Origin of the sequence: Mycobacterium innocens, assembly GCF_900566055.1 — a bacterium.
Lineage (GTDB): Bacteria > Actinomycetota > Actinomycetes > Mycobacteriales > Mycobacteriaceae > Mycobacterium > Mycobacterium innocens.
In genome coordinates, this window is record NZ_UPHQ01000226.1 from 1 (window position 1) to 57,671 (window position 57,671).

The window sequence follows — 57,671 nt, forward strand, 5'->3', positions numbered from 1 at the left end:
ATACAGTTCGGTCAGGAGGGCATCGAGGTCTGTCTTCATAACTGTCCATCGGTGCCCTCCAACCACATCCTTCACAAGCCGACACGCCGAGAGTGCAACCACTGCGGCGCCGCTCGGCGTGTCGCCGCCGCCAGTACACACTCGGCGCAGCCGATGCACACTCCGCGCGCAGTTGGGAATTACTCATCTAGCTGGCCTGGTACTTCCCATTAGTCAGGTCATACGCAAGTCGCAGCCCGGCCAGATCGACGGATGACCAAGCTTCATCCCCGGCGACCGAAAAACCTACGCCGGTCCGGTTTGAATGGCGACGAGCGACTTGATCAATCCGGCGAATCGTTCGTACCAGATGGTCGATGACGGGAAGTATCGACGCATCTGCGAAATGCCAATCAGGTCAATCTCGTCGACTTGTTCCTGCGCCTCCGCACGAGTGTGGGTCCGAATGTGGCCGCGGTTCCAATGCATCGATATCTGCACGCGCGCTTCGTAGGGCAACCATTGCATACCGGGAAAAAGCCAGTGCGGTTCGATCGGAAAATACCGATACGGTGTCTGCACCCAATGCCGGTCGGCCAGCGAGCAGACGTTGTCGGCCAATCGTTGGCGCCGCGCGTGGCCGCCCACATGCTCGAGCAGCGAATTGGAGTACACCAGATCGAAGTGGTCGCTCGCGACCGCGCCGGGCAGATCGCACGCGTCAGCCTGGATCGCGACAATGCCCTTGACCGGGCCGTCGACCGGCGACTCCTGCGGTCGCAGGTTTACCACCGTGACCGATTCCGGCAGCACCGGCGCCAATCGCCACGACTCGGGTGTTCCGCCGAGGTCCAGCACTCGCATTTCCCGAAGCGACGGGAAGGTCTCGATGAGGTGCCGCCACCGTCGTGCCCGAGCGCGCCCGGACAACGATCGTCTCGAATTGACGCCCGTAGCGACATCCCGCAACCAGGTTGACATCCGCCCCGACTCTTTGAGGTCGCCCGTCCGTGAATCTGCATTGCGGCGTTCGAAACACCTGCAGCGGGCAAGTGCCGCGTAGCGAGAGTAAACGGTCGCACCGCCGGCCGCAAGAGGGTGATTTATCCAGACAGAAAACAAGACTGAACAATTCCGGCCGGAATCGACTTACGACGATTACACGCCGAAGACGGCATAAATGCTGACGGTGGTAAATCGGTCGAGCCGCCGGAACCGCTTGCGGGCTTTCTCGAGTACCGGCAGTAACCGCTTGTCGCCGCAGTTGTAGGCGAGGTGAATGATCCGCAGCCCGCTGTCGTCGAACGCGGCCCGGAACTGGTCGGGGGTATTGCCGTTGAGGCCGATGTCCAAGAGCGAGCCCACCGGATGTCCGTTGTGCCGGGCGGCGGCCGCATACACCACCCGCTTGGGCAAAACCGCATGCGCCCACGGCACTTTCAGCCCCGTGCGGCCATGGTCGCCGTAGGGGCTGTAATACAGCGGGCTGAAACCTGCATACAGAATTCCCTGTGGCCGGGCCAATTGCTTGTCGAGCGCCTTCAGCAACGACGCGACGTCCGGGGCATGCTCGAAGGTGTCCTTGGAAACGATCACATCGAACGGTTCGGCTACCGGCAGGGACATCGCATCGGCCGCTCGAAATGTCACCCGGTTGAGCAGCTGGGGAAATTCCTGCGCCACCTTGCGGTTGGCGAATGCGATGAGGTTCTCGTCCAGATCGACGCCTAGCACACTGGCCCCCGCTTGAGCCATCTCGATGGACAGCGCTCCGAGGCCACAACCGACATCGAGCACGCGTTTGCCGGTCCAGTCCGGGGCCGCGACTCCCAGTCGGCGCCAATACTCTTTGTTGGACTCCGTCTGCAATTCGAAGAACTGCTCGGCGTACTCTTCACTTTGCGTCAACGCGGCGCTTCCCGTCTGTGCGATGGTGTGGCAACAGAATCTAGCCGGTTCGCCGATACGGTCGACACGAAGCCACTTAACGCGAAAGCGCTGCCGGCGTGCTCGCCAGGCGGGTCCACAGCTGCGTCAGCCGCTGATACCAGCGGTCGAGTCCGAAGTCGCTCGCCCGGTCGCGTGCGGCGCTGCCCAGTCGGGCCCGCAGCTGTTCGTCGGTCACCAGTGCGCTCAGCGCTTCGGCAATCTCACCGGGGCAGCCGGGCCGGACGATCAGGCCGTCGGCGCGATCGCTGACCACCTCCCCCATGCTGCCCACCATCGTGGTCACCGGCGCCAGCCCGTACGCCATCGCCTCCAGCAGCGCCAGCGGCAGACCTTCGTCGTAGCTGGGCAATACGAAAACATGTGAGTTGCTGAGCAATTCGTCGCGTGCCGTGGAGTCCAGCCAGCCCGCCACCCGGATGGTCGCGCCGAGTCCGGCCAGGTTGACTGCCGTGCGTACCTCGTCGACCTCGCCGTCGCCTGCCAGCGTCACCCGTAGCCGGCTGCGAACCGTGATGTCGAGTGCGGCGACGGCGGCGATCACGTCATAGCTGCCCTTGCGTGCCCCCAGCCGACCCAACGACACCGCGTGGACCGGCTCCGCACCGAATTGGGTCACCGGTGTGTCCGGAATCCGGACTGCGTTGTGCAACAAGCTGATCCGACTGTCGGGCAACCGCAACCGACTGGCGTACTCCGCGACGTGACGCTCGCCCAGCACCAGCCAGCAATCGGCAGCCAGCATGCGCGGCACCGTTGCCTGGACCCGCGGCGGCAGTCGATCGAACCAGCCGCCGAAGTCGTAGCTGTGGGCGTGCACCACCGTCGGTACGCCGGTCAGCCGCGCCGCCCACAGCGGCAATGCTTTTCGGATCACGCTTCCGCCGTGCGCCAGGTGAACGTGCAGAACATCGGTGTGCCCGCGCAGCACCAGCCAGGTGGCGCGCACCATTCCGTGGACACCGACCCACAGCCGCCGCCACCGGGGTTCGTCGACGAACGTCGGCACCACCGTGATGCGGATTCGCTCGTCGGGATGTGCAGCCATGAGCGCGATCACCGCCGCCATGCCGCCCCGGCTGTCCGCCGCGGTCGGCGCCGGACCCACCACCAGCACCCGCAGCCTGTCCGCCACCGAAGTCTCCCCGACCGAATTCACCTGAGTCCACCGGTGACCACCGGCGTCCGGTTGGCGACCGTCTCGTCCGCTTCCGGGCCGGTGGGCCGCGCGCCGGCGAACCCCATTGTCGCTCCCAGGGCCAGACCAAGCGAAACGGCGTCCGTCGGCATCTCCGGCAACGGCCACACAGTGGACATCGCGAGGAGGCCGGCGCTAACCGCAGCACTGATCTTCGCCGGCGCCGAGGCCCGGCGCAGCGCCCGGAACAGCGGTGTCAGCGCGAATAAGGCAAACGCCGCCATGCCCACTGCCCCGGCTTTGGCAAGCCACCACAGATAGAAGAGGTGGGAGTAGGTCGGATAGAACTTCATGGTGAACTCGTCCGGGTCATTCCCATACGGCAGCTGATAGGCGTAACCCAGACCGTGGCCGAACAGCGGCGCCTGGGCGATCGCGCGGTCGAGGTTGTCAACTTCGCGCAGCCTGTCCAACGTCGACGGGTCCACCGCCAGCGCACCCGTCGAAACCCCGCCGAGGACCCGGCGATTGAATGCGCTGAACTGTTCGGCGACCCACGTCCCGGTCGGCGAACCCTTCAGCAAGAACAGCGACCATGCCAGCGTCGCCGCGATAACGACCGCGCCGATCGCGGCAAGGGTGACCGATCGGCGCAGGGCTGACCAGCCGAAGCCGGCAAGTAAGGCGCCGACGGCGGCCACCGCGAAAGAGATCAACGGGTTTCGGCTGAATGACAGCAACGTAATGATCAACGCGGGTGGGCCCAGCGCCAAATACATTGCGGGCCTTACTCCCCCGACGATCGCGGCGGCGATCAGGGCGGTCAGCACGGCGGTGGCCGGTGTCTGGGCCGACAGGATGATGCGCAGGGCCTCGCCGGCACCGGTACCTTGCAGGCTTTCGGACCGGCCGGCGAGCCGGACGGCATGAAACGAACCCACAATCGCCATGGCCGCCGAAAACCACAGAATCACGACCATCGCGCGGATCGACCCTTTGACGTAATTGCCCTTCACGATCAGCACCGCAAGGATGAACCCGGCGACCATTTCGAGCAGCGTCGTCGATTCACGGATCACCACCCAGGCGGCATGTCCGGCGGCCAATCCGGCAACGGTCGAAAACACCACGATCAACGCGAACATCCCCGGCAGCGCGAAGTCGGAGAACCGCGGTTTCACGATGGGGATCAGGTAACAGATCGCCAGCACCAGCGCCGTCTGGTAGGCGTAGATCACCGCCGGGCCGACGACCTTGCCGACGTGCAAGTCGGCCGGCAGTGCCGCGAACGCCCAGAAAAGCGCGACCCAGACCATCGCTTCGGGCTTTGCCCAGTACACGACCAAGCTGAATATTGCGGCGATCAGCATCAGCCCCTGGCCGGTCTGGCGTACCGCGAACACGCCGACCAGAAAGCACCCGAACAGAAAAACGGCCAGCAGTACTCCGGCCGTCACTAAGCGATAGCGATCCCGTAGGTACAGAATCACGGCGACCCGCCGACCTTTGCCCGGTAGATCCGAGCCGCGGCTCTGGTGTGCCGGGGCACTCGGGCGTCGGTCAGCACGGTGCCGGCGATCTGCGCCCCGGCCGAGCGCAGCGCGGTCAGCGCATCGTTGAGTTCATCGACGGTGGTGCGCCCCGCCCGCACCACCAACACCGTGGCTTGAACGGCGCCGGCCAGTAGACCGGTGTCGGCTGTCGCCAGCACCGGCGGCCCGTCGACCACCATTCGGTCAAAACGCGACGACAGGTCCGCCAGCACGGTGTCGATCACTTCCGGCAGGTACGCGCTGCAGGGCGAGGTCTCGCGTCGGACGAACCGGGACGCGAGGATGAACAGCTTCGAAATCGGCGTCCGCTTCACAGCCTCGGCGGCAATAGCGGGGTTGGCCAGCGCGTTGGCCAGTCCCTCCCCCGATTCGACTCGCAGCAAACCGGCGATCACCGGTCGGCGGGTATCGCCCTCGACCAACAGAACGTCTTCGCCGAGTTCGGCAAGCGCCAGCGACAAGTTCAGCGCTGTAGTCGTGGTTCCTTCACCGCCGAACGGCGCTGCCACCAGCACGCGACGGGCCTCGGGTCCGACGGCCCTGAGCAGTCGGGCGCGCAAGCCGCGCACCGCGTCGTCGACCGTGACGTCGGTGCCGAACCGCGGTGTGGTGCCGTGCTTTCCGGGCAGCTCGGCCAAAGTCGGCAGACCGGAAAGTTGTTCCAACTTCCCGCGGCTGCGGACGGTGCGATCGCTGGCCTCCCGGGTCAATGCCACCGCGATGCCAAGCAGCACCCCGGCGGTGAGTCCCATCGCCATGTTCCGCAACGGCATCGGCCTGCTCGGACGACTGGCTATCTCGGGCTGCTTGACGACCATCGCTGCGGCCGTCGGAATCGGCTTGGGCGGTTGGGGCGCGTCCCTGCCCTGCGGAGAGCCCTGCGGACGCGCGTTCACATCGAGTGTCGGGACCAGCGTGGCAAACGCATCGGCCATCGCTCCCGCGAGCAGCGCGGCACGCTTGGGATCGGTATCGGTGACGGTGATCGTGAACAGCATCGATTTCGGGGTGTATTTCACCTGGGTATTGCTCACCAGGGTGTCGCCGCTGATGGGGAGTTGGAGCCGACTGACGGCGCGCTCCGCTACGGCCCGCCCACCGGCAATCTCGGCGTACGACGACAACCGGTCTTGTGCAGCCTGCCCGCCCCAATACACCTCGGTGACGTCGGTCGCACCGGCAATCGAGATGAGAACGGTGGCCGACGACTGGTAAGCCTTGTTTTGGAAGACCGTGACGGCCGCCGCACCGGCCAGACAGGCCAGCAACGCGGCCGCGACGAGTTTCCAGCGGGTGAGGAGGGTCTGAACGAAGGTGCGGAAATCCATCCACTGCCCTTTCTTGACCCGATGCCACACGAATAGGGCCGATACGGTTCACTGCGCACCCGGCGCGCCGACCGCGAGCACATTATGCAGCATCGCCAGGCAACGTATCGTCAAGATCGCTGCGTAAGGCCGAACAATCGCAAATTTTGCTGACTCACGGTATGCCGCGCCGTCCATTTCCAGGTGACAGTGGCCGGCGGGTCACGCTGCAGGTATCAGTCGTTCGCCTGCCTGGAAGAACAGGTAGGGAGTCGGGCATAGCGTAGGATCCAAGCCGCAGCGTATGTTCACGCCCAGCAACGGCGTAGCCGTAGCGGATGCCCATGGACGCCCAGCCGGTGATCGCGAGGAAACGCTGCCGGAGACCAGACAAATGCCCGTAGCACGCTCAGTCAAACGCTGGCTGGCCCCGGCAGCAAAAGCTGTCGCGCCACGCTTTTTCTGGCGGCGGAAATACCGTTTGCTACAACGCCTCGGCCAATCCCGCCCGGACGTGCGGCTGGCGGCGTCGTTATGCGATCCGAACCGCGTTTCGCTGGATATCGGAGCGGACGTCGGCGAGTTCACGATCGCGATGTTGGCGTCGTCGCGGGCGGTCATTGCGTTCGAACCCCGGGCCGCCCAAGCCCGAGACCTGGCGACGATGTTCGCTGCGGTCGGCGCCGCGGTGCGGGTGGAAGCGGTGGCGCTCTCGGACAAGCCCGGCGTGACGGCCATGCGAGTGGTCGAATCCGAACCGGGCCGGAGCACGATCGACACCAACAACGTCCTGGGCGACGTGGATGGCAGCGCAGTCCGGAGCATCGACGTGCCGGTCAAACGCCTCGACGATCTGCAGTTCGCGGACGTCGGCCTGATCAAGATCGATGTCGAGGGCCACGAACTGGCCGTGTTGCGCGGCGCCGCGGAAACGCTGCGGCGCAACCGGCCGGTGATTCTGGTGGAAGCCGAGGAACGCCATCGCCCCAACGCCGTCGCCGACATCACCGCGTTGTTGACCGGCTTCGGCTATGCGGGCTACTTCGAACTCGGTGACGCTCGGCTGCCGGTCGAGGAGTTCGACCCGACGCGGCATCAGAACCCGGCAAACATCGGCGGCCCGGACGACCTGTGGGCGGTCCACGGCGTCTATGTCAACAACTTCGTCTTCGTCCCCGCGGAAGGGTGAGGCGGTGTTCTTTGGTGCGGCTAGCCACATCAAAAGCAGGTGGTTTACTCGGCTATCGACGGCCCTGGGGCTGCATCATGCGTCGACAGCTACGTTGCGGCGCTGATCAAGCGGCTTGCGTTGACGTGCTCAAACTCTGTGGAGCTAAGGGGGATTCGAACCCCTGACCTATTCGATGCGAACTAAACCAACTGGGCGTTTGTGGCGTTGACCGGTGCTGACGCCGGTTGTAAAACACAAGGTGGAGGCGTTGACGGCGTTGATCCGCGCCAACCTGTTTTGCATCTACTGCGGCACGGCTGCGGCAAACCTGCCCCAGGACGACTAGGCCAGCAAACACCACGGCCACGCGGCCTGTTCGTTCCGGAGACAAACAGCCGGGTTGGGCGCAATGATCGGGGGAGAATGCCAACTCACCCATCAACGATGACCGCGCCGACCACCTACCCGTGTCCGCTGAATTACGGGACGCAGCTCCCGAATACACCAGTGGTGGCACCGCAATGGCCCAAGTCCTCTATCGGGCGAATCAAGCAACTCGAGACCGAGATCATCGCGTACGCCGCGAGCTAGGCTAGGCGGCCCGGCAGCCGGCTACAGGCTGTCGGTCGGTGGGATTAGATGCCTGCGAAGTACTTAGAGACTGCGACGGTGCCGTCGAAGTAGTTCGCGTGGGTGATCTTCACCGTGTCCAGCGAATCTGAGCCGATCAGCACAATCTCGATCGAGTCCGACTCTTTCATGTGTGCACGTTCGAGCCGGGCGTATTCGGCCATCGCATTCTTGGCGTCGGTACCGAACTCTTTCAGGTCGATCAGCTGGGCGCGGTTGTGGTCGAACACGAGCAAGAAGTGCTTGAGCTGCGATGCAGTCATCGACGAACTCCTTGCAGGTAGGGTTGGGCGGCCTCTCTCAGTGTATATACCCGATGCAGAAGCTCTGGGCCCACAGTTTGGTCGTGTTCTTCGAGCGCCATCGCCTCTGACACCGCCACGAACCAGTCTCGCACGGGGGGACCGCCGCCAGCTTTAATATCCAACCCGAACCGAGATGTGACGCTTTCAACGGTGTAAGCCCATTCGTGCTGAACCTGCGTACGGAGTTGGACCTCGACAAGGCGCCCCTGATAGCGGACGATCACGTGCACTGCGCGGTAGCCGTCCGGTTTCGGCTGGACAACGTAATCCTTGGTTCTTACAGTGACTGGGTCTCCTGCATACCTCGATTGGACGCGCTGCACTTCGTCCAGGCTCCGCAGAACGGCGCGGCAGCCGCCGATGTCGTGCATCCGGCCCAGATTCATCCCGGGCTCGCGGCTGAGCTTGTCGATGATCGTCGGAATGCGCTTCAGCCGCTGCGAGACCTCAATATGAGCGCAGCCCATTGTCGCGACGCGGGACCGCAGGCCCATTGTTGCGGCGCCGAGAGGACGAGCGTGCGCTGCGCGCCATGCTTCCAGGGTGTCGAGTGCGGCGAAGATCTGTTCGGGTGTGATTTCCCTGCCGGCGGAGGCCTTGACCCGATTCCCTGTCACGCGCACCTTGCGCAAGACGTCGCCCGCGCGGTTCACCGCGGAGACGCTCGGCACAGACGCAGCCACGTCAGGGAACGCTACCGCCCTCGCTTGACGCCCGGCCCCCTGCTGAAGAAGCGACACGCCGGCTGCCATGTTCGCTACCAGCGAAAACGCTGACGGCGCGTCTTCACCCCGGGTTGCCGGTGCCCGCCGATAGCGTTGTCGTCATGGCGGTTACCGGCGTGCTCGACCTCGCCGACGCCCGCGCGAAACTCGAGCGGGCGAAGGAGCTGCATGCCCAACTGGACGCCGCGATCAGCACATGGATCGACGGCGGTGGCGTCGAGGCGCAATCGCGACGGTCTGACCAGTTCGTCTGCTACAAGGGCTTCGCCAAGGTCAACGCCCTGCCATCAATCAACCTCGCACTCCGCGCGGGCGAAGTCCTCCACGCCCTGCGCTCGGCCCTCGACTACACCGCATTCCAGATCTATCTGGCTGGCGGCGGCGCGCCGAACGGCGAGGGCGCGCATATGGTGGAGTTCCCGATCGTCGACGACCCGGCTAAATGGGACAGCACCGTGAAGCGGAAGGTGCCGGGCGCGTGGCCCGCGGCGGTGAAAGCACTGCGGGCGGTGCAGCAATTCAAACAGCCCCCGCCGCCATCAGGACTTCCGCCAATCGCCCCGCTCCTTACGCGGTTGCGCATCCTCGGTGGGACCGACAAGCACCGCAACCTCAGCCTTGTCGCGACTGGTGCCTGGTCGGCCAGCGCGATATCACCTGCTATACAGCCGTGGTACAAGGTGGACATTCGCATCTACATGCCCGGTCCGTTGCTACCCCTCGAACCTGGGAAAAAGGTTGTGGTGTCCCAGGTGGCGGCCCACCCCGCCGGCCCTCACCACCATCCCGATGACACCTACACCTGGGCCTCGGGCATCCAGCTTGAAAAGCCGGCGCCGCCGGAACTCAAGTTCGGATTCCGCGCCAACGACGGAACTGAAATCAACACACGGGAGCTGCCTACCGTGATCGACCTCGTGGAGTCGATCGTGCAACGGTTCGCCGTGTTGCCGGGCCCGTGACCGTCGCGGCGCTAATCTTCGGCATCCTGGGCACCGTGCTGGCCGCCGGATCGAATCGAGCTGGCAGGTGTGGTCATGTACTTGCGCGGGAAACTCGCCCTACTATCCGGGCGCGCCGATCGCGCCTCGGAGCACGTGCATCAATGCGTCCGACCGATCCAACTGCTGCGCCTTGTGGATGCGGGTTCGATCAGGCAGCGCCACCGCATCCCAGTGCTTGCGGCGCGCCGCGGTGATCTTGCCCCGGTTTACGGCGTCATCCACCGCTGCCTCGATCTTGGCCTTGGTGCCTGCGGCGGCGATGCGGCGGCCCTCCTGGGCGTCGCGCTTCAACGCCGCCAGGGTGTCGGCGTCCAGCAGTTCCAGGCCGTGTTTCTTCGCGGCCGTTAGCGCTGGCGCCAACGTCAAGGCGGTGCAACGCAAGTTGGGCCACGCGAAGGCCAGCATGACGCTCGATGTGTACGCCGACCTGTTCGACGAAGACCTAGACGCTGTTGCCGCGAACTTGGACGCGGCAATCAAATCTGCTGCGGCACGCCTGCGGCAGGCGCCCGTCTCGTAGCCCATCGGGAAGGAAAAACCGCTGCTCAAACTGTGTGGAGCTAAGGGGATTCGAACCCCTGACCTACTCGATGCGAACGAGTCGCGCTACCAACTGCGCCATAGCCCCTGATCGCTAGCAGGCTACCAGCCGCGGCAGCCGATGACCGAACTGCCGGGGCTACTGACCGACGGCGCGGGGTAGATCGCGCGACCACCCGTAGTGTCGCATCGGGACCGCGCTGTCCAGGTGCTCGAAGATCGGGTCCTCGTCGTCGATTTCCAGGACCACCGCGCCGGGACGCCGCAGCCGGGACGGCACCACGTCGTAGTCACGGTCATGAGCGTTCTCCACGCCGACCCGCGCCCGCGCCATCCGATGCATCCGGCGACGTCGGACCTTCTCCTCGATCCGGGTCTGCCGGCGCAAATAGGCTAGGTAGAGCGTCGTGACGACGGTGGCGCTACCGCACAACCACCATGCCAGCGGCGTCACCTCGAAGGCCGCAACCGCCGAGCCCACCAGGACCAACGCCATCGCCATCAGCATGCGTTTGCGAAACGCGTACTTGCGCGCGCTCACCGCGGCGGCGGTCTTGGTGTCGAACCGGCGCCGCCGTGAGGCACCGGGGGTGAAACTCGCCGGCGCGTCATGGTCGTCCTGGGGATCCTCCGCGGGTTCCAAACCGGACGAGTCCTCGACGTATTCGTATTCGTCGTCCGCACGGCCGGCACGATCGGCATGCTCCTGGTCGCCGGCCCGCACAGCGAACAGTTCTGCGGTGTCGAGTTCGGACTCGTCAGCGGCGTCGTCCCCGATGGCGGGTTCGTCCGCAGCGGATCGGCCATCGACTGCCAGCGGCGTGGGCTCGGCCATTCGGGCGCTGTCCCCGACCGGAAGCGCTCCCGCAGTCTCCTCGACCACCTCGACGTCCAGGTAATCCGGCCTGTCGGCCTCGGTTTCGCCAGCCGCGCTCGCGTCGCCAACCTTCAAGACGACCGCCCCCGGGCGGCTGACATCCGGGGCAACCTCGGCGTCCTTCGCCACGTCATGGACCGGAGCGGTGTCCTGATCGTCGTCGTCGTCGGCCTGGCCGACGGGCTCGGTGCCCCAGTCTTCCTCGGGCTTCCAGTGGGGGTCGCTGCGATGACCGGCGGCCGGACCCGTGCGCTTGAGCAGCCGCGCACTGGCGCCGCCGTTGAGCACCCGGGTCGCCAAGGCGACGTCGCTGGTGCGCCGCACCGCGTCGCGTTTGCTGATGAGCATGGGCACCAGCACGAACAGCCAGAGCACCACGAGCGATATCCACAAGAGCGACTGCGGGATGCTTGGCATGGTGACCTGCTCCTTTCTCCATGCGGCAGATCGTTGGCCAATGCGGCCGGTTCATGCGCCTTAGGCAATTACACACCTGTAATTTGCCTCTCACAAGCACCATTAGTCACACGTGTCGCGTCAGCCACACTTTTCCCGACCAACGGCGGCCGGCCCGAGCCCTGCTGAATCGCACCCTGCGGCGCCGGATCAGGGCAAACTCGCCCGGCCGGCGCGGATCAGCCTCGACACCACCGACCCGTCGACCTCTTCGATGGTGATCGCCACCAGCAGGTGGTCGCGCCATGCCGAGTCGACCTCGAGGTAACGGCGCAACAGCCCCTCCTCGCGAAAACCGACCTTTGCCAAAACGGCACGGCTGGCGACATTCTCCGGACGCACGGTGGCCTCCACCCGATGCAATCCCACCCGGCCGAAGCAGTGGTCGAGGCCCAGCGCCAAGGCTCCGGTGGCCACCCCGCCACCGGTATGCGTGCTCGGTACCCAGTAGCCGATCCAGGCCGATCGCAGCGCCCCGTGAGTGACGTTGCCAATGGTCAATTGACCGCAGAACTTCCCGTCGAGCTCGATGACGTAGGGCAGCATGCGGCCTTTGCGCGCCTCAGAACGCAGACCCGAACACACCGCCGGCCAGGCGGCGACCGAATGCCGGAGCGCCCAGTCACCTTCCGCGCTGGGCTCCCACGGCTCCAGGTGGGCACGATCGGCCATCCGGATCCGGCTCCACTGGGCGCCGTCGCGCATCCGGACCGGTCGCAACCGGATCACTCCCGCCCTGACCCGCAGCGGCCCGACGTTCATCGGCCACCCGGGATGCCGGTAACTCGAGCGCAACAGGTTCACAAGAAGGTGCCGCGGTTGCGCCTAGCCGTGCTGGGCCAGGAAGGCGACGTCGACGATCTCGCCGGTGCGTATCTGCTCTGCTCCGGTGGGAACCACAACCAGACAGTTGGCCTCGGCCAAGGTGGCCAGCAGGTGCGACGATCCGCCCGCGGCCCCGCCCAGCGCCTGCACCAGGTACTCGCCACTGTCCTGATCGCGCATCAGCTGACCGCGCAGGTAACCCTTGCGCCCCGCCACCGAGGTAATCGGCGACAAGGTGCGGGCCTGCACGATCCGGCGCATCGGCTGCCGCTTGCCCAGCGACAGCCGGATCAGCGGCCGGACCATCACCTCGAAAACCACCAGCGCGCTGACCGGATTGGCCGGCAGCAGAAACGTCGGAACCCGATCCCGCCCCAGCTGCCCGAACCCCTGGACAGATCCGGGATGCATCGCGACGCGGACGACTTCCATCTCGCCGAGTTCGGACAGCACCGAGCGCACCGCTTCGGCGGCCGCGCCGCCGACTCCGCCGGCGATCACCACCAGCTCCGCGCGGTTGAGCTGACCCTCGACGATCTCGCCGAGTTCCTTGGGGTTGTTGCTGACGATGCCGACCCGGTTCACCTCGGCCCCGGCATCCCGGCCGGCGGCGGCCAGGGCGTAGGAGTTGACGTCATACACCTGCCCGTTGCCCGGGGTCCGACAGATGTCGACCAGCTCGCCACCGACGGCCATGACCGACAGCCGCGGACGCGGGTGCACCAGCACCCGTTCCCGGCCCACCGCGGCCAGCAGCCCCACCTGCGCCGGGCCGATGATGGTGCCGGCCCGCACCGCAACGTCACCGGGCTGCACATCGTCACCGGCATGGCGCACATAGGCACCCGACGGCGCGCCGCGCAGCACCCGCACCCGCGACATCCCACCGTCGGTCCACCGCAACGGCAGCACGGTATCGGCCAAGGTGGGCAGCGGGGCCCCGGTCTGCACCCGGGCCGCCTGGCGCGGCTGCAGCCTCGTCGGGGTGCGCGCACCCGCTTCGATGGTGCCCATCACCGGCAGGGTCACCACGTCGCGATCGTCAAGAGTGGCGTCGTCGGCCAACAGCTCGGCGCCCACGGCTCCGAGGTTTTGGCCGACACCCATCACGTCGACGCTGCGCACCGCGTAGCCGTCGATCGCGGCCTGGTCAAAACCGGGCAGCGGGCGCTCGGTCACCACTTCTTCGGCGCACATCAAACCCTGCGCCTCGGCAATGGCAACACGGATCGGTCTCGGGGCTACCGCGGCGGCCGATATCCGGGCCTGCTGCTCCTCCACAGAACGCACAGCGCGCCTTTCCGTCGAGCCAGGTGGGCGAGCTGGACCCGACCACCCGGGTCGCCCCGAGGGCGGGTCGCCCCACGCTGCCCGGCTACTGCTCGGTCAGACCCAATCGCGCCACCAACCATCGCCGCAACTCCGGGCCGTAATCGTCACGATCCAATGCAAAGTCAACCGCAGCCTTGAGGTAGCCGCCGGGATTTCCCAAGTCGTGTCGGGATCCCCGGTGCACGACCACGTGCACCGGATGGCCCTCGGCGATCAGCAGCGCAATGGCGTCGGTGAGCTGAACTTCCCCGCCCGCGCCGCGGTCGATGCGGCGCAACGCATCGAAGATCGCCCGGTCGAGCACATAGCGACCGGCCGCCGCGTACATCGACGGGGCGGCCTGCGCCTTGGGCTTTTCGACCATCCCCTTGACCCTCAGCACGTCGGCCATCTCGGCATCCGGGGCCGGTTCGACGTCGAAGACCCCGTAGGCGCTGATCTCCTCGGGCGTCACCTCGATGGCGCACAACACCGTGCCGCCCAGCCGGGCCCGAACCTTCGACATGGTCTTCAGCACCCCGGTCGGCAGCACCAGGTCATCGGGCAGCAGCACCGCGACGGCGTCCTCGTCGGCCGCCAGCGCGGGCTCGACGCAGCCGATGGCGTGTCCGAGTCCCAGCGGCTCGGACTGCACCACGGACTCCACCTTGATCAGCTCCGGAGCGCGGCGCACCTTGGCCAGCATGGCCGTCTTGCCGCGGGCCTCGAGGGTGCCCTCGAGCACCAGGTCCTCGACGAAATGGGCGACCACACTGTCCTTGCCCTCGGAGGTGACGATCACCAGGCGCTCGGCACCGGCGGCAGCCGCCTCGGCGGCCACCAGCTCGATTCCGGGCGTGTCGACCACCGGCAGCAGCTCCTTGGGCACCGTCTTGGTCGCGGGCAGAAACCGCGTGCCCAGGCCGGCTGCCGGGACGATCGCCGTGAAAGGGACCGGAACATCTGATGACATCGTTCACACGATAACTCTCACCGGATTTGCCGGGTGGGTTCGGAGTGGCGAAATCCCGGCCTGTCATCGTTGTGGGCGTGACAAGCGCGGGCAAGGCAGCGTTGCGGCGACGGGTGCTGGCCGCGCGTCGCCTGGTTGCCGACGACGTCCGGGCCACCGAGGCTGGGCTGTTCACCCGGCACCTGGAGCCGTTGGTGAGCGGCCGCACCACGGTCTGCGCCTATGTGCCGGTGGGCGGCGAGCCCGGGTCGATGGACATGCTCATGGCATTGCGGCACCGCGCGGCACGGGTGCTGTTGCCGGTGGCACGGGTGGCCGCGGACAACGTTCCGTTGCTGCTGTTGTGGGGTGAGTACCGCCCCGGCGAGCTGGTGCGGGGCCGGTGGGGATTGCTGGAGCCGCCCGAGCCCTGGCTGCCGGAATCGGCTGTGGCCGAGGCCAGCCTGGTAGTCGTGCCGGCGCTGGCCGTGGACCGCCGGGGCGTGCGGCTGGGCAAGGGGCGTGGCTTCTACGACCGCTCACTGGCTGGGATAAGCCCGCACACACGGCTGATTGCGCTGATCCGCGACGAGGAATTGGTCGACGAGCTGCCGCAGGAAGCACACGACGTGCGAATGACCCACGTCATCACGCCCGCACGCGGATTGATCGCGCTCCCGTGTGGGAATGACTGATGTCACGTGGTGGTTCTAGCACTTGAGATAGTAGAGTGCTAGCCCAAGCCGCATTATCCGGAGGTTCTTGTGCCGACTTACAGCTACGCGTGCACCGAGTGCGCCGACCGCTTCGACGTTGTGCAAGCCTTCACCGATGAAGCGCTGACCACCTGCGGGAAGTGCTCGGGTCGGCTGCGCAAGCTGTTCAACTCGGTTGGCGTCGTATTCAAGGGCAGCGGTTTTTATCGCACCGACAGCCGCGAAACCGACAAGAAGTCGAAGGGCTCGACCAACGGGTCGTCATCCACCGAGTCCACGTCGAGCGAGACCAAGTCGTCGAGCCCGGCGGAGAAGTCCACCAGCACCGCCGCCCCGGTTACCGCGGGCGCCGCAAGCTGACCGGTTATCCACAGGTCGCTTCCTGACCGGCATCGCCGGCGTTGCTTCGCGCATACGGTGTGTCGGTGGCCGAACCATCGCTGAACGCATCCCTGTTCAGCCGCCTATCGATGCTGCTGCGCCCCGACTGGACCCGGACCGTCCTGGCGCGGCGCATCGCCGCCGGTGGACTCGTCGTGCTGGCCGGCGTAGCAGCGCTGCGGTCGAATACCGAGGCCGACGGTTCGCAGGTGGTGGTCACCGCTCGGGACCTGCGCCCGGGCAGTGCCCTGACCTACGACGACATCCGGCTCGAAACGCGTTCGGCGGCAACGCTTCCCGATGGATCACAGGCCGACCTGGGGGCAGTCGTCGGATCGACGCTGGCAGGCCCGGCGCGACGCGGCGAGGTGCTCACCGATGTGCGGATCCTGGGCAGCCGACTGGCCGAGTCGATGGCCGGTCCCGGCGCCCGCATCGTCCCGCTCCATCTGGCCGATAGCGCGCTGATCGACCTCATCCGGGTCGGCGACGTGGTGGACGTACTTGCCGCGCCGGCTACCGACTCACCGGAGGCTGCGTCGCCGGTTAGCAAGGTCGTGGCCACCGACGCCGTCGTCGTGCTGGTGTCGGCCAAACGGGAGCTTCAGTCACACGATGACCGTGTGGTGTTGGTCGTCCTGCCGGCACGCCTGGCGAATACCGTCGCAGGCGCGGTGCTTGGGCAGACGGTGACCCTGACCTTGCATTGAGCCGGCCCCAATCATGGCCCGGCCATGAATACTCACGTCACCCGTGGAGCCAACCCGCATCTGCGATACCGTCTGCCTTCGACGTGCCGAGACAACGGCCCGGCATGCAGGACAGGATCAGACGACATCGACTGTGGAAAGGCTACCCATGCTCAAAGGGTTCAAGGAGTTTCTCGCGCGGGGCAATATCGTCGACCTGGCCGTCGCGGTGGTCATCGGCACCGCGTTCACGGCGTTGGTCAAGGGCTTCACCGACAGCATCATCACGCCGCTGATCAATCTGATCGGCGTCAATCAGCAGTCCAATGTCGGCTTCTTGACCAGGTACATCGGCGACCAGAAGTTCGACCTGAACATCCTCGTGTCGGCAGCGATCAGCTTCTTCCTGATCGCTTTCATGCTGTACTTCTTCATCGTGCTGCCGTACAACACCCTGCGTAAGCGGGGCGAGGTCGAACAGGCGGACGACGCGCAGGTGGTCCTGCTCACCGAGATCCGGGACGTGCTGGCCCAAACGAACGGCGACAGCCCGTCGGGCAAACATGGCGGTGCTGCCGCGGCTGTGTCGCGCCCAACCACGGGCCTCGCGCGGACACCTGATCCGCGGGTTACTTCCGAAACTCAGATTTCGAGACTCGACAACTGCCCGATGATCTGAGCGGCCAACGGATTCAGCGTCGCCATGCCGTCTCGCACGGCGTAGCGGGAACCGGCGAGGTTAACCACGAGCGTGCTTCCCGATACTCCCGCCAAGCCGCGCGACAGGCCCGCGTCGATGATCCCTGCCGAGAGCCCCGAAGCGCGGATGGCTTCGGCGATACCGAGGATTTCCCGGTCCAAGATGTCGCGGGTGGCCTCCGGCGTGACGTCGCGGGGCGTGACGCCGGTCCCACCCACCGACACCACCAGGTCCACCCCGCCGATCACCGCGGTGTTCAGCGCGTTGCGGATCTCAACTTCGTCGGCCGACACCGCGACCACACCGTCGACAACGAACCCGGCCTCGGTGAGCAGCTCGGTGACCAGGGGGCCGCTGTGGTCTTCGTCGCCGTGGGCAGTGCGATCGTCGACGACGACGACAAGTGCCCGGCCCACCACCAACTCCGCACCCTGTTCCATGGGTGCAACCGTATATCCGAGCTCTGACAACGGAGGACCTGCCTTCATCACTGCTCCGCCTTGCCTAGCGTTACCTGCACGGTGCGGCTGCCACCCGAGGGGTCTTGGAAGGTCAGCGCCACCTTGTCGCCCGGCGCCTTGGACCGCACCGCGGCGACCAGCGCATCAGCGCTGTTGATGGGGCGCTCGTCCACCTTAGTGACGATGACACCCTTGGGCACTCCGGCATTGGCGGCGGCACCTCCTTGCACCACCTCGACCACCTTGGCGCCGGGAATGCCCTTGTCAGTGGTCACCTGCACGCCCAGCGAGGCATGTGTCGCCTTGCCGGTGCTGATCAGCTCGTCGGCAATGCGCTTGGCCTGGTCAACCGGGATGGCAAAGCCCAGGCCGATCGAGCCGCTCTGGGCATCGCCGGAATCCGCGCCCAACGTGGCAATGGCCGAGTTGATGCCGACCAGCTGGCCGTTCATGTTGACCAGCGCACCACCGGAGTTGCCGGGGTTGATGGCGGCGTCGGTCTGGATAGCGTCCAAAACGGTGTTCTGGTTACCGGACTCGCCGGTGGTCGACACCGGCCGGTTGAGGGCGCTGACGATTCCCGTGGTCACCGTGCCGGCCAGACCCAGCGGTGAACCGATCGCCAGGACCGGCTGACCCACCCGCAGATCCGATGACGATCCCACCGATATGGGGGTGAGTCCGCTGACACCTTGAACCTTGATCACGGCGATGTCACTGGTCGGATCGGCCCCGACCACCGTGAACGGTGCCGTCCGGCCGTCAGAGAAGGTCACCGTGGTTTTGGGCGGCGGAGCACCGGCGGGCGGTTTCGCGGCGGCCGCGACGACGTGGTTGTTGGTCAGGATCAGCCCGTCGCTGGACAGGATGACGCCCGAGCCCTCCTCCGATGCGCGCCCCAGATCGGTCTCCAGCATGACGACGCTGGGCACCACCTTGGCGGCCACCTGCTCGACCGAACCCGCCGGCATGTTTGCTGCCGGAATGCTGGGAGCGCCGCTGGCGACCACTCCGCCACCGTTGGTGCTCGCGGGTGACCGGGTCAATTCCACGACCGATGCGGCCGCGCCGCCGATACCGGCCGACACTACGGCGATGGTAAGCGCGCCGATCGCCAGCATGCCTGCGCGGGGACGTCGCTGCTGAATCACCGTGGGAGGCGGGGACATCGGCGGAAGGATGCCGGTTATCGGGCCGGGACCGGTGCCGCCACCGGCAGGGCCCTGCCCGGTACCGCCCGGGATGGGGCCCACCCCGGTAGCGCCTGGCTGCGGGCGCGGCCCGCTACCCGCGAAGGGGTCATAGGGCCGACCGTACTGCGGCTGCGATCGCTGGTAGCGCCAGTCGAACTGCTGATTGTATGTTTGCGCAGAACCTTGCACATAAGCCGGCGGCACCGGTTGGTTCGGTACGGCACGATATTCCGGCTGCTGCGGCGGTGGCGAATACCTCGGGTGATTCGTCATGTCGCTAAGTTGCTCTTCCTCTATTGGGGCTTAGTTGGCCCTGTGCTTGGCCATGCGCTGCGGGCATGGGCTTGTTGTCAACAGTAACTGCACCACTACCTTGCGCGCGCGGACTGAGAATCCACTGAGATAACGTTCGTCGAACTCCGTGAGTTCGTGGAATCCCCGGCGCCCTCATCGAAACGGCCGGCGTCGGCCCTGGCGCCGATATCGGCCGGGGACGCCGGGTAGGTCGGACCCGGCATCGGGCGGCCCGGCAGCAGCACGGAAATCGATGTTCCCGGGGGCTGGCCACCCGGAACGGTGTCTTCAACCCGCAGCGATCCACCGTGGTTGAGCACCACCTGCTTGACGATTGCCAGGCCCAGGCCCGAACCCGGCAGCGCCCGCGCCGACGCGGACCGGTAGAACCGCTCGAACACCAGACGCCGCTCTTGCGGGGGAATGCCGGGCCCGCGGTCCGAAACCACCAGCTCGGCGTGTGACGGGTCGAGTTGTCTCAGCGTGACGCCCACGCGGCCCCCCGGTGGACTCCACTTGGCCGCGTTGTCCATGAGGTTGAGCGCCGCCCGTGACAACCCGGCGGCGTCACCGTAGATCTGCCAGGGAATTACCTGGACATCGAAGTGAATGTCGTTGCGCCGCCGCCTCACCCGCTCCAGGCTGCGGTCGATGACGTCGGCCATGTCGACCGTCTCGTGCACCACTTCACCGGCGTCGCCGCGCGTCAGGTCCACCAAATCGCCTACCAAAGTGGACAATTCCTCGATCTGGGCCAGCACATCGGCACGCAGGCCGACCATCTCCTGCTCCGGCAGTCGCGGCGCTCCGGGCTCCATCGACGCCATCAGTAGTTCGACATTGGTGCGGAGCGACGTCAACGGGGTGCGCAACTCGTGCCCGGCATCGGTGACCAACCTGGCCTGTCGTTCCCGGGATTCGGCCAGCGCCCGCAGCATCAGGTTGAACGCCTCGGTGAGCCTGGCCAGTTCGTCGCTGCCGAATACCGGGATGGGTCGCAGGTCGTCGGTTCGCGCTACCCGCTCGGCCGCCTCGGTGAGGCGGCCCACCGGACGCAGCCCCGCCCGGGTGACCATCCCGCCGGCCACCGCGGCGACCGCCACGCCGACACCCCCCACGATCAGCAGTACCGCGCGAAGTTTGGTCATGACCGCCTCGGTCGGCTTCAAACTCTTGGAGATCAGTAGGGAACTGCCGCTGGGCAAGTGGATGGCAAGCACCCGCTGATCGGCCGCCGTCCGCCGCGACATGAACAACTCGCCGCGGATGACGGCCTTTTCCGGCTCTCCGACGGGCAGGTGCTGTCCGGGCTGGTTGGCGGTGTAAATCGAGTGGCCCGGGTTCACCAGCATTGCATTGACATCCGAATAGGCTGTGCCCTCAATGGCTTTGCCCGGGTCGGCGGCAAGCGACCCGCTGGCGATCAGCAACTGCGCGCGGCTCTGCAGCTGATTGTCGATGTCGTTATAGAGGGCGGCCGATATCACCGCGTACACCGCGAACGACATCAGAACGACGACCATCGCCACCATCGACATCGCCAGCAGCATGACCCTCCACCGCAGGGACAACGAACTGGTCGTTCGCAGCGGTACCCGTGCTCGGCGGCGGAACCCGAGCATCAGGGCGGCGTTTCGCGTAGCACGTAACCCACTCCCCGGACGGTGTGGATCAGCCGCGGCTCGCCATCGGCCTCGGTTTTGCGGCGCAGATACCCCACGTAGACCTCCAGCGCATTACCGGACGTGGGAAAGTCGAAGCCCCACACCTCTTCGAGGATGCGGCTGCGGGTGAGCACGCGTCGCGGATTGGCGATCAGCATCTCCAGCAAGGCGAACTCGGTGCGGGTGAGGCTGATGCGGCGCTGCCCGCGGGTGACCTCACGGGTTACCGGGTCCAGGCTGAGGTCGGAGAAGCGCATGGCCACCGACTCGGCGGTGTCGTCGGGTTTGGTGCGGCGCAGCAATGCCCGCATCCGCGCCAGCAATTCTTCGAGAGCGAACGGCTTCGGCAGGTAGTCGTCGGCGCCGGCGTCGAGGCCGGCCACCCGCTCCGACACCGAGTCACGGGCGGTCAGCACCAGGATCGGCAGGTCATCGCCGGTGCTGCGGAGCTGACGGCACACCTCCAAGCCGTCCAGTCGCGGCATCATGACATCCAGCACGAGTGCGTCGGGCCGATCGCTGGCGATCATGTCGAGAGCCTCGAGCCCGTCGTGGGCCAGTTCGACCGAGTAGCCGTTGAAAGAAAGCGACCGGCGCAGTGACTCGCGTACCGCACGATCGTCGTCGACGACAAGAATTCGCACGGACACTAGTTTCGTACGACCGCCTGAGACTGGCCTGAGAGGCGCGCCGTCGAAAGGATGGGCTCGGCCGGCGGGCTCGTCACATGCGCCACAGTAGCCGTTGCTGGGAGAAGCTAGCGCCGGTCGAGGTCGACGAGGCCCAGGCGCGCCGCCTTGATCAGCCTGCGGGGCACTTTGTGCTTCCGGCCGGCCACGGTGACACCGACCAGTTCGGTCGAGGTGGCCTTCCACTGCGAGCGCCGGCTTCGGGTATTCGCGCGCGACGTCCTGCGCTTGGGTACCGCCATGGTGGGGCCTTACTCCTCGATCGGGGTGGGGTCGGTGCGTGTCGCGTCGCGCAGCCGTCGAACTCGTCGGCCGGACGGTGACACCACCCTTGTGCAGGGTGTCGTTAAAAGGGTAGTCGGTGAGCTCCAGCTCGCCAAAACGGAGCGTGACGTCGGCGAGAGAGGCGGGTATCACACCGCTCGAGGCTTACGGCTATGCTGACCTACCGGTTGGTTGGCCGGGTTCGGCCCCATCGGTAATCCCAATGAAGGGAGGACGCGCATGGCCTCTGTTGGTGGCGCGTCCGGAGCCGTGCGGATTGCCAACTGCTCGGGTTTCTACGGCGACCGCCTCTCGGCCATGCGGGAGATGCTCACCGACGGAGACGTCGAATACGTCACCGGTGACTATCTGGCCGAGCTGACCATGCTCATCCTGGGTCGCGACAAGATGAAGCACCCCGAGCGCGGCTACGCCAAGACATTTCTGACCCAACTCGACGACTGTCTGGGGCTGGCCTGCGACCGCGGGGTGCGCATTGTGGCCAACGCCGGCGGCCTGAACCCGGCCGGGTTGGCCGACGCGATCCGGGCCCTCGCCCAGCGCCTCGGCGTCCCGGCCCGGGTCGCCCACGTGGAAGGAGACGACCTGCTGTCCCGGGCAGCCGAGCTCGGCCTCGGCACACCGCTGACGGCGAATGCCTACCTGGGTGCGTGGGGCATCGTCGACTGCCTCAATGCCGGAGCCGACGTCGTCGTCACCGGCCGGGTCACCGACGCCTCGGTGGTCGTCGGGTCGGCGGCCGCGCACTTCGGCTGGGGCCGCACCGACTACGACCAGCTGGCCGGAGCGGTGGTCGCCGGTCACGTCATCGAATGCGGGGTGCAGGCCACCGGCGGCAACTACTCCTTCTTCACCGACGTGCCGGGCCTTATCCACGCCGGCTTCCCGCTGGCCGTGGTCCACGCCGACGGTTCCTCGGTGATCACCAAACACCCCGGCACCGGCGGTCTGGTCAGCACCGACACCGTCACCGCGCAGCTGCTCTACGAGATCACCGGCGCCCGCTACGCCAACCCGGATGTGACGGCCCGGATGGACACCATCGCACTCTCGGCTGACGGCCCGGACCGGGTGCGCATCAGCGGTGTGGTGGGCGAACCGCCGCCGCCCACGCTCAAGGTGTCGCTGAACAGCATCGGCGGCTTCCGTAACTCCATGACATTCGTGCTGACCGGCCTCGACATCGAGGCCAAGGCGGATCTGGTGCGACGCCAGCTCGAAGCCGCGCTGACCGTCAAACCCACCGAACTCGAGTGGACCCTGGCCCGCACCGACCACCCCGACGCCGACACCGAGGAGGCGGCCAGCGCCTTGCTGCGCTGCGTGGTCCGCGATCCCGATCCCGCCAATGTCGGACGGCAATTCTCTTCGGCCGCAGTCGAATTGGCGTTGGCCAGCTATCCGGGCTTCACAGTGACCGCCCCGCCCGGCGACGGTCAGGTGTACGGCGTGTACACCCCGGGCTACGTCGACGCCACCCAGGTGCCGCACGTCGCGGTCCATCCCGACGGTACCCGCAGTGAAATCGCCTGCGCTTCCGAGACTTTGGAGCTCACACCGGCAGCTCTCCCGCCGCTTCCCGAGCCGTTAGCCGCGGGACCGACCCGGCGCGCGCCGCTGGGTTTGATCGCCGGCGCCCGCAGCGGCGACAAGGGCGGTTCGGCCAACGTCGGGCTGTGGGTGCGCACCGACGAGCAGTGGCGCTGGCTGGCCAACACGTTGACCGTCGAGTTTCTCAAGGAACTGTTGCCCGAGACGGCAGAACTCGACGTCACCCGGCATGTGCTGGCCAATCTGCGGGCGCTGAATTTCGTGATCGAGGGGATCCTGGGTCAGGGCGTCGCCTACCAGGCGCGTTTCGATCCGCAAGCCAAGGGGCTGGGCGAATGGCTGCGCAGCCGCCACGTCGACATTCCGGAGACGCTGTTGTGAATATCTGGACCACACCGGAGCGCGAACAGCTGCGAAAGACCGTCCGCTCGTTCGCCGAACGAGAAGTCCTGCCGCATATCGACGAATGGGAGCGAGTCGGCGAGTTGCCGCGTGACTTGCACCGGCGCGCCGGGGCCGCCGGCCTGCTGGGAGCGGGTTTTCCCGAAGCCGTCGGCGGTGGCGGGGGCGACGGCGCCGACTCGGTGATCATCTGCGAGGAGATGCACCAATCCGGGTCGCCCGGCGGGGTTTTCGCGTCGCTGTTCACCTGCGGCATCGCGGTGCCGCACATGATCGCCTCCGGCGATGCACGGTTGATCGACAGCTACGTTCGTCCCACCCTGGCCGGTGAGAAAATCGGCGCGCTGGCCATCACCGAACCCGGCGGCGGTTCGGACGTCGGGCACCTGCGCACCAGCGCCGTCCGCGACGGCGACCACTACGTGATCAACGGCGCCAAGACCTACATCACCTCCGGGGTGCGCGCGGACTACGTGGTCACCGCGGTGCGTACCGGCGGGCCGGGGGCCGCCGGGGTGTCGCTGGTGGTGGTCGAAAAGGGGACCCCGGGTTTCGAGGTCACCCGCAAGCTGGACAAGATGGGCTGGCGCTCCTCGGACACCGCCGAGCTGTCCTATACAGACGTGCGAGTACCGGCCGCCAATCTGGTGGGCGCCGAGCACAGCGGATTCGCCCAGATCGCCCAGGCCTTCGTCTCCGAACGTATCGGTCTTGCCGCACAAGCGTATTCGAGCGCGCAGCGATGTCTGGACATCACCGCGCAGTGGTGTCGCGACCGGGAGACGTTCGGGCGTCCGCTGATCTCGCGTCAGGCGGTGCAGAACACCCTGGCCGAGATGGCCCGGCGCATCGACGTCGCCCGGGTCTACTCCCGTCACGTGGTGGAGCGTCAGCTTGCGGGTGAGACGAGCCTGATTGCGCAGGTGTGCTTCGCCAAGAACACCGCCGTCGAGGCCGGCGAATGGGTGGCCAACCAGGCCGTCCAGCTCTTCGGCGGGATGGGCTACATGGCCGAATCCGAAGTCGAACGCCAGTATCGGGACATGAGGATACTGGGTATCGGCGGCGGAACCACCGAAATCCTGACCGCACTTGCCGCCAAACTGCTGGGGTATCAATCATGATTGCACCGCCTCTCCCCCGCACGCGGGAGGTACCCCCACCTCATCGCTCCGTCCCCCGCACGCGGGCGGTACCCCCACTGCATCGTCGGCGGTGGTCATGACCGTTTTGCAGTCCACCCTCGACGCCCATGCCGGCGCGTACGCCGAAGCGGCAGCGGCGACGGCGGCAAAGCTGGACGAGATCGCCGCCGAACTGGCGAAGGCGCTGGCGGGCGGCGGGCCCAAATACGTCGACCGTCATCACGCCCGCGGCAAGCTCACGGCCCGGGAACGCATCGAATTGCTTGTCGACCCGGACTCGCCGTTCCTCGAGCTGAGCCCGCTGGCGGGATACGGCAGCGCCTTCACGGTCGGTGCCAGCACGGTCGTCGGCATCGGTGCGGTGTCCGGCGTGGAATGCTTGATCGTCGCCAACGACCCGACGGTCAAAGGCGGCACCAGCAACCCGTGGACGTTGCGAAAAATCCTGCGGGCCAATCAGATCGCGTTCCAGAACCGGCTTCCGGTGATCTCTTTGGTGGAATCCGGCGGGGCGGACCTGCCGACGCAGAAGGAGATCTTCATTCCCGGCGGAGCAATGTTCCGCGACCTCACCCGGCTGTCCGCAGCCGGGATTCCCACCATCGCACTGGTATTCGGCAACTCCACCGCGGGCGGCGCCTACATTCCCGGCATGTGCGATCACGTGGTGATGATCAAGGAACGCTCCAAGGTGTTCCTGGCGGGCCCGCCGCTGGTGAAGATGGCCACCGGCGAGGAGTCCGACGACGAGTCGCTGGGTGGCGCCGAAATGCACGCCCGCATCTCGGGTTTGGCCGACTACTTCGCGCAAGACGAGCTCGACGCCATCCGCATCGGGCGTCGCATCGTGGCCCGGCTGAACTGGGTCAAGCAGGGGCCCGCGCCCGGGCCGGTCACCGAGCCGTTGTTCGATGCCGAGGAGCTGATCGGCATCGTCCCGGCGGACCTGCGCATTCCGTTCGACCCGCGGGAGGTTATCGCCCGCGTTGTCGACGGCTCCGAATTCGACGAGTTCAAGCCGCTGTACGGCTCGTCGCTGGTGACCGGGTGGGCCCGGCTGCATGGCTACCCGCTGGGCATCCTGGCCAACGCGCGCGGCATACTTTTCAGCGAAGAGTCGCAAAAGGCCACCCAGTTCATCGAGCTCGCCAACCGCTACGACACGCCACTGTTGTTCTTACACAACACCACCGGCTACATGGTCGGCAAGGTCTACGAAGAGGGCGGCATGATCAAGCACGGCTCGATGATGATCAATGCCGTGTCCAACTCGACCGTTCCGCACATCTCGCTGTTGATCGGCGCGTCGTACGGCGCGGGCCACTACGGGATGTGCGGACGCGCCTACGACCCGAGGTTCCTGTTCGCCTGGCCCAGCGCCAAGTCCGCGGTGATGGGCGGCGCGCAGCTGGCGGGGGTGCTGTCCATCGTGGCCCGCGCCGCTGCCGAGGCCCGCGGCCAGCAGGTCGATGAAGCGGCCGACACAGCGATGCGTGCCGCCGTCGAAGGCCAGATCGAAGCCGAGTCGTTGCCGCTGGTGTTGTCCGGGATGCTCTACGACGACGGGGTGATCGACCCGCGCGACACCCGCACCGTGCTGGGAATGTGTTTGTCCGCCATCGCTAATGGCCCGATCAAGGGGACGTCGAACTTCGGCGTCTTCCGGATGTGATGCAAATGCCGATCACTCGAGTACTGGTTGCCAATCGCGGCGAGATCGCGCGGCGGGTGTTCGCCACTTGCCGCCGGCTGGGCTTGGGCACCGTCGCCGTCTACACCGAACCGGATGCCGCCGCGCCGCATGTCGCCGAGGCCGACGCCCGGGTGCGGCTGCCCAAGACCAACGACCATCTCAACGCCGAGGCCATCATCGCGGCCGCCCGGGCCGCGGCCGCCGACGCCGTACACCCCGGCTACGGGTTCCTCTCGGAGAACGCCGATTTCGCCGCGGCCGTACAGGAGGCGGGACTGACCTGGGTCGGCCCACCGGTGGACGCGGTGCGGGCCATGGGCTCCAAGATCGAGTCCAAGAAGCTGATGGCGGCCGCCGGAGTGCCGGTACTCGACGAGCTCGACCCGGACACCGTCACCCAGGCCCAGCTGCCGGTGCTGGTGAAGGCGTCCGCGGGCGGTGGTGGCCGCGGGATGCGGGTTGTTCGCGAATTGTCCGCTTTGCCAGCCGAAGTCGAGGCCGCCAGGCGCGAAGCGCAGTCCGCCTTCGGCGACCCGACGGTGTTCTGTGAGCGTTATCTGCCCACCGGACACCACGTGGAGGTACAGGTGCTGGCCGACATGCACGGCACCGTCTGGGCCGTCGGCGAACGGGAATGCTCCATTCAGCGCCGGCACCAGAAGATCATCGAAGAAGCGCCCTCGCCGTTGGTGGAGCGCATACCCGGCATGCGTGCCAAGCTGTTTGACGCCGCCCGGCTGGCCGCCTCCGCCATCGGCTACACCGGTGCGGGTACGGTGGAGTTCCTCGCCGATGACGACGGTGAGTTCTACTTCCTGGAAATGAACACCCGGCTGCAGGTCGAGCACCCGGTCACCGAGGAGACCACCGGCCTGGACTTGGTCGAACTGCAACTCACGGTCGCCGAAGGCGGCCGGCTGGACGCCGAACCACCCGTGGCCCAAGGGTATTCGATCGAAGCCCGGCTCTACGCAGAGGACCCGGCGCAGGGCTGGCAGCCGCAGGCGGGTCTGGTGCACAGCATCGACGTGCCGTCGGTGCGCGCGCAGTTCGGCACGCTGGGGCACCGGACCGGGATCCGGCTGGACTCGGGGATCGTTGCCGGCTCGACGGTGTCGATCCACTACGACCCGATGCTGGCCAAGGTCATCTCGTATGCTCCGACGCGCCGGCAGTCGGCGTTGGTGCTCGCCGACGCGCTGGCCCGCACCCGCCTGCACGGCCTGCGCACCAACCGCGAGCTGTTGGTCAACGTGCTGCGCCACCCGGCATTTCTCGACGGCGCCACGGATACCGCGTTTTTCGACACGCACGGTTTGGCGGAGCTGTCGGCACCGCTGGCCGACGCGACGACGTTCCGGTTGTCGGTGATCGCCGCCGCCCTGGCCGACGCCGCGCACAATCGCACGATTGCGGCGCTGTTCGGCTCCATCCCCAGTGGCTGGCGCAACCTGGCGTCGGGCTATCAGGTCAAGACGTACCTCGACGACGGCGGCGAGGAACACCGCATCGAATACCGGTTCACCAGAAGCGGATTGGAACTTCCCGGCGACGGATCCGTCCAACTGGTATCGGCCATGCCGGACCAGGTCGTGCTGGCCGACGGTAACGGCGTGGACCGCAGCTTCACGGTGGCACGTTACGGCCAGGACGTTTACGTCGATTCCGCCAGCGGACCGGTGCATCTGGTCGCGCTACCCCGCTTTCCCGAGCCGGGTTCGGCCGTCGAACAGGGATCATTGGTGGCGCCGATGCCCGGCAACGTCATCCGCTTGGGCGCCGACGTCGGCGATACCGTCACAGCGGGTCAGCCATTGATCTGGCTGGAGGCAATGAAGATGGAACACACCATCAGCGCGCCGACTGACGGTGTGCTCACCCAGCTCAACGTCCACACCGGCCAGCAGGTCGACGTCGGTGCCGTGCTGGCACGCGTGGAAGGACCCGAAGCACAAGGAGATTCACAATGACAGACACTAGCTTCATCGAAAGTGAAGAGCGCCAGGCGCTACGCAAGGCGGTGGCCGAATGGGTGTCCAACTACGGCCACGAGTACTACCTGAAGAAGGCCCGTGCACACGAACACACCACCGAATTATGGGCCGAGGCAGGAAAACTCGGGTTCATCGGAGTGAACCTGCCCGAGGAGTACGGCGGCGGCGGCGCCGGCATGTACGAGCTGTCGCTGGTGATGGAGGAGATGGCGGCAGCGGGTTCCGCGCTGCTGCTGATGGTGGTGTCGCCGGCCATCAACGGCACCATCATCGCCAAGTTCGGCACCGACGAACAAAAGCAGCGCTGGCTGCCCGGCATCGCCGACGGGTCGTTGACGATGGCCTTCGCGATCACCGAGCCGGACGCCGGGTCCAATTCGCACAAGATCACCACCACCGGCCGCCGCGACGGCAGCGACTGGATTCTCAAGGGCCAGAAGGTCTATATCTCCGGCATCGACCAGGCGCAGGCGGTGCTGGTGGTGGGTCGCACGGAAGAGGCCAAGACCGGCAAGCTGCGCCCGGCGTTGTTCGTGGTGCCCACCGACGCACCCGGCTTCACATATACGCCGATCGAGATGGAGCTGATCAGCCCGGAACGCCAGTTCCAGGTGTTCCTCGACGACGTCCGACTACCCGCCGATGCACTGGTCGGAGCCCAGGACGCGGCGATCGCACAGCTTTTCGCCGGTCTGAATCCCGAGCGCATCATGGGCGCGGCCAGCGCGGTCGGCATGGGCCGGTTCGCGCTGGGCAAGGCCGTCGACTACGTCAAGACGCGCCAGGTGTGGTCCACCCCGATCGGTGCGCACCAGGGGTTGGCACATCCGTTGGCGCAGTGCCACATTGAGGTTGAACTGGCCAAGCTGATGATGCAGAAGGCCGCCACGCTCTACGACCACGGCGACGACGTGGGCGCGGCCGAGGCGGCTAACATGGCCAAATACGCTGCGGCCGAAGCCTCGACCCGGGCGGTCGACCAGGCCGTGCAGTCCATGGGCGGCAACGGGCTGACCAAAGAATACGGTGTGGCCGCGATGATGACGTCGGCCCGGCTGGCCCGGATCGCCCCGATCAGCCGCGAGATGGTGCTCAACTTCGTCGCGCAGACATCGCTGGGCCTGCCCCGGTCTTACTGATGGACGCTCTCGTCGAGTACGCGGGGCCGGGCGAGTGCGGCGGTCCGCTGGCGCGGCTGACGCTCAACTCGCCGCACAACCGCAACGCACTGTCGAGCGTCCTGGTCAGCCAGCTGCATCAGGGACTGCGAGACGCGGCGGCCGATCCAGCGGTACGGGTGGTGGTGCTCACCCACACCGGCGGCACCTTCTGCGCGGGTGCGGACTTGAGCGAGGCCGGCGGCGGCGACCCGCGTGGCGATCGCGAGCGCGGCGCAGCCGGGCGAAGCGGGTCGCCACCATCGGCATACGACATGGCGGTGGCGCGGGCCCGGGAGATGACGACGGTGCTGCGTGCCATCGTCGAGTCCCCACGGCCGGTCATCGGCGCGGTCAACGGGCATGTCCGAGCCGGCGGGTTCGGTCTGGTCGGGGCCTGCGACATGGTGGTCGCCGGCCCGCGCAGCACCTTTGCGCTGACCGAGGCCCGGATCGGCGTGGCCCCGGCGATCATTTCGCTGACGTTGCTGCCCAAGCTATCGCCGCGCGCTGCGGCCCGGTACTACCTGACGGGCGAGACGTTCGGCGCCAGCGAAGCCGCGGAGATCGGCTTGGTCACCATGGCAGCCGACGATGTGGATGCCGCGGTGGCCAAGCTGGTCGCCGAGGTGGGTCGCGGATCACCGCAGGGCCTGGCGGCATCGAAGGCGCTGACAACCGCCGCGGTACTGGAAGGATTCGACCGCGACGCCCAACGGCTCACCGAGGAGTCGGCGCGGCTGTTCGTTTCGGAGGAGGCGCGCGAGGGCATGCTGGCATTCCTGCAGAAACGTCCACCGAGCTGGGTCAAATCCGACCCGGCGAGTCGCTGAGCAGCACGATTGCCGGCTGGGCGAGTCGGACTTGGCCGGGGGGAAGGTTGCAGTTTAGCCAACCAGCTTGCAGCAAATCCTGGACGTCGTACGCTCGTGGGTGATGAGCAACCCGGCCCAACGCGATACGAAGGACACGCGTGACGATTCGTCGCTCGCGGCTGACACTGATCGCATTCAGATCGCGCAGTTGCTGGCGTACGCGGCGGAACAGGGTCGCCTGCAGCTCAACGAGTACGAAGATCGGCTTACCAGGGCTTACGCGGCAACCACCTACCGAGAGCTGGACCAGCTTCGAGCCGACCTGCCCGGCGCCTCGGTAAGCCCCCGTCGCGGCGGCAACTGCAACCCGGCACCGTCCACCCTGTTGCTCGCCCTGCTGAGTGGGTTCGAGCGGCGCGGCCGGTGGAATGTGCCGAAGAAGCTGACCACCTTCACGCTTTGGGGAACCGGCGTGCTGGATTTGCGCTACGCCGACTTCACCTCAACCGAGGTCGAGATCCGCGCATACTCGATCATGGGTGTGCAGACCATCCTGGTGCCTCCCGAAGTCCACGTCGAAATCCACGGCCGCGCTGTGATGGGCAACTTCGACCGCGAAGTCGTGGGCGAGGGCAGCCGGGGTGCACCAAAGGTGAAGATCCGCGGCTTCTCGTTCTGGGGCGGCGTGGGCATCAAGCGTAAAGCGCGCAAGCCCCGCAAGTAGCCCGGTACGGCCGCCGAAGGTGAATAGCCCGGTTGGCGGGTGTGTGCCATACTCCCCGGAGGTTTGCTTGCTGGCTGATCGGGAGGGTCGATGATGGAGACGTTGCGTGTCGTTCCTGAGGTGCTGACTCGGGTGGGATATGAGTTGGCCAATCACGGTGAGTCACTGCTGGTTTTGCACCAGTCATGCCACGGTGCAGCCGAAGGCGCGCGGTCGGGATGGGTCGGGTCCTCGGCTGGCGCGCTGTCGGGGTTGCTGGGTAGCTGGGAGACGGTCAGCGCCACCCACGCCGACCGATTCGGTGAGCATTCCTGCGGCATGCATCTCGCGGCGGTCGGCTTCGCTGAGATGGACCAGAGCAACGCCGCGGCGCTGGCCGCGGTCGGTGCGCAGGCTGGCAGCAGCGGTCGATTCGATGGCGTTGACGTTAGCTGATATTGAGCGCTGGGATCCTGCGGCGATCAGGACGGTGTTTCAGGCGGCGATTGACCGCGCACACGGCACCCGCACCACATCGGCGGCGCTCAGTGACACCATGCGGTTGCTGGACTTCGGTGGTGATGCCGCCGATGCGGCGCTGGCGGCAACGCACCGCACGACGTTGCTTCTCGACGACCATGCCGATGCGTGCGAGGCAGTCGCACGGGCCGCGGAGAAATCGGCCGAAGAGGTCGCCGCAATCAAGTTGCGGCTGCAGGCCATTCGCGATAGTGCCCGGGATTACCACCTGACGATTGACAATGCGACCGGTTCGGCGTTGCCGCCCGCTGACTTGTCGTCGTACTCCCCTGCTGATCAGCAGTCGATTCTCAATGCCGCGATCAGGCTGACGGAATGCATCAAGCGTCTGCTCGCTGACGCCGAGACCGCCGATGAGGATCTGGCCGCGGCGATTCGGGGCGCCGCCGGGGACTTGTCACCTGAGCAGGTCAGCGCCCAACTCAGCCATGAGCCACCCAAGATGCCGCAGATGCCGCCGCCCGGAAGCGATCCCAAGGAGGTGAGCAAGTGGTGGCATTCGCTGACACCGGGACAGCAGGATCGGGTCAAACAATGGTTCCCCAACGCCATTCGCAACCTCGACGGCATCGCCACCAGAGTTCGCAACGAACTCAATATGCCGGTGCTGCAACGCGAACTCGACCGGCTGCAGCGCGGCTGGCTGGATGGAAATGGCGTGTGGCATACGGACACTGAGAAGTTGGCGGATCTGCAGGCGCTGCGCGACGCGCTTACCAACAACCCGGGCAGCAGCCTGATTCTGTTGGACACCGCCAGTAATTCCCGCAAGGTGTTGGCGGCAGTGGGGGTAGGCGACGTCGACAATGCAGAGCGGGTCGGTGTAACAGTGGGCGGATTGAACACGCGAGTGAGTTCCAGTGCTGAAGCGATGGTCAGGGAAGCTCAAGTCCAACGAGGCAAGGCATCGGACTTGAGGAGGTTCGCGGGTACACCGAATTACGATGCGGTCGCTTCCATTGCGTGGCTGGGATATGACGCTCCGGACAGCCTGAAGGACGTGACGCATGACTGGTCGGCTCGCGATGCCGCAGGGCCGTTGAATCGCTTCTACAAGGGCATAGCGGCTGGCAGCAATGTCTCGGATCAGCACATCACCGCGTTCGGGCATTCATACGGCTCCCTGGTGACCAGTCTTGCGCTGCAGCAGGGCGCACCGGTAAGCGACGTCGTACTGTACGGTTCGCCGGGCACCGAGCTCACCAACGCCGCCCAGCTAGGAGTTCAGCCGGGACATGCCTACTACATGATCGGTGTCAATGATGATGTCTCTCAAGTGATTCCCGAGTTCGGCGCATTCGGTGCCGCACCGCAGGACGTACCGGGCATGACTGAGCTGTCCACCAGTACTGGGCTCGCACTGGGTGGTCACTATGGTGACGGCAACCTTCATGAGCGGGCCTACGGTCATTCGGAGTATGCGCGCATGGGAAGCAACGGCGAACTGCGCATGAGCGGCTACAACATGGCCGCGGTGCTGGCCGGACTGCCCGACGATCTGGTCACACCACGCGCGGTCGGTGTGGACCGGCTGCCCGGCGGCGCCGGCCCCTATGAAGTACCGCCTCCAATCCCGCGGCAGCACGCATGAACCGGCCACACCGTTATGCCACGGCCGGACTGCTCAGCGTCACGCTACTGCTCACCAGCTGCCTCAAACCCAATACGTTGGATCCGTACGCCAACCCAGGCCGTGGCGAGTTGGATCGCCTACAGCAGATCGTCAACAAACGACCCGACCTAGAGACGGTCCAGCAGCAGCTCGCCAACCTCGATGCCACCATCCGGGCGGTGATCACCGAATATTCGCCACAGACAAAGTTCTCCAGCACCCCATTGAGTCATCCGACTAACGGCTGCAACGACCCCTTCGTCCGGACCATCGGCCGGCAAGAGGAAAGCGACCACTTCTTCGGCGAACCTGCACCCACCCCAGAGCAATGGCTGCAAATTGTCACCGAGCTGGCACCAGTGTTCAAAGCGGCCGGTTTTCGGCCCAACAACTCCGCCCCCGGTGACCCACCCCTGCCGTTGGGATCGGCCAATGATTCGCAAATCCGCGACGACGGCACACTGATCAATCTCGTAAACCACGGGCATTTGCTGGCCTACTCCTACAACACCGGGTGCCACCTCCCGGCCGCCTGGCGCACCGCCCCACCACCACCGAACATGCGTCCCCCCAACGACCCCGACGTCCACTACCCATACCTGTACGGATCCCCCGGCGGCCGAACCCGCGGCGCCTATTGACCAGCGATCGCAGCCAGGGCATACCTACCGAATCAATAGTGATGTGTCCCAAGTGATTCCCGAGTTCGGTGCGTTCCGCGCCGCACCGCAGGGGGCAACTGCGCGGCTACAACATGGCAGCGGCTGCTTGCCGGAAAACCGACGACCTCATCACGCCCCGCGCGGTCGGGGTGGACGCGCTCCCAGCTGGCGCCGGCCCCCACGAAATGCCGCCTCCAATCCCGCTGAGGACCTCATGAATCGAGCACGCCGTCCCTTGACAGCCGGGCTGGTGTGCATCACGCTGCTGCTAACCGGCTGCGTCAAACCTAACACCTTCGACCCCTATGCCAATCCCGGCCGCCACGAGTTGGACCGCTTACAAAAAATCGTCAACGACCGACCCGACCTAGAGACGGTCCAGCAGCAACTAGCCAACCTCGACGCAACTATCAGGTCAGCAATCGCGAAGTACTCGCCACAGACCAGATTCACGAATCTCAAGCTCGGACATCCACCCGGCGGTTGCAGCGACCCTTTCGTCCGGACCATCGGACGGCAATTCAAAAGCGACATATTCTTCGGCGAACCTGCACCTACCCCGCAGCAATGGCTGCAGATCGTCACCGAGCTAGCGCCGGTGTTCAAGGCGGCGGGTTTTCGGCCTAACAACGCCGCCCCGGGCGATCCCCCGCTTCCTTTGGGGTCGGCGAATGACTCGCAGATCCGCGATGACAGCGTGTTGATCGATTTGGTGAACGGCGACGCGAACAGCCCACTGGCCTACTCCTACGACACCGGGTGTCACCTCCCGGCCGCCTGGCGCACCGCCCCACCACCACCAAACATGCGGCCCCCCAACGACCCCGACGTCCACTACCCATACCTGTACGGATCGCCCGGTGGCCGAACCCGCGACGCCTATTGATCCGCGTTGCAAACCACGTCGAGAACGCATCCAGTCGTCAAAGTCGCCCGATGTTCAAAGACTTCCTCAAGAGCGCGTTTCACGCTCCTTCCAACGATTCGGATCTTCTTCCAGCAGCGCGCGATCCCACTCAGCTCTGGTGGCCACTGCTTCGTAGGTGTCCTGCAAGAATCCCAGAAGCACCTGATCCGGGTCGGCCGCCTGTCGCACGATCTCGTAGGGCAGTAGATACTCGCCGTGGTCTTTGCTGTAGTAGGCCTGCTCGGGAGTGACAGCGTGACCGGCGAAGCCGTCGGGTTCGGGGTAGGCGTAGGCATAGAAGGCGCCCTCGTCACCACCGCCTGGCCAGAATCCGCAGCTGCTCAGTTCCCGCGAATATCCTTCCGCCATAACCCAATCGCCCAAGTTGGGGGCGCCGCCAGGATGGCGGGGTGCGCCACGGCCAGAAAATCTGGTACATGCGATATCCATTGCACCCCAGAAGAAATGTACCGGACTCACCTTTCCGGCGAACCGGGACCGGAACCGGCTCAACACACGATGGGCCTGAATCAGTTGACGCCAGAACAGGTTCGCCGCGTCCGGGTCGTACGAGGCGTGCTCGACGTCCTCGGCGAACCGAGGAGCCGGGTCGACCTCATTCGGGTGTGGCTGGATGCGGGTGGGGAAGCCCAATTCGGCTAGTGTCTGCATGGTTTCGGCGTAGAAATCGGCGACCGATTTCGGTTCCAGTCGGACGGTAGGGGTAGCACCAGTGCTGCTGCGGATCACCAACTGATGGTCGATGAAGTCGAATTCGATATCGAAGACCTCGTTCCCATAAGGGATTGCGGACGTCGTCAGCCCGCGGGGGGTAACGTACAACGTCACTTGCCACCAATGGTTGACCATCGGGGCATGAGCGAGCCGGATCTTGCCGACGATCTGAGTCCACATATGCAGCGTTTCCCGGGTTGGCGTCCACTCGTCGACGCGCAAGCTGGGCCACGCATTGGTGCTTCGGTGCGCAGTCATATCGATCTCCTCGGTCCAGTGCTACTGATGAATCGGCTCGGCAATCGGCGGGCACCCGCCATGCTGATTGCTGCAAACGGGATACCCTCCTGGTCGGTATAGATGCGCGATATCCACGGCAAAGTTGTGGTTGGCAGCTGCCAGGTCAGGTTGCGGCCCGTTTGCGATGACGAACAACGGTTCCCGGCCGGCCGATGCGCTGAAACCGGCGGTAGCGGAAGGGCCGCGGATCGCGGCCCCCACGACGACACAACGGCGGTGTACCCGCAATCCGGAAGCCGCGCCGCGAGAATGGCGACGACATAGCCAACTGTGTGGTAGGCAAGCGGGAACTACGCGGCACCCAGGAGGCACCCGGTGAGCACCACACCAATCGCCGACTACGCCCTGCTATCTGACCGGCATACTGCAGCGCTGGTGAGTCGCGGCGGTTCAGTCGACTGGCTCTGCTTGCCCCGGTTCGACTCGCCATCGGTGTTCGCCAGACTGCTCGACGCGGACGCCGGGTTTTTCTCGGTGCACCCCACCGATCCCGGCGCGGAGGTCAAACGCCGTTACGTCGACCAGACCATGGTGCTCGAGACGACGTTCACCACCGGCACCGGAACGCTGGTGCTATGCGATGCGCTCGCCACCGGGTACGTAGATGACCCGCACCAGTTGGGCGCGACCGCACCTCGGCTGCTGGTGCGGTCGCTAACGTGTACCGCGGGCGAGGTGGAGGTGACCGTCGAATTCTCCGCACGCCCGGAGTACGGGGTGGTCACGCCGTTGGTGTCCACTGCCGACGGCTGCATCCTGGTACGCGGCGGCGCCGACGTCCTGCTCCTGTGTTGCCCAATTCCGCTGGGGATTACCGATTCCGACGCCAGCGGCCGATTCCGGATGCGAGAGGGCGAGCGGCTGTCCCTCGGGTTGCAACATCGCACCACCTCCGAGGCATGTCCTGAATCCATGTCATCGGCCGAGCTCGAGGCAGCGCTTATGGCGACAATCGACGCGTGGCGGTTGTGGTCGAAGGTCCATCAGAGCTATGACGGACCGTGGCGCGATCTGGTGCATCACAGCGGCCGAGTTCTGCAGGCATTGACCTACCAACCCACGTGGGCCGTGGTCGCCGCCCCGACGACGTCCCTGCCGGAAGAGATTGGCGGAGAACGTAACTGGGATTACCGATATTCGTGGGTTCGGGATGCCAGCCTCACGCTGGAAGCCCTCTGGGTAGCCGCATGCCCAGACGAGGCGGAGCAGTTTTTCGACTATCTCGCCGTCAGCTCCGCCGGACAACTACGCGCCAACGAACCTCTTCAGATCATGTTCGGCATAGGTGGCGAACATGATCTGTCCGAACGTGAGCTCGGTCATCTCCGCGGTTGGCGCGACAGCCGCCCGGTGCGGGTCGGCAACGGCGCATGGGGGCAAAGCCAGATCGACGTGTACGGGGAACTGCTGGGTGCGGCACACCGCCTGGCCAAACAGCTGCACCCGGACCGCCCCTGCGCAGCCGCGGGACGCGAGTTCCTCATCGGCTCGGCCGATGCCGCCGCACGTCTGTGGCAGCAACGTGATTCGGGTATCTGGGAAGTGCGTGGCGAGCCGCAACACTTCCTCTACTCCAAGCTGATGTGCTGGGTCGCGCTCGACCGCGCCGTCGCCATGGTCGATGCACTCGGCGCCCGGGACAGGGTCGACGGCTGGCGTAAAGCTGCCGATGACATCCGGCATCAGATCATTACTCGCGGGTGGAGCGACGCGGCCAACGCGTTTACCCAGGCATTCGAAAGCGACGACCTGGACGCCTCGGCGCTGATGATTCCGCTGGTCGGATTCTTGCCCGCCGACGACGCCCGTGTGCTGGCCACCATCGACGCCATCGCCGATCAGCTCGTCGACTCGCGCGGCTTGGTCTATCGGTATCGCACCAGCGTCGACACCAACGCCGACGGACTGACCGGACAGGAGGGCACATTCCTGCTGTGCACATTCTGGTTGGCGCAAGCCCTGGCAGCCTCCGGCCAGCTCGACCGGGCGCGCGAAGTGTTCGAGCGCGCTATCGGTTACCGCAACGACGTCGGACTTCTCTCCGAAGAGGTCGACCCCGGCACCGGCGAGCTGTTGGGCAACTTCCCGCAGGCGTTCAGCCACATCGGGCTGGTCAATGCGGCCTGGGCCATTGCCCAAGCCGAAGCTCGCGGTTGACCAAAGCAGCTTATGCTCGGGCACCCGGATGCCTATATCCCAAACGCCTACGCACACATTCGTAGGATGCGTTGCCTTGAGTTAGCGACTCGATTGGCCCGCAATCACATCGGCCCCAGGAGCCCCACGGTTCGGCCGGTACACGATTTGCCCGCCTCGTAGCGACAAGCCAAGTCGCGCAGGGTTTTGTCGCTATTAGGTGGGCACAACCAACACCCTCACCCACAGCGACCAATGTGGCCGATGTGGCAGTAGCCGCTTGACCCGGCCAACCAGGATAGCTACCTACTCAACGCCAAAGGCTAGTTATGCCAGCGGAATCCGTCAGCGCGTCGTCGCGCCACGGTGTTGCCACCTACCTGCGTCGCCGCGACCGGAGGTAGTCGCCCACCACCGCCGCCCCCAGCCCGTCGAGATCGGGTTCCACGACCCGGCCCTCCACCCGTCGCGCAACCTGGTCGATGAACCGGGCCAGACCCGGGTCACTGCCCAGCCGGAAGATCGTGATCTGCGCACCCAACCGGGCCATATCGTCGAAACCCCGTACCGTGTGCGCAATGGTCCGCGGATGCGGCGGATAATCAAAGAAGACAGCAGAACCCGTCCCCTCGCCGCTGAAATCCTCCAAATGGGCGGTGGGCTCACCGTCGGTCACCACCAACACGACCGGCTGTGCGTTGGGGTGCTTGCGCAGGTGACGCCCGGCCAGCGCCAGTGCGTGATGCAGGTTGGTGCCCTGCTCATAGACACCTTCCAAACCCGTCAGCTCGGCCGCCGTCACGGTTCGGGCATAGCGGCCAAACGTGATGATCTGCAGGGCATCTGAGCGGAACCGCGTGCACACCAAGTGGTTGAGTGCCAGTGCCGTTCGCTTCATCGGCAGCCAGCGATTTTCCATCACCATCGAAAACGAGGTGTCGACCAGCAGCGCAACCGCGGCCTGGGTACGGGTCTCGGTCTCGGACACCTCAACGTCGTCGACGGTGATCCGAATGCCTGAACGGGGCATCGACGTCGTCCCGGCCTGGCGCAGAACGGCGTTGGTCAGCGTCCGGGAGATGTTCCACGGCTCGGTGTCACCGAACTGCCAGGGCCGGGTCGCACCGGTCAGTTCTCCGGCGGCCCCTGCGCGCCGGTGGTCCCGTTCGCCACGACGTCCGGAAAGCTGTTGCACCACATCACGTAACGCGGTCTCGCCCAGCCTGCGCATCGCCTTGGGCGACAGCCGCCACTGGCCGTCGGAACCACGATCCAAGAAACCCTGATTGACCAGTGCGCGTTCCAATTCGGCGAGCGTTCTGGCGTCGACGGCGGCCTGGTCGCCGAGCTGGCGGGCCAGCGCGTCCAGGTCGACGTCGTCCATGGTGGCGCCCGGGTAGCTCTGCGACAATTGCTCGGCCAGCTGCTCCAGCTCAGCGATATCGGCCAGCGCCTGGGTGCCCTCGCCCATACCGAACGGGTTGTCACCGGAGAACTGCTCGGATCCGGTCCAGTCCTCGCCGGGGCGCGCGACTTGTAGATGGCTATCGAGCCGGCTCAGCGCCTGCATCAGCGACGGCGAGCCAAATGCCTGCTGCGCCAACGCATCAAGCTCGTCCCGCTGCTCCTGGCTCAGGCTGTTGCGGAATCGCTGCGCCGCGGCTGCCCGCTTGGCCAGCGAGTCCAGTAGCTCCTCGACGTTGCGCGGGTTCTCCGGAAAGAACTCGCCGTGCTTGTCCATGAAGTCTTGGAAGTCCTGCGGGGTGTCCTCGCCGCGGGCGTGCTTGTCCAACAGGTCGTTGAGATCGTCGAGCATCTCGTTGACCCGGCGGCGGTCCTCGTCGGTCGCGCCTTCCAGTGCTTGCTTCATCCCGGCGAAACGTTGGTCGAGCAGCTCGCGGCCGAGCAAATCCTTGATCTGGTCGTATTTTTCGCGGGCCTCACCGCTGCGCCAGCGGTACTCGGAAAGCTCCTGAACGGCTTTGGCCGGTGACGGCGGTAACGCATCCAGCTGCAGCTCCGAGAATCGGGCGTCGTCGTCCAGGGCGCGGGCCAGTTGCTTGCGTTCGGCCAGTACCGCTTCGTCGAGCAGTCTCTTGATCTCTTGCAGGGTGCCGTCTAAGTTGTTGCGGCGCAACAGCTCCCGTCGGCGCCGGTTTGCCTCGGCGGCCAGCCGGTCGGCGCCGGGCATCGTCTTGGTGCCGCGGCGCAGCAGCTCGGACAGTGCCCGGCGCGGTGAGGTGCCGGCCATCACGTCTTGGCCGATCTGTTCGAGCGCCTCGCGCAAGTCGACCGGCGGCGCCAGCGGGTCGGGTCCGCCGGTGTATGCCGAGTAGCGCGAAGAGTGTCCTCTAGCCATAGACGGTTTGGCCTTCCCCGGACACCTTGTCGATGCGCTTGGCAAGGTACAACGCCTCCAACGCGAGTTCCAGCGCGGCGGCGCGCTCACCCTCGGATTCCGCGCCCAGCTTTCTGGCGATCCTGTCGACGACGGACAGCCCCGGAACCGCGGCCAGCACGTCCTTGGCCGACACCCGCTCGCCCGTCGTCACGGCCGAACCCCGCTCGACGGCGGTCACCAATTGGCCGACGTCGATGCCGCCGAGCACTCGGGACGCGGTGTCGGCGGTCGAGCGGCGCAACAGATGCTCGAGTACGGCCTGTTCGCGGCCCTCCTCACCGGACTCGAACTCCAGCTTGCCCCGCAACACGTCGATCACCGTGCCCAGATCGACCACCCGGGCCACCGGATCGGTCTCACCCAGCACCGCGCCGCGATGCCGGGCGGCGGCAGCGACGGTTTCCGCCGCTGCGATAGCGAACCGGGCCGACACCCCGGACCGTTGGTCGATCGAGTGCGATTCCCGCAGGTACCGGGCGAATCGCGCGATCACCTGCATCAGATAGTCGGGTACCTGCGCGCTCAGGTGCGCCTCCTGCACGATCACACCCACTTCCGCGTCCAGCTCCAGCGGGTAGTGGGTACGGATTTCGGCGCCGAAGCGGTCCTTGAGCGGCGTGATGATCCGACCGCGGTTGGTGTAGTCCTCGGGGTTGGCGCTGGCGACGACCAGGACGTCCAACGGCAGCCGCAGCGTGTAGCCGCGGACCTGGATGTCGCGCTCCTCCATGACGTTGAGCATCGACACCTGAATGCGCTCGGCCAGGTCGGGCAATTCGTTGACCGCGACGATGCCCCGATGTGCCCGCGGGATCAGGCCGTAGGCGATGGTCTCGGGGTCGCCGAGACTGCGGCCCTCGGCGACTTTGATCGGGTCGATGTCACCGACCAGGTCGGCCACGCTGGTGTCGGGGGTGGCCAGCTTCTCGGTATAGCGCTCGCTGCGATGCTTCCAGGCCACCGGCAGGTTGTCACGCAGCTGCGCAGCCCGCCGGATCGATTCCGGCGTGATCGGCCGGTACGGGTGCTCCCCCAGTTCGGCTCCGGCGATCACCGGAGTCCACTCGTCGAGCAGTCCGGTCAACGCGCGCAGCAGCCGGGTCTTGCCCTGGCCGCGTTCGCCGAGCAGGACGAAGTCATGACCTGCGATCAGGGCCCGCTCCACCTGCGGCAGCACCGTGTCCTCGAAGCCCAGAATGCCCGGCCAGACGGCCGTGATATCTGACCCCTCGGCCAATGCGGTCAGCAGGTTTTCCCGGATTTCTTGCTTGACCCCCCGCTCGCGATGACCGGAGGCACGTAGCTCGCCGACGGTGCGCGGCAGGTTGCTCGGTGAAGTCACCACTCCACGCTACGGCGCCATCTTTCTTCTGGCGACGAGAGTGGATGTCAACGCTGACTTTCCGGGCACTTTCCTGCCCTCAGTGGGCTCTCAGTGAGCGAAGTGACGCGCCCCGGTCAGATACAAGGTGACCCCGGCTTCAGCCGCCGCGGCGGTTACCTCGTCATCGCGCACCGAGCCCCCGGGATGCACGATCGCCGCGACCCCCGCAGCGGCCAGCGTCTGCAGTCCGTCGGGGAACGGGAAGAAGGCATCCGATGCCGCGACGGCGCCGCGTACTCGCTCGCCACCGCGTGCATTACCTCGTTCAATGGCCAGCCGCGCGGCATCGACCCGATTGACCTGACCCATGCCGACTCCCACGGTGGCGCCGTCGGCGACGATCACGATCGCGTTCGACTTGACCGCGCGGCAGGCGCGCCAGGCGAACACCAGGTCGGTCAACGTCGCCGGGTCGGCCGGTGATCCGGTCGCCAGCGTCCAGCTGGCCGGGTTGTCGCCGGGTGCGTCGAGCTGGTCGCGCTGCTGCATCAGCAGCCCGCCGCTGATCGGACGCAATTCGTTGTCGCCGTTCTGCGGCTCGGATGCCAGCAGCACCCGGATGTTCTTCTTACGTGCCAAAAGGTCTAGGGCACCCGGTTCATAGGACGGCGCGACGATGACTTCGGTGAAGATGGTGCTGACGTACTCCGCCATCTCGACGCTGACCTCGGTGTTGGCCGCGATCACGCCGCCGTAGGCGCTCAGCGGGTCGCAGGCATGGGCCTTGCGATGTGCGTCGGCGACGGAAACCGACGAGATTGCGATGCCGCAGGGGTTAGCGTGCTTGACGATGGCCACACAGATTTGTTCGTGATCGAAAACCGCCCGCCAGGCCGCGTCCGCGTCGGTGAAGTTGTTGTAGGACATCTCTTTTCCGTGCAGCTGCTCGGCTTGTGCCAGCCCCGGCCACGCGCCCGGGTCGGTGTAGAGGGCGGCCTGCTGATGCGGGTTCTCGCCGTAGCGCAGGATCGCCTGACGGCGCCAGTTTCGGGCGAACCAATGCGGGAAAGCCGTTTCGGGGCGCTCGGGCGCCAGCGTCGACTGCATCCAGCTCGCGACGGCGATGTCGTATTCGGCGGTGTGCTGAAATGCCAGCGACGCCAGCTTTTTACGCTCGCCGAGGCTAAATCCGCCGCTGCGCAGCGCGGCAAGCACGCCGTCGTACCCGAGCGGGTCGGTGACCACGGCCACGCTCGGGAAATTCTTGGCCGCCGCCCGAACCATCGACGGCCCGCCGATGTCGATCTGTTCGACGCACTCGTCGATACCGGCGCCGGACTCGACCGTCTGGCTGAACGGATACAGGTTGACCACCAGCAGTTCGAACGCCGCGACCCCGAGCTTGTCCAGCGCGGCCTGGTGTTCGGGCTTGCGCAAGTCGGCCTGCAGCCCGGCGTGCACTCGTGGGTGCAGGGTCTTGACCCGGCCGTCGAGCACCTCCGGAAAGCCGGTGAGCTCCTCGACGCGGGTTACCGAAATGCCTTTGCCGGCAATGGTCTTCGCCGTTGATCCGGTGGAGACGATCTCGACGCCGGCCGCCGCCAGGCCCGCAGCCAGCTCCACCAGCCCGGTCTTGTCGTACACGCTGATCAACGCGCGGCGGATCGGCTTCCTTACGCTGTCGCCGGTCATACTGTGCTCATCCCAGGGTCGCCTTTCGTCCGATGCAGGTCAGGCCGCCGGTGGCAATCGCGGCCACCACGTCGACGAGTAGTCGCCGTTCGATGACCTTGATGCGCTCGTGCAATGTCTCTTCGTCGTCACCGTCGAGCACCGGAACGGCCTGCTGCGCCAGTATCGGCCCGGTGTCCACGCCGGCATCCACCAGATGCACCGTACAGCCGGTGACCTTCACACCGTAGGACAACGCGTCGGCCACGCCGTGGGCACCCGGGAATGCCGGCAGCAGCGCGGGATGGGTGTTGAGGATACGTCCGCTGAACTGTGAAAGGAATTGCGGCCCAAGGATTCTCATAAATCCGGCCGATACCACCAGATCGGGTGAATGGGCGGCGGTGGCATCGGTGATGGCCGCGTCCCAGGCGTCGCGGCCGGGGTAGTCGGCGACCCGGACCGTGAAGCTCGGCACCGATGCCCGCGCGGCGATCTCGGCGGCCCGGCACTCGCGATCCACCCCGACGGCGACGATCCGCGCCGGATAGTCGCCCACGGCGGCTTGGAGCAGCGCGTTCAGCAGCGATCCGGTGCCCGATGCCAGCACTACCACTCGCGTCGGTGCACTCGGGGGTACCCGGAGCGGTTCCTGCACACGGCGAGCCTAGTCTGGCGACGATGCCGGGCGCGCCAGCGGCCGGAGAAGGAGCCAGACAAATCAGGCCCCGTCTGGCGACGATGCCGGGCGCGCCAGCGGCCGGAGAAGGAGCCAGACAAATCAGGCCCCGTCTGGCGACGATGCCGGGCGCGCAGGCGCGTCGAACCTGCATCCACAGCTATTGCCACGCGCGTGTCGGCGCGCTGTACGCAGACTCGACAATGTCAGCACAGGGTCAGCACAGGGTCACTACTACAGGCTCGCGCATCGGACACCGCGCTGCCGCGGCAGGCGGCGCACAGTGCACACGGCCTAATCCTCGCGCCGGGAGCCTGAGTCTGACTCGGCTTCACCTGTTAAGGACACGCCGTCGTCTTCAGAAACGTCGACGTCGACGTCCTCAGGATGCGGCGGCTCATCGACGACATCATGGGGCTGATCGCCCTCGTCGAACGCGTCCGCAGACGTCTCGTCCTCGTCAGCCGGCGGGGCGGGCCGCGGTTTGGACGAGCGCGGACGCTTGGTGATCCCGCCGGCCATCGCCACCGTGAGACAGCCGATGACGGTGAACCAGAACAAAACACCGATCAGCAAGGCCCCCTCGTCCACGCCGACAGCGCCGAAGTTGCCCAGCTCGCCGCCGCCGGCGTAACCGAGCAGCCCCATCACCAACGCCCCGATAAGCGCTGCCACCAGCACCTTGGCCATTGCCGGAAGCAACGGCAGCGGCCGGCGGGCGCACTGCTGCCCCAGGGCGACCCCAGATGCTGCTCCGATGATCAGCAAAGCTACCCACGCGGGCCCGAGCGGCGGCGTGGGCGCCGCGGCCAGGATCGGCACGGCCGGAATGTCGCCCCCGAAGACGGTGAACGAACTGAACGTCGCAAAGCCAATATGGGCGCTGGACCCAACCGCGACCGCCGCGGCGCCGACGAAGACGTTGGGCGCATACAGCACCGAGAGCAGCGTGAGATTGAATTGCCCCCAGATCGAGTCGGTGATCCCGTAGAGCTCTTGCATCGTCGCCCAGTGAACGACCAGCGACCCTGCCGTCACCAAGCCGGACAGTCCCAGCAATGCCAAGACCCCGCCGGCAGCGGCGCGCACCGAGTCGCCCAGCCAATTCGGAAGCCGCGAAGCCGCCAGAGCCCGCCTGCCCACCCGGGACCACACCCCGATCGCCGCGCCGATGGCATGCACTACCAGCACGCCGGTGAACGCCCGCAGCGCGCTGGGTGTCTGTAGTTCGGTGATGACCGACGACGCGTCGTGGACGACCGCCAGCGCGATCGCCGCGATCAGCAGCGGCCCGCCCAGCGCCGACGCGACAACCCATCGCACAACAAGCCACGACGAGTAGGGCGAGGTGGCCAAGGCCGTCGTACGCGCGGTGCCCCACACCATCAGCAGAACCGGCAGCAGCGGCATTACGCCGAGTTCGCGACCGCCGATCGAGATCGGCACCTGGTGGACGCCCAGCCACATACTGGCGATCGCGCCCAACGCCCCGGTCATGTCGCTGTTGGCGATCAGTAACTGCAGCAGCGTAACCGCGGCGATGATGACCAGCGCCACCACCGCAGGCGCGAACGCGACCTTGACGAGGTCGCGTGCCTGGCGAGCGCCCGCTGCTCGGTTGTCCTCGTTTCTTGCCGACACCCTATTCACTCTTCGCGCACGTGCCTACTCAGCGCGAGAGCGCCCGATTAGACCGGCGCCGAACCGGGTGACGACGACTGCTGGCCGTGCCCCTGCCCATAAGACTGCGGTCCCCCGGCGGGGTTTGAGTAGTTGACCGGAGCCGACCCGGCCTGGGACCCCGTTCCGGCACTGACCGGCGGTGGGCCGAAGCTTGGGAAGCCGGTGGGTGGGGTGGACGGGCCCTGGTGCATCGGCTGGGGCGCCGACTGGCCGGGTTGCTGGGCGCCGAATCCGCCGGTCGACGGGTTGGAGCCGGCGCTGGACGAATAACCACCGTATTGCGATCCGTATCCGGACGGTTGCGCAGGGCTGGGCGCGGCCTGCTGCTGCGCACTCGGTTGACCGTAATACCCGCCGGGCTGACCGCCGTACTGTCCGTATTGGCCGTACTGGCCATACTGCCCATAGGCATCGAATTTGGGCCGCGGTGCCGGCGCCGAGATGACACCCGCATCCAACAGCAGCGCGCCGACCGCGGCAACCGCCTGAAACACGATGAACACCAAGACAACCCACAGCGCCCAGCCGGTCGAATATGCGCTCGGCTTGTTGAACGTCGCCGAGATCATCAGCAACACGCCCAACACCGAGACCACCGCGAAGATGGCCACGTAGCTCTTGGCCTTGGGCAGCAGACTCACCCCGGCAAGCAGTGCGGCCAGCAGAGCCAGGCCGACAGCTAACCCGGTATCGCCGGAAACCTCGCTGCCGGCCCCGCCGAGTTCTGAGCTGACCGTGAACATGGGCCCGAAGCTGGTGAGATACGCCAGCAGCCCGAGCGCGGCAACCACCATGCTCAGGTACATCGGAAGCTTGCTGACACCGTTGTCAGCCTTGGTGAAAGACGGTGTGGCGCCTCCGTAGGAGCCGGCCGATTGTGCGGGCGGGTATCCGGGACTACCTGGTGAGTAGGTCATGGCTCCTCCTATTACCTCTGGTGCCGTCGCTACGCCTGCTGCAATGCGACGATTGCTCCCTGCGACACAATTCGATGACCCACGCTAGCGCACGGCCGGGTACTCGCGCCGTGGCGACCTTGCCCCAGCGATACCGGCCCCGTCACCGCTGCCGACGATCGGGAGCTGAGCCGCTTGCCCGGCTGAGGTAGAACGCGTTCTAATTCTGTTCATGGATTACGGGCTTGTCCTTTTCACCAGCGACCGTGGCATCTCCCCGGCCGCAGCCGCGAAACTGGCCGACGACCATGGCTTTCGCACTTTCTACGTGCCCGAACACACGCACATCCCGGTCAAACGGGAGGCCGCCCATCCCACGACGGGTGACGCGTCGCTGCCGGACGACCGCTATCTGCGCACGCTGGACCCGTGGGTGAGTTTGGGCGCGGCTTCAGCGGTCACCTCCCGGGTCCGGCTGTCAACCGCGGTTGCGCTGCCGGTGGAGCACGACCCGATCACGCTGGCCAAAAGCATTGCCACGCTGGACCACCTATCCGGCGGGCGGGTCAGCGTCGGCGTCGGATTCGGCTGGAACACCGACGAACTCGCCGACCATGGCGTGCCGCCGGGGCGCCGGCGCACCATGTTGCGCGAATACCTCGAAGCGATGCGGGCGTTGTGGACCCAAGAGGAAGCCGCCTACGCCGGCGAATTCGTCAAGTTCGGACCCAGCTGGGCGTGGCCCAAGCCCGTGCAGCCACACATTCCGATCCTGGTGGGCGCCGCCGGCACCGAGAAGAACTTCAGGTGGATTGCACGTAGCGCCGACGGCTGGATCACCACGCCGCGTGACGTCGACATCGACGAGCCGGTGAGGTTGCTGCAGGACACCTGGGCGGCCGCCGGCCGCGACGGGGCTCCCCAGATCGTGGCCCTGGACTTCAAGCCGGCGCCCGAGAAGCTGGCGCACTGGGCCGAGTTGGGAGTGACCGAGGTGCTGTTCGGCCTGCCGGACCGCTCCACAAGCGAAGTCGCCGTGTATGTGGAGCGGCTGGCCGGCAAGCTGGCCGCCTAGGCGCGAGCAGACGCAAAAGCCCCCGCACGCACGGCGTGTCGGGGGCTTTTGCGTCTGCTCGCGCTAAAGAGTCTTCAGGATTTCCCGGGCTAGGGCCGCGGTTTCCGACGGCGTCTTGCCGACCTTGACGCCGGCCGCCTCGAGTGCCTCTTTCTTGGCGGCCGCGGTTCCCGACGAGCCGGACACGATCGCCCCCGCGTGACCCATGGTTTTGCCTTCCGGCGCGGTGAAGCCGGCGACGTAACCCACGACCGGCTTGGACACATTCGCCTTGATGAAGTCGGCCGCGCGCTCTTCGGCGTCACCACCGATCTCGCCGATCATCACGATCAGCTTGGTGTCGGGATCCTTTTCGAAGGCCTCGATCGCATCGATATGCGTGGTGCCGATCACCGGGTCACCGCCGATCCCGATGGCAGTGGAGAAACCGAGGTCCCGCAACTCGAACATCATCTGGTAGGTCAGCGTGCCGGACTTGGACACCAGGCCTATCGAGCCGGGTCCGGTGATATTGGCCGGGGTGATGCCCACCAGGGCCTGGCCGGGCGTGATGATGCCGGGACAGTTGGGGCCGATGATGCGGGTCTTGCCGCCCTTGCCGACGTTGTAGGCCCAGGCGTATGCGGTGTCCTGCACCGGTATGCCCTCGGTGATCACCACCAGCAACGGAATTTCGGCATCGATCGCCTCGATGATCGCGTCCTTGGCGAATCGCGGCGGCACAAAGATGATCGAGACGTCGGCGCCGGTCTTATCCATCGCCTCGGTGACACTGCCGAACACCGGCAACTTGATCAGCCGGCCGCCTTTGTCCTCGTGGGTGACGGTGGTGCCGGCCTTGCGGGCGTTCACGCCGCCGACGATGTGGGTGCCCGCCTTGAGCATCCGGGCGGTGTGGACGGTGGCCTCAGAGCCGGTGATGCCCTGGACGATGACCTTGTTCTCTTTGGTCAGGAAGATAGCCATGGGTCGTGCTTCCTTTCAGGCTTTCAGGCTTTCAGGCGCTCGCCAGCTCGGCGGCTTTGTCGGCGGCCTCGTCCATCGTCGGCACCAGCGTCACCAGGGGGTGGTTGGCTTCGGCCAGAATGCGCCGGCCTTCGTCGACGTTGTTGCCGTCCAGCCGCACCACCAGCGGCTTGTTGGCCTCACCGCCCAGGATTTCCAGAGCCTTGACGATCCCGGTGGCCACGGCGTCACACGAGGTGATGCCGCCGAAGACGTTGACGAACACGCTCTTGACTTCATCGTCGCCCAGCACCACGTCCAGTCCGGCGGCCATGACCTCGGCCGACGCGCCGCCACCGATGTCGAGAAAGTTGGCCGGCTTGACGCCACCGTGCTTCTCACCGGCATAGGCGACGACATCGAGTGTCGACATCACCAGGCCGGCGCCGTTACCGATGATGCCGACCTGCCCGTCGAGCTTGACGTAGTTGAGGTCGTGCTCTTTGGCTTTAAGCTCCAGCGGATCGGTGGCCGCACGGTCCTCGAACTCGGCGTGATCGGGATGACGGAAATCGGCGTTGGCGTCGAGAGTGATCTTGGCGTCCAGCGCCAGGATCTGGTTGTCGGGGGTGCGTACCAGCGGGTTGACCTCGACCAGGGTGGCGTCCTCGGCGACGAACAGCTCCCACAGCTTGGAAATGGTGACCGCGGCGGCGTCGAGCACCTCGGCCGGCAGGTGACCCTGCTCGGCGATGGAGCGTGCAAACGCCAAGTCAACGCCCTTGACCGCGTCCACCGGAACCTTGGCCAGCCGCTCCGGCTTGGTGGCGGCCACTTCTTCGATGTCCATGCCGCCCTCGACCGAGCACATGGCCAGGTAGGTGCGGTTGGCGCGGTCCAGCAGGAAGGAGATGTAGTACTCCTCGGCGATATCGCTGGCCTCGGCGACCAGTAGTTTCTTGACGATGTGGCCCTTGATGTCCAGGCCGAGGATGTTCTGGGCGTGCTGGTATGCGTCGTCTGGGGCGGCGGCGTATTTGACTCCGCCCGCCTTGCCCCGCCCACCGATTTTGACCTGTGCTTTGACCATCACCGGACGACCGATCTCGGTGGCGATTGCCTTGGCGCCCTCGGCGCTGTCGGTCACTCGGCCGGGCGTGCTGGGCACGTTGTGCTTGGCGAACAGTTCCTTGGCTTGATACTCGAAAAGGTCCATGTGCTCACTGTCTTCGCTGGGCTATCTGCTGGGCCTGTAGGCAGGCCTATAGGCGGCAAAGCCAGATTCGGCAAACCGCACGGTTGGAACTGTAGCGAGGCGCCAAACGACCGCCGCGATCGCATCCCATCGGTGTGGCGCGCGCCACCAAATACCGTCGGCTTTCAAACGTGATACAGATCACATTTGTGCGTGGGTTATTGTCCTGAGGTTGCCAGCCCCATTGATGAGCGGATACCGTCTCAGGGTCCAGATAACGTTATGGTCACGATACGAGGACATTTCAGCATTGTCCCAGCACCGATTCGCCCGTCCTGCCGCGGCAGGCGGGCTTTATGCATCCCGCGATCGTCGGCTTCAACATCACCACCGTAACGAAATCACCGAAATCATCCCGTTGGACGGATTCGACGGGTTCGACGAGCTGGAACTCGCCGACCTCGACGAGCTGGACTTCGGCGATCCCGAGTTCGGCACTGATGTGCAGTTACTGCAGGCCCCCGAGCTCGACGACCTGCATGAGACCGACGACCTGACCCCCGCGTGGCTGGCCGGCCCGACGGAGGTGCTGGCCGCTCTGGGCATCGAGTGCGGCAGCCAAGCATCTGCCCCGCACCCGCACGCGGCGGCTGTCACCCCGGTGCCCCGGCGAGGCGGCCAGCACCGCAAGCAGCCGACCAGCGCGGCCAAGGGACGCCTGCTGATCTCGGCCATGGCCGCCGGTGCGGCTGCCGCCGCGGCGCATACGGCAACTCATCAATCCGACACCACCACGGCCGACACCTTGTTGAGCGCCAATGCGTCGGCGCTCACCGGCGGGTCGGGTGGCACCCCCCGGGGTGTGCAGGTCATTGCCGCGCAGCCGGCGGCAAACGCGGCAGTGCACAACGCGGAACTCGCCCATGGTGTGGCGTTCGCGCAGGAAAGAGCCCAGCGTGAGGCACGACTGCAGCAGCCGCTGTATGTCTTGCCGGCCAAAGGCATATTCACGTCGAATTTCGGGTATCGCTGGGGTGTGCTGCACGCTGGTATCGATCTGGCCAACTCCATCGGGACACCGATCTACGCGGTGTCGGACGGCGTCGTCATCGACGCCGGCCCTACCGCCGGCTACGGCATGTGGGTAAAGCTGCGCCACGCCGACGGCACCGTGACCCTCTACGGTCACGTCAACACCACGCTGGTCAGCATCGGACAGCGCGTGATGGCGGGCGATCAGATCGCCACCATGGGCAACCGGGGCTTTTCCACCGGCCCGCACCTCCATTTCGAAGTGCTCCTGGGCGGCACCGAGCGGATCGACCCCGTGCCGTGGCTGGCCAAGCGCGGAATCTTTGTAGGCAACTACGCCGGCTGACCGGTGACCGCAGCGAGCCGTCCCCCCGCGCCTGAGACCCCGTCCGAGCCCACTGGATCTCTCGAGGAACCGCGCACCCGAATCATCCGCCGGGCGCCGACCGGACCACTGCCCGCGATATCCGATTCTGCGGCCACCCAGATCCCGCGCCACCCGACAGCGTTGGACGCGACCGGCCGGGTGGACCACTTTCCGCCTCTACCGGCGGCGATCGGCCACGAGCCGGACCCCTGGACGGCCGTCGCGGCCGCAGCGGTCAGCATCGTCAGCGGATGGGCCACCTCGGTGGTGGCCACCGACCTGATTGCCGGATGGTGGCGGACCGACCGGCTGTTCTGCATCGCGGTGGGCTTTCTGGCCCTGGTGTTCGCCGCAGCCACGGTCACCGGCGTGATCATGTTGCTGCTCCGCCGGTCTCTGGGGCGCTATCTGATCGCGGCGGGTGCGGTGGTCGCGGTGTTGACCTACGGTGGCGTGTTCATCGCCGGTGCGCGCGTCGGGTGGATCGTGCACACCCTGCCGCTACTGCCGATCGCCAGCGCGGTGTTAGCCCTGCATCCGGCGACCAAACGCTGGCTCGTGGAGTAGCGGCTTCGCCGAACGTGTTGCCACCGCGAGGATCTCACGATTTTTTCGCGGCGAGTTCACGGTCGGCGCAAAAGCGCTACAGCTTGGTGACCGGGGCGTGGTTGTGCATCAGCTTGACCCGCCCCGAACTGCCGAAGTCGATCAGCGACATCGCGGACTCCCCTACGCCGGAGACTTCCTCGACCCGGCCCAAGCCGTACTTGTCGTGGGTGACTCGATCGCCGGGCTGTAGCACCAGCAGCGGGCGCTTGCTCGCCCCTGCAGAACGGGTGGGCGCCGACCGCGGGGCGCCGAACCGGCCGGCTCCGCTCACCGGCGCACTGAACGACGGCTTCGGCGCGGTGCGCCGCCAGTCGATGAGCTCCTGCGGGATCTCGCGCAGGAAGCGCGATTCCGGATTCAGCATCGGCTGTCCCCAGGAAGAACGCACCATGGCCCGGCTGACATAGAGCCGTTGCCGGGCCCGCGTGATGCCGACGTAGGCCAGCCGCCGCTCCTCGGACAGTTCGGTCGGGTCGTCCAGCGCCCGCATGTGCGGGAACATCCCGTCCTCCCAGCCGGTCACGAACACCACCGGGAACTCCAGCCCCTTGGCGGTATGCAACGTCATCAGCGTGACGACACCGGCACCGTGCTCGGGGATCTCGTCAGAGTCGGCGATCAGCGACACCCGTTCCAGAAACGCCGCCAACACGCCGGTGTCCGGCACGTCTTCGTTGTCCGGTTCGAGCGCAGCGGTATTCGCCTGGTCGGCGCTGAATTCGTGTGCGACGCTGACGAGTTCGTTGAGGTTGTCCAGCCGCGCCAGCTCCTGGGGGTCGGTGGACGATTCCAGCTCCCGACGGTATCCGGTGCGTTCCAGCACCGCCTCGACCAGCTCACCGAGGTCCCCGTCGAGGCGGCCCCGCAGCTCGTCGAGCATCTCCACAAAGCCCGCGATCGCCTTCTGCGCGCGGGTGTTGAGCATCGGCACTTTGCCCTCGGCCGCGGCCACCAGGGCATCGGCGAAGCTGGCGCCGGTGTTCTCGGCGTAGACCGCCACGCACGCCTCGGCGCGATCGCCGATGCCGCGGCGCGGCGTATTGAGGATGCGCCGCATGCTGACCGCATCGCCGGGATTGTCCAGCACGCGCAGGTAGGCGATGATGTCGCGGATCTCCTTGCGCTCGTAAAAGCGCACGCCCCCGACGACCTTGTACGGGATTCCGGCGCGGATGAGCACCTCTTCCAGGGACCGCGACGAGTTGTTGGTGCGGTAGAAGACGGCGACGTCGTTGTAGGTGATCTCGCCACGCTCGGCCAGTGCGTCGATCTCTTCGGCGACGAACCTGGCCTCGTCGTGTTCGTTGTCGGCGACGTAGCCGACGATCAACTCCCCTTCGCCGGCGTCGGTCCACAGTCGCTTCTCCCGGCGCCCGGCGTTGCGGGCGATCACGGAGTTGGCCGCCGACAAGATGTTCTGTGTGGAGCGGTAATTCTGTTCCAGCAGAATGGTTGTCGCGTCGGGGTAGTCGCGCTCGAAGTCTTCGATGTTGCGGATGGTCGCGCCGCGGAAGGCATAGATCGACTGGTCGGCGTCGCCGACCACGCACAGCTCCGAGGGCGGCACCTGGTTATCGGGGCCGTCTTGCGTGCCGTGGCCGACCAGTTCGCGCACCAATACGTACTGCGCGTGGTTGGTGTCCTGGTACTCGTCGACCAGGACGTGCCGGAACCGTCTCCGGTAGTACTGGGCGATGTCCGGGAAGGTCTGCAACACCGTGACGGTCTCGCCTATGAGGTCGTCGAAATCCAGCGCATTGGCCGCCCGTAGCCGCCGCTGGTATTCGGCATAGACGGATGCGACGGTACGTGTTAAGTCATCTGAGTCGTCGGTCGGGTCGGCCAGCGCCCGATGGGGGTCGATCAGCTCGTTCTTCAGGTTCGAGATCGCGTTCGCCAACAACCGCGGCGAATACCGCTTGATGTCCAGGCCCATGTCGCGGCCGATCATCTGCAGCAGCCGACGCGAATCGTCGGCGTCGTAGATGGAGAAGTTGGAGTTCAGGCCGTCGATCAGCGACGCCTGGTTGCGCAGGATGCGCACGCAGGTCGAGTGAAACGTGGACACCCACATGTACCGGGCCCGGGCACCGACCAGGCGCACCACCCGTTCCCGCATCTCGGCGGCGGCCTTGTTGGTGAAAGTGATGGCCAGGATCTGACCGACCGCGACACCACGCGCAGCGATCAGGTAAGCGATCCGCCGGGCCAACACCGCCGTCTTACCCGAACCCGCGCCCGCGACGATCAGCAGCGGCGAGCCCTCATGCAGCACCGCCTGGCGCTGTTGCGGGTTGAGGCCGTGGAGCAGCTGATCTGTTTCGGACTTCGCGTCGGTCGCGTGCACACTCATGTCGCTCCAAACTTACCGCCGCCCACCGACGACTCGTCGGGCCAGGCTATGTGGGGGGTGCGCGTCTGGGACGGTGCTGTTACTCGAACCCGGACTCGTCGGTGCCCGTGTGATTGCTGCCCGAGCTGTTTGTGCCCGAGTTGCCCCAGCCCGAGTTCAAAGTCCCGGACTGGCCGAAGCCCGAATTGTCGGTGCCGACGTTCATGAAGCCCACGTTGCCGGTAACGCCGCCGTTCGCATAGCCGATTCCAAAGCTGCTGGTATTCGAGAATCCGACGGAGTTGACGCCCGAGTTGAAGAAGCCGGTATTGCGACTATTTGTGTTCTGGAAGCCCGTCTGGAAGTTACCGACGTTTCCGTAGCCCTCACTCGAATTGCCGGTGTTCTCCCATCCGGAAGTACTGTTCCCATGGTTATTGAAGCCCGAGGTTCCGGTGCCGGTGTTGCCGAAGCCGGAGTTTGTGGCCCCGGTGTCGGTTGCGCTGCCGTAGCCGGTATTCACATCGCCGGCATTGCCGGCACCTGTGTTTATGTTGCCCGAGTTCCAAAATCCGGTGTTGGTGTTGCCCGAATTTCCGAACCCGGTGTTGCCGGAGCCGGAGTTGTAGAAGCCCACGCTGCTCGCACCGGAGTTGAAGAAGCCCACGGTGCCGCTCGAGCCCGAGTTGAAGGCGCCTACCGCAAAGCCGCCGCCATTTCCGACGCCCACATTATCGCTTCCAGCGTTCCAGAAACCGACATTTCCGTGGCCGGAGTTCCCGAATCCGACATTGGTGTTGGTCGTGTTGACCCAGCCCGTATTGTGGTTACCAGAGTTCATGATGCCGGTGTTCGTATTTCCGGAGTTCGCGATTCCGGAGTTGATGTCACCGGAGTTGCCGATGCCCCAGTTTCCGTTGCCCGAATTGAAGAAGCCGACATTGTTGTCGCCGGAATTGAATAAGCCGATGTTGCCGCTACCGGAGTTCAGGCCGTTGAAGTTGATGCCAAACTGATTGTCGCCGGTCAGACCGATGCCGAAGTTGTTGTTCCCCGAGTTGCCGAAGCCGATGTTGAACTCACCACTATTGCCCAGCCCGATGTTGAAGTTGCCAAAGTTACCTATACCGATGTTGGAGTTTCCGGTATTGCCGAGTCCGACATTCGAGTTGCCTGCTGTGGGCATGGCTCCGGGACCGCTGTTGCCGAAGCCGAAGTTGGCGTTACCGAAATTTCCACTGCCTATATTGAGATTACCGGTATTCCCGTTGCCAAAATTCCCGCTACCGCTGTTTCCGTTCCCGAAGTTTCCACCACCGGTGGCCTGAGAGTTTCCGAAGCCAAAGTTTCCATTGCCACGATTACCGGCGCCGAAGTTTCTGCTGCCCCTGTTTCCGCTACCCATGTTGAAACTGCCGGTGTTTCCGCTGCCGAAATTGAGGATTCCGCTGAGGTTTCCGTCGCCGAAGTTGAGGTTGCCATTGTTCCCGCTGCCGAAGTTTGCATTACCGGTATTGCCGGTGCCCAGGTTTCCGCTGCCGATGTTTCCCAAGCCCAGGTTCCCGGCACCGATGTTGCCAACGGCCGAAAGCGCGCTCAGGCCCGGGATGTTCTGCAGTAGCTGCTGCCACGGGGCCAGCCCCGCGGCCGCTGCCGAAGCCCCACCGTGATAACCCACCATCGCGGCCACATCCTGGGCCCACATCTGTTCGTACAGGCCTTCGATGTGCGCGATCGCCGGCGCGTTCAGCCCGAACCAGTTCGACAGCACCATCTGCACCAACGCATTCCGGTTGGCCGCCACCGCCGCCGGCACGACCGTCGCGGCCCGCGCCGCCTCGAACACGCCGGCGACCGTTCGGGCCTGCCCGGCCGCCGCCACGGCCTGGGTTGCCGCCGCGCTCAGCCAACTTGCGTACGGTGCGGCCGCTGTCACCATCGCGGTCGACGCGGGCCCCTGCCACGCCTGGGCAGCCAGCCCCGAAGTCAGCGAGCCGAACGAGGCCGCCGCCGAACTCAGCTCCTCGGCCAACCCTTCCCATGCCGCCGCGGCGTCGAGCATGGGAGCCGCACCCGCACCCGCAAACATCAGCGAAGAGTTGATCTCCGGAGGCAACACCGAATAATTCATCACCACAGTCCTTCCGCCCCTGGGCCCGACCCAGCCGGCTCCCCTTGTACCAGTGCCACACTCGCCGACACAGCGCGTAGAGCTTACGGCCGGCATTGCGGCATGATGGGCGTTTTCGCGCTACTTTTCGCCAACCGAATCGACGCTTCGCCGCACGCGGCGAACCCGCAGGACCGGACAGGGTCCAGCTGCCGCAACCTGCCCGCCATGATTTCCGGCCAACGGGTCGCCGGCTTTTTGCGCAGCCGCGGCCCTTGGTGGCACACTCGGTTGGTGCTCAACAGGCAGCGCCGATTTTTCTACGGGTACCGGCCAGCGGTGCCCGTGGTCTAGCTGCTTTCGCAGAGCCCCGTGGTCCGCTTCGGCGATTCGGGGCTCGTCTCTTGTGTGAGGCCCGATACCGGATGAGACCAGAATCCCCACATCACGAGAACGCGGAGTCAGCGGAGATGAACACCGATACCCAACAGTTGCCCAGCATCGAGGAACTGCGCGACGAGATCGACCGGTTAGACCGCGAAATCCTGGCCGCAGTCAAACGGCGCGCCGAAGTGTCGCAGGCGATCGGCAGAGTTCGAATGGCCTCTGGAGGCACCCGGCTGGTGCACAATCGCGAGATGCAGGTCATCGAGCGCTACAGCGAGCTCGGACCCGACGGTAAGCACTTGGCAATGCTCCTTTTGCGGCTGGGCCGGGGTCGTCTCGGTCACTAATAGATCACATTTCCGCTGCTTATCGCAGATATCCTGGTTTCTGCGGTACATTCCGCCGAAATGGTTACAGCAAAGTCAGCTGGGGTTTTGCGACTGCGCCGTGCGATGGTCGTTTCGGCAACGGCAATACTCGCCCTGCTGGCAATGCTGGCAATGCTGGCCGCTGGCTCGGCCACCTCGTCCGCGTGGTCGCGGCGCGGCCTGCCGATCGAGTATCTGATGGTGCCCTCACCGTCGATGCACCGCCAGATCAAGGTGGAATTTCAGGGCGGCGGCCCCCATGCGGTGTATTTGCTCGACGGCATGCTCGCCCGGGACGACTACAACGGCTGGGACATGCACCTGCCGGTGTTCGAATGGTTCGACCAATCCGGGCTGTCGCTCGTCATGCCCGTCGGCGGCATGGCCAGCTTCTACTCCAATTGGTATCAGCCCGCGGCCGGCAACGGCGGGGTCTGGACGTACAAGTGGGAA

The 57,671-nt window shown here is 65.9% G+C and carries 50 protein-coding genes, 1 tRNA gene and 2 pseudogenes (1 of these 53 running past the window's edge); 24 read left to right on the forward strand and 29 right to left on the reverse strand.

Annotation, left to right across the window (positions count from 1 at the left end):
* Positions 1-285: 285 nt before the first annotated feature.
* The 5 genes from EET03_RS21720 to EET03_RS21740 form a co-directional block, all read right to left on the reverse strand.
* A complete protein-coding gene (locus EET03_RS21720; RefSeq protein WP_075541597.1) occupies positions 286-960 on the reverse strand; it encodes a class I SAM-dependent methyltransferase in 675 nt (224 codons plus the stop codon).
* Positions 961-1,137: 177 nt separating this feature from the next.
* Positions 1,138-1,887 carry a class I SAM-dependent methyltransferase gene (locus EET03_RS21725; protein ID WP_244232478.1) on the reverse strand — a complete coding sequence of 250 codons (750 nt, stop codon included), beginning with the start codon at positions 1,885-1,887 and terminating at the stop codon, positions 1,138-1,140.
* A gap of 76 nt (positions 1,888-1,963) precedes the next feature.
* On the reverse strand, positions 1,964-3,061 hold the full coding sequence (locus tag EET03_RS21730) for a glycosyltransferase family 4 protein (RefSeq protein WP_244232479.1): 1,098 nt from the start codon (positions 3,059-3,061) through the stop codon (positions 1,964-1,966).
* A 20-nt stretch (positions 3,062-3,081) separates the two neighbouring features.
* Positions 3,082-4,554 carry an O-antigen ligase family protein gene (locus EET03_RS21735; RefSeq protein ID WP_075541595.1) on the reverse strand — a complete coding sequence of 491 codons (1,473 nt, stop codon included), beginning with the start codon at positions 4,552-4,554 and terminating at the stop codon, positions 3,082-3,084.
* Positions 4,551-5,945, reverse strand: a complete 1,395-nt coding sequence (locus EET03_RS21740) for a tyrosine-protein kinase domain-containing protein (protein WP_075541604.1) — start codon at positions 5,943-5,945, stop codon at positions 4,551-4,553. The genes EET03_RS21735 and EET03_RS21740 overlap by 4 nt, the downstream gene beginning before the upstream one ends.
* Before the next feature lie 373 nt (positions 5,946-6,318).
* On the opposite strand from EET03_RS21740, the gene EET03_RS21745 reads away from it, so the two are divergent.
* A complete protein-coding gene (locus EET03_RS21745) occupies positions 6,319-7,113 on the forward strand; it encodes an FkbM family methyltransferase (protein WP_075541594.1) in 795 nt (264 codons plus the stop codon).
* 617 nt (positions 7,114-7,730) lie between these two features.
* On the opposite strand, the gene EET03_RS21750 is transcribed toward EET03_RS21745, so the two are convergent.
* Both EET03_RS21750 and EET03_RS21755 read right to left on the reverse strand, forming a co-directional pair.
* Positions 7,731-7,988 (reverse strand): hypothetical protein, encoded by a 258-nt coding sequence (locus tag EET03_RS21750; RefSeq protein WP_075541593.1) that lies wholly within the window; start codon positions 7,986-7,988, stop codon positions 7,731-7,733.
* Positions 7,985-8,713: a RelA/SpoT domain-containing protein gene (locus EET03_RS21755; protein ID WP_167470681.1), complete on the reverse strand. Its 729-nt coding sequence runs from the start codon at positions 8,711-8,713 to the stop codon at positions 7,985-7,987. Before EET03_RS21755 ends, EET03_RS21750 begins: the two co-directional genes overlap by 4 nt.
* A gap of 143 nt (positions 8,714-8,856) precedes the next feature.
* On the opposite strand from EET03_RS21755, the gene EET03_RS21760 reads away from it, so the two are divergent.
* A complete protein-coding gene (locus tag EET03_RS21760; RefSeq protein WP_075541591.1) occupies positions 8,857-9,717 on the forward strand; it encodes a hypothetical protein in 861 nt (286 codons plus the stop codon).
* 102 nt (positions 9,718-9,819) lie between these two features.
* Here EET03_RS21760 and EET03_RS21765 read toward each other — a convergent pair whose 3' ends face one another.
* Positions 9,820-10,125, reverse strand: coding sequence for a hypothetical protein (locus EET03_RS21765; RefSeq protein ID WP_167470680.1), 306 nt, complete (start codon positions 10,123-10,125; stop codon positions 9,820-9,822).
* Here EET03_RS21765 and EET03_RS21770 point away from each other — a divergent pair.
* Positions 10,100-10,279: pseudogene (locus EET03_RS21770) on the forward strand (tyrosine-type recombinase/integrase); the annotation flags it as partial. The gene EET03_RS21765 and the pseudogene EET03_RS21770 overlap by 26 nt on opposite strands.
* Before the next feature lie 35 nt (positions 10,280-10,314).
* On the opposite strand, the gene EET03_RS21775 reads toward EET03_RS21770, so the two are convergent.
* The 5 genes from EET03_RS21775 to EET03_RS21795 form a co-directional block, all read right to left on the reverse strand.
* Positions 10,315-10,387: transfer RNA gene (locus EET03_RS21775), tRNA-Ala, on the reverse strand.
* A gap of 51 nt (positions 10,388-10,438) precedes the next feature.
* Positions 10,439-11,593, reverse strand: coding sequence for a divisome protein SepX/GlpR (sepX, locus tag EET03_RS21780; protein WP_099193727.1), 1,155 nt, complete (start codon positions 11,591-11,593; stop codon positions 10,439-10,441).
* A 189-nt stretch (positions 11,594-11,782) separates the two neighbouring features.
* Positions 11,783-12,436, reverse strand: a complete 654-nt coding sequence (locus EET03_RS21785) for a GNAT family N-acetyltransferase (protein WP_082274490.1) — start codon at positions 12,434-12,436, stop codon at positions 11,783-11,785.
* Positions 12,437-12,457: 21 nt separating this feature from the next.
* Complete coding sequence (gene glp, locus EET03_RS21790; RefSeq protein WP_099193728.1) at positions 12,458-13,747, reverse strand: molybdotransferase-like divisome protein Glp; 1,290 nt, start codon at positions 13,745-13,747, stop codon at positions 12,458-12,460.
* 85 nt (positions 13,748-13,832) lie between these two features.
* Positions 13,833-14,741, reverse strand: a complete 909-nt coding sequence (locus EET03_RS21795) for a UTP--glucose-1-phosphate uridylyltransferase (protein ID WP_075541586.1) — start codon at positions 14,739-14,741, stop codon at positions 13,833-13,835.
* A 77-nt stretch (positions 14,742-14,818) separates the two neighbouring features.
* Here EET03_RS21795 and EET03_RS21800 point away from each other — a divergent pair, with 77 nt between their 5' ends.
* The 4 genes and pseudogenes from EET03_RS21800 (at position 14,819) to mscL (ending at position 17,127) form a co-directional block, all read left to right on the forward strand.
* Positions 14,819-15,415, forward strand: coding sequence for a 5-formyltetrahydrofolate cyclo-ligase (locus EET03_RS21800; protein WP_075541603.1), 597 nt, complete (start codon positions 14,819-14,821; stop codon positions 15,413-15,415).
* 69 nt (positions 15,416-15,484) lie between these two features.
* Complete coding sequence (locus tag EET03_RS21805) at positions 15,485-15,796, forward strand: FmdB family zinc ribbon protein (RefSeq protein WP_075541585.1); 312 nt, start codon at positions 15,485-15,487, stop codon at positions 15,794-15,796.
* Between the two features lie 65 nt (positions 15,797-15,861).
* The gene (locus tag EET03_RS21810; RefSeq protein ID WP_075541602.1) at positions 15,862-16,527 is read left to right on the forward strand and encodes an SAF domain-containing protein; all 666 of its coding nucleotides are present in this window, start codon (positions 15,862-15,864) and stop codon (positions 16,525-16,527) included.
* A 148-nt stretch (positions 16,528-16,675) separates the two neighbouring features.
* Positions 16,676-17,127 (forward strand): annotated as a pseudogene (gene mscL / locus EET03_RS21815) (large-conductance mechanosensitive channel protein MscL).
* 21 nt (positions 17,128-17,148) lie between these two features.
* Here mscL and EET03_RS21820 read toward each other — a convergent pair.
* The 5 genes from EET03_RS21820 to rpmF form a co-directional block, all read right to left on the reverse strand.
* Entirely contained in the window at positions 17,149-17,694 is a 546-nt protein-coding gene (locus tag EET03_RS21820; protein WP_036401978.1) for a MogA/MoaB family molybdenum cofactor biosynthesis protein, read from the reverse strand.
* Complete coding sequence (locus tag EET03_RS21825) at positions 17,694-19,133, reverse strand: S1C family serine protease (protein WP_075541584.1); 1,440 nt, start codon at positions 19,131-19,133, stop codon at positions 17,694-17,696. The genes EET03_RS21820 and EET03_RS21825 overlap by 1 nt, the downstream gene beginning before the upstream one ends.
* A 95-nt stretch (positions 19,134-19,228) precedes the next feature.
* Positions 19,229-20,776, reverse strand: a complete 1,548-nt coding sequence (locus EET03_RS21835) for a HAMP domain-containing sensor histidine kinase (protein ID WP_063471207.1) — start codon at positions 20,774-20,776, stop codon at positions 19,229-19,231.
* Positions 20,776-21,462, reverse strand: coding sequence for a two-component system response regulator MprA (gene mprA / locus EET03_RS21840; RefSeq protein ID WP_036393573.1), 687 nt, complete (start codon positions 21,460-21,462; stop codon positions 20,776-20,778). The genes EET03_RS21835 and mprA overlap by 1 nt, the downstream gene beginning before the upstream one ends.
* Before the next feature lie 113 nt (positions 21,463-21,575).
* The gene (rpmF, locus tag EET03_RS21845; RefSeq protein ID WP_063471208.1) at positions 21,576-21,749 is read right to left on the reverse strand and encodes a 50S ribosomal protein L32; all 174 of its coding nucleotides are present in this window, start codon (positions 21,747-21,749) and stop codon (positions 21,576-21,578) included.
* Positions 21,750-22,041: 292 nt separating this feature from the next.
* Here rpmF and EET03_RS21850 point away from each other — a divergent pair, with 292 nt between their 5' ends.
* The 11 genes from EET03_RS21850 to EET03_RS21900 all read left to right on the forward strand — a co-directional run bounded on the left by EET03_RS21850 (position 22,042) and on the right by EET03_RS21900 (position 34,952).
* Complete coding sequence (locus EET03_RS21850) at positions 22,042-23,724, forward strand: acyclic terpene utilization AtuA family protein (protein ID WP_099194250.1); 1,683 nt, start codon at positions 22,042-22,044, stop codon at positions 23,722-23,724.
* Complete coding sequence (locus EET03_RS21855; protein WP_063471210.1) at positions 23,721-24,869, forward strand: acyl-CoA dehydrogenase family protein; 1,149 nt, start codon at positions 23,721-23,723, stop codon at positions 24,867-24,869. Before EET03_RS21850 ends, EET03_RS21855 begins: the two co-directional genes overlap by 4 nt.
* 97 nt (positions 24,870-24,966) lie before the next feature.
* Entirely contained in the window at positions 24,967-26,562 is a 1,596-nt protein-coding gene (locus EET03_RS21860) for an acyl-CoA carboxylase subunit beta (protein WP_075541600.1), read from the forward strand.
* Between the two features lie 5 nt (positions 26,563-26,567).
* Positions 26,568-28,553 (forward strand): acetyl/propionyl/methylcrotonyl-CoA carboxylase subunit alpha, encoded by a 1,986-nt coding sequence (locus tag EET03_RS21865; protein WP_075541601.1) that lies wholly within the window; start codon positions 26,568-26,570, stop codon positions 28,551-28,553.
* Positions 28,550-29,716, forward strand: coding sequence for an acyl-CoA dehydrogenase family protein (locus tag EET03_RS21870; RefSeq protein WP_075541581.1), 1,167 nt, complete (start codon positions 28,550-28,552; stop codon positions 29,714-29,716). The genes EET03_RS21865 and EET03_RS21870 overlap by 4 nt, the downstream gene beginning before the upstream one ends.
* The gene (locus tag EET03_RS21875) at positions 29,716-30,567 is read left to right on the forward strand and encodes an enoyl-CoA hydratase family protein (protein ID WP_075541580.1); all 852 of its coding nucleotides are present in this window, start codon (positions 29,716-29,718) and stop codon (positions 30,565-30,567) included. Before EET03_RS21870 ends, EET03_RS21875 begins: the two co-directional genes overlap by 1 nt.
* Before the next feature lie 103 nt (positions 30,568-30,670).
* A complete protein-coding gene (locus EET03_RS21880) occupies positions 30,671-31,273 on the forward strand; it encodes a DUF1707 SHOCT-like domain-containing protein (RefSeq protein ID WP_075541599.1) in 603 nt (200 codons plus the stop codon).
* 93 nt (positions 31,274-31,366) lie between these two features.
* On the forward strand, positions 31,367-31,708 hold the full coding sequence (locus EET03_RS21885; RefSeq protein WP_208649118.1) for a hypothetical protein: 342 nt from the start codon (positions 31,367-31,369) through the stop codon (positions 31,706-31,708).
* On the forward strand, positions 31,689-33,383 hold the full coding sequence (locus EET03_RS21890; protein WP_082274489.1) for an alpha/beta hydrolase: 1,695 nt from the start codon (positions 31,689-31,691) through the stop codon (positions 33,381-33,383). Before EET03_RS21885 ends, EET03_RS21890 begins: the two co-directional genes overlap by 20 nt.
* Complete coding sequence (locus tag EET03_RS21895; RefSeq protein ID WP_075541579.1) at positions 33,380-34,045, forward strand: LppA family lipoprotein; 666 nt, start codon at positions 33,380-33,382, stop codon at positions 34,043-34,045. The genes EET03_RS21890 and EET03_RS21895 overlap by 4 nt, the downstream gene beginning before the upstream one ends.
* A gap of 235 nt (positions 34,046-34,280) precedes the next feature.
* On the forward strand, positions 34,281-34,952 hold the full coding sequence (locus EET03_RS21900) for an LppA family lipoprotein (protein WP_122508825.1): 672 nt from the start codon (positions 34,281-34,283) through the stop codon (positions 34,950-34,952).
* A gap of 66 nt (positions 34,953-35,018) precedes the next feature.
* Here the strand turns inward: EET03_RS21900 and EET03_RS21905 are convergent, their stop codons facing one another.
* Entirely contained in the window at positions 35,019-35,966 is a 948-nt protein-coding gene (locus EET03_RS21905) for a DUF5996 family protein (protein WP_063471215.1), read from the reverse strand.
* A gap of 357 nt (positions 35,967-36,323) precedes the next feature.
* Here EET03_RS21905 and EET03_RS21915 point away from each other — a divergent pair, with 357 nt between their 5' ends.
* Entirely contained in the window at positions 36,324-38,165 is a 1,842-nt protein-coding gene (locus EET03_RS21915; RefSeq protein WP_075541576.1) for a glycoside hydrolase family 15 protein, read from the forward strand.
* Positions 38,166-38,520: 355 nt separating this feature from the next.
* Here EET03_RS21915 and EET03_RS21920 read toward each other — a convergent pair whose 3' ends face one another.
* From EET03_RS21920 to EET03_RS21945, 6 genes are all read right to left on the reverse strand, one after another.
* Positions 38,521-40,503 carry a VWA domain-containing protein gene (locus tag EET03_RS21920; RefSeq protein WP_075541575.1) on the reverse strand — a complete coding sequence of 661 codons (1,983 nt, stop codon included), beginning with the start codon at positions 40,501-40,503 and terminating at the stop codon, positions 38,521-38,523.
* On the reverse strand, positions 40,496-41,890 hold the full coding sequence (locus EET03_RS21925; protein ID WP_075541574.1) for a sigma 54-interacting transcriptional regulator: 1,395 nt from the start codon (positions 41,888-41,890) through the stop codon (positions 40,496-40,498). The genes EET03_RS21920 and EET03_RS21925 overlap by 8 nt, the downstream gene beginning before the upstream one ends.
* Before the next feature lie 87 nt (positions 41,891-41,977).
* Positions 41,978-43,561 carry a bifunctional phosphoribosylaminoimidazolecarboxamide formyltransferase/IMP cyclohydrolase gene (gene purH / locus EET03_RS21930; protein ID WP_099193731.1) on the reverse strand — a complete coding sequence of 528 codons (1,584 nt, stop codon included), beginning with the start codon at positions 43,559-43,561 and terminating at the stop codon, positions 41,978-41,980.
* Between the two features lie 7 nt (positions 43,562-43,568).
* Positions 43,569-44,198 carry a phosphoribosylglycinamide formyltransferase gene (gene purN / locus EET03_RS21935; protein WP_075541572.1) on the reverse strand — a complete coding sequence of 210 codons (630 nt, stop codon included), beginning with the start codon at positions 44,196-44,198 and terminating at the stop codon, positions 43,569-43,571.
* A gap of 315 nt (positions 44,199-44,513) precedes the next feature.
* Complete coding sequence (locus tag EET03_RS21940) at positions 44,514-45,869, reverse strand: cell division protein PerM (RefSeq protein WP_075541571.1); 1,356 nt, start codon at positions 45,867-45,869, stop codon at positions 44,514-44,516.
* Between the two features lie 38 nt (positions 45,870-45,907).
* A complete protein-coding gene (locus tag EET03_RS21945; RefSeq protein WP_075541570.1) occupies positions 45,908-46,819 on the reverse strand; it encodes a DUF5336 domain-containing protein in 912 nt (303 codons plus the stop codon).
* A 211-nt stretch (positions 46,820-47,030) separates the two neighbouring features.
* Between EET03_RS21945 and EET03_RS21950 the strand changes: the two genes are divergently transcribed.
* The gene (locus EET03_RS21950; protein ID WP_063471223.1) at positions 47,031-47,873 is read left to right on the forward strand and encodes an LLM class F420-dependent oxidoreductase; all 843 of its coding nucleotides are present in this window, start codon (positions 47,031-47,033) and stop codon (positions 47,871-47,873) included.
* 63 nt (positions 47,874-47,936) lie between these two features.
* On the opposite strand, the gene sucD is transcribed toward EET03_RS21950, so the two are convergent.
* Positions 47,937-48,839, reverse strand: a complete 903-nt coding sequence (gene sucD, locus EET03_RS21955; protein WP_075541569.1) for a succinate--CoA ligase subunit alpha — start codon at positions 48,837-48,839, stop codon at positions 47,937-47,939.
* 31 nt (positions 48,840-48,870) lie between these two features.
* A complete protein-coding gene (gene sucC / locus EET03_RS21960) occupies positions 48,871-50,034 on the reverse strand; it encodes an ADP-forming succinate--CoA ligase subunit beta (protein WP_075541568.1) in 1,164 nt (387 codons plus the stop codon).
* 379 nt (positions 50,035-50,413) lie between these two features.
* Between sucC and EET03_RS21965 the strand changes: the two genes are divergently transcribed.
* Together EET03_RS21965 and EET03_RS30395 are read left to right on the forward strand one after the other, a co-directional pair.
* A complete protein-coding gene (locus tag EET03_RS21965) occupies positions 50,414-51,391 on the forward strand; it encodes a M23 family metallopeptidase (protein ID WP_425271549.1) in 978 nt (325 codons plus the stop codon).
* 3 nt (positions 51,392-51,394) lie between these two features.
* Positions 51,395-51,979, forward strand: coding sequence for a hypothetical protein (locus EET03_RS30395; protein WP_167470682.1), 585 nt, complete (start codon positions 51,395-51,397; stop codon positions 51,977-51,979).
* 76 nt (positions 51,980-52,055) lie between these two features.
* Here EET03_RS30395 and pcrA read toward each other — a convergent pair whose 3' ends face one another.
* Positions 52,056-54,374 carry a DNA helicase PcrA gene (pcrA, locus tag EET03_RS21975; protein WP_075541565.1) on the reverse strand — a complete coding sequence of 773 codons (2,319 nt, stop codon included), beginning with the start codon at positions 54,372-54,374 and terminating at the stop codon, positions 52,056-52,058.
* A 79-nt stretch (positions 54,375-54,453) separates the two neighbouring features.
* Entirely contained in the window at positions 54,454-56,484 is a 2,031-nt protein-coding gene (locus EET03_RS21980) for a PPE family protein (protein WP_099193732.1), read from the reverse strand.
* Between the two features lie 404 nt (positions 56,485-56,888).
* On the opposite strand from EET03_RS21980, the gene EET03_RS21990 reads away from it, so the two are divergent.
* Together EET03_RS21990 and EET03_RS21995 are read left to right on the forward strand one after the other, a co-directional pair.
* The gene (locus EET03_RS21990) at positions 56,889-57,197 is read left to right on the forward strand and encodes a chorismate mutase (protein ID WP_063471231.1); all 309 of its coding nucleotides are present in this window, start codon (positions 56,889-56,891) and stop codon (positions 57,195-57,197) included.
* A 60-nt stretch (positions 57,198-57,257) separates the two neighbouring features.
* A protein-coding gene (locus EET03_RS21995) for an esterase family protein (RefSeq protein ID WP_075541562.1) crosses the window boundary here: on the forward strand, positions 57,258-57,671 show its 5' portion. 567 nt of this gene lie beyond the right edge of the window; the window shows 414 of its 981 coding nt (coding positions 1-414); it begins with the start codon at positions 57,258-57,260; its stop codon lies off the right edge, out of view.

Coding starts and splice junctions, on each gene's coding strand:
- purH (WP_099193731.1), bottom strand. CDS start 43,561: ATGACCGGCGACAGCGTAAGGAAGCCGATCCGCCGCGCGTTGATCAGC.
- EET03_RS21820 (WP_036401978.1), bottom strand. CDS start 17,694: ATGAAGGCAGGTCCTCCGTTGTCAGAGCTCGGATATACGGTTGCACCC.
- EET03_RS21890 (WP_082274489.1), top strand. CDS start 31,689: ATGGCGTTGACGTTAGCTGATATTGAGCGCTGGGATCCTGCGGCGATC.
- sucC (WP_075541568.1), bottom strand. CDS start 50,034: ATGGACCTTTTCGAGTATCAAGCCAAGGAACTGTTCGCCAAGCACAAC.
- EET03_RS21950 (WP_063471223.1), top strand. CDS start 47,031: ATGGATTACGGGCTTGTCCTTTTCACCAGCGACCGTGGCATCTCCCCG.
- EET03_RS21920 (WP_075541575.1), bottom strand. CDS start 40,503: ATGGCTAGAGGACACTCTTCGCGCTACTCGGCATACACCGGCGGACCC.
- EET03_RS21720 (WP_075541597.1), bottom strand. CDS start 960: ATGTCAACCTGGTTGCGGGATGTCGCTACGGGCGTCAATTCGAGACGA.
- sucD (WP_075541569.1), bottom strand. CDS start 48,839: ATGGCTATCTTCCTGACCAAAGAGAACAAGGTCATCGTCCAGGGCATC.
- EET03_RS21880 (WP_075541599.1), top strand. CDS start 30,671: ATGAGCAACCCGGCCCAACGCGATACGAAGGACACGCGTGACGATTCG.
- EET03_RS21745 (WP_075541594.1), top strand. CDS start 6,319: ATGCCCGTAGCACGCTCAGTCAAACGCTGGCTGGCCCCGGCAGCAAAA.
- EET03_RS21945 (WP_075541570.1), bottom strand. CDS start 46,819: ATGACCTACTCACCAGGTAGTCCCGGATACCCGCCCGCACAATCGGCC.
- EET03_RS21875 (WP_075541580.1), top strand. CDS start 29,716: ATGGACGCTCTCGTCGAGTACGCGGGGCCGGGCGAGTGCGGCGGTCCG.
- sepX (WP_099193727.1), bottom strand. CDS start 11,593: ATGCCAAGCATCCCGCAGTCGCTCTTGTGGATATCGCTCGTGGTGCTC.
- EET03_RS21895 (WP_075541579.1), top strand. CDS start 33,380: ATGAACCGGCCACACCGTTATGCCACGGCCGGACTGCTCAGCGTCACG.
- EET03_RS21835 (WP_063471207.1), bottom strand. CDS start 20,776: ATGCTCGGGTTCCGCCGCCGAGCACGGGTACCGCTGCGAACGACCAGT.
- EET03_RS21885 (WP_208649118.1), top strand. CDS start 31,367: ATGGAGACGTTGCGTGTCGTTCCTGAGGTGCTGACTCGGGTGGGATAT.
- EET03_RS21860 (WP_075541600.1), top strand. CDS start 24,967: ATGACCGTTTTGCAGTCCACCCTCGACGCCCATGCCGGCGCGTACGCC.
- EET03_RS21900 (WP_122508825.1), top strand. CDS start 34,281: ATGAATCGAGCACGCCGTCCCTTGACAGCCGGGCTGGTGTGCATCACG.
- EET03_RS21740 (WP_075541604.1), bottom strand. CDS start 5,945: ATGGATTTCCGCACCTTCGTTCAGACCCTCCTCACCCGCTGGAAACTC.
- EET03_RS21905 (WP_063471215.1), bottom strand. CDS start 35,966: ATGACTGCGCACCGAAGCACCAATGCGTGGCCCAGCTTGCGCGTCGAC.
- EET03_RS21870 (WP_075541581.1), top strand. CDS start 28,550: ATGACAGACACTAGCTTCATCGAAAGTGAAGAGCGCCAGGCGCTACGC.
- EET03_RS21760 (WP_075541591.1), top strand. CDS start 8,857: ATGGCGGTTACCGGCGTGCTCGACCTCGCCGACGCCCGCGCGAAACTC.
- EET03_RS21980 (WP_099193732.1), bottom strand. CDS start 56,484: ATGAATTATTCGGTGTTGCCTCCGGAGATCAACTCTTCGCTGATGTTT.
- EET03_RS21750 (WP_075541593.1), bottom strand. CDS start 7,988: ATGACTGCATCGCAGCTCAAGCACTTCTTGCTCGTGTTCGACCACAAC.
- EET03_RS21825 (WP_075541584.1), bottom strand. CDS start 19,133: ATGACGAATCACCCGAGGTATTCGCCACCGCCGCAGCAGCCGGAATAT.
- pcrA (WP_075541565.1), bottom strand. CDS start 54,374: ATGAGTGTGCACGCGACCGACGCGAAGTCCGAAACAGATCAGCTGCTC.
- EET03_RS21795 (WP_075541586.1), bottom strand. CDS start 14,741: ATGTCATCAGATGTTCCGGTCCCTTTCACGGCGATCGTCCCGGCAGCC.
- EET03_RS21990 (WP_063471231.1), top strand. CDS start 56,889: ATGAGACCAGAATCCCCACATCACGAGAACGCGGAGTCAGCGGAGATG.
- EET03_RS21865 (WP_075541601.1), top strand. CDS start 26,568: ATGCCGATCACTCGAGTACTGGTTGCCAATCGCGGCGAGATCGCGCGG.
- rpmF (WP_063471208.1), bottom strand. CDS start 21,749: ATGGCGGTACCCAAGCGCAGGACGTCGCGCGCGAATACCCGAAGCCGG.